The organism is Actinomadura rugatobispora (assembly GCF_055379765.1).
The window spans coordinates 7,668,524-7,725,911 of record NZ_AP029191.1 but is presented as its reverse complement, the minus strand read 5'-3'; the positions used below and the strand labels follow the sequence as shown (position 1 = coordinate 7,725,911).

The window sequence follows — 57,388 nt, the reverse complement described above, 5'->3', positions numbered from 1 at the left end:
ACGAGTTCCTCGCGGGCGGCGTGGTCGTCCGGGAGTACGAGCCCTACGACGGTGAGGGCGAGGCGCGCGTGTGGTGGGTGGACGGTGAGCCCGCCCTTGTGGGGCCCCACCCCGACAGCCCCGAGCTGGAACCCGATCCGCGCCTGGATTCGGTGGCCCCGGCGGTGCGCACGCTGGGCTGCCGTTTCATCACGACCGACCTGGCGCGCCGGGAGGACGGTGAATGGCGCGTGGTGGAGGTGGGCGACGGCCAGGTCAGCGACCTGCCCTCCACGGTGGACCCCATGGACCTGTACGCCCACCTTCCGGTGCCCGACTGAGCACGCCGCGCGCAAGCCCGGAACAGGTCTTGTTCGGGTGCCGATAAGCGGCTTTTTTGGTCCCGGCGGGAACGGGAGGCGTGTCCCTTCCGTCCGAGGATGGACCACCCCTAAGCTATGGCCTCGCAACCGAGAGTTCCCATTCCGTAAGGGCGGACGGGCCCCGCCCTGTGGAACCGACCGGTTGCCAGTCGCCTCGTTTTCGAAGGACGTGTTCGCCTTGCCCCCACAGGAACAGAAGCGCCGGCTCAGCTCCCGCGCCGTGAAGATCGGGATGGTCAGCGCGCTGTCGCTGACCGTGGCCGCCTGCGGCTCCAAGACCACGACGGCCTGGTGTGTGGACCGCTACGCCCCCGCGGTCGGCAAGACCAAGGGCGGCTACCGCGTCGTTTCGGACTACTTCTGTGACAGCCGTGACGTCCAGCGGGGGACGGTCTCCTACGGCCGCTACTTCTGGTACTACGGCGGCAAGCGCAGCAACGACGGCTACGTGTCGGGCGGCAGTTCGGCCGGCCCCAGCAAGGGCAAGATCAAGACGAAGAGCGGGACGACGCTGAGCCGCGGCGGCTTCGGCGGCGGCGGCAAGAGCGGGAGCTGAGACCGTGCGGCGAGCGCGTTCCGCCCCGCGCGACGACTGGGCCGAGAAGGTCGAGAGCCATGGCCTGGCCTACCACCGGACGGCGCATCCGGCGCACCTGCCCCGCCCGTACTGGGACGAGTCGGTGCACTACGTCTTCGAGATGGACGAGGTCCTCGCGCTCGAGGAGGTCGTGGAGGAACTCCACGGGATGTGCCTGCAGGTGGTGGAGCACGTGGTGACCACCGGCCGGTATCACGTGCTGGGCATTCCCGAGTGGGTCGCGCCGCTCATCGAGGAGTCGTGGCGGCGGGGCGATCCGCATCTGTACGGCCGGTTCGACCTCAGCTACGGCGGCGAGGGCCCGGCCAAGCTGCTGGAGTACAACGCCGACACTCCGACGTCGCTGGTGGAGAGCGCGATCGTCCAGTGGTTCTGGCTCCAGGAGGTCTTTCCCAAGGACGACCAGTGGAATTCCATCCACGAGCGCCTGGTCGCCCGCTGGAAGGGGATCGCCTCGGGACTGGGGGACGACGGCCCCGTCCACTTCGCCTGGACCCACGGTGACGAGACCGCCGAAGAGGTCATGACGATCGCCTACATGCAGGAGACCGCCGATGAGGCGGGCCTGCCGGGGCTGGCGATCGCCATGGAGGACATCGGGTGGGATTCCGCGCGGGAGCGTTTCGTGGATCTCGACGAGAAGGAGATCCGCACCCTCTGCAAGCTCTACCCGTGGGAATGGATCGTCAACGAGCCGTTCGGCCGCAACATCCCGGGCACGCCCACCGGGTGGATCGAGCCGATCTGGAAGATGGTGCTGTCGAACAAGGCGCTGCTGGTGCTGCTGTGGGAGTTGTTCCCGGGGCATCCCAATCTGCTTCCCACCTATCTCAACACGCCTTCGGACCTGACGGCCTACGTCCAGAAGCCGCTGCTGGGGCGGGAGGGCGCCAGCATGCGGATCGTGACCCCCGACGGCAGCGAGCAGCGCACCCAGGGCGACTACGGCAAGGAGGGCTTCGTCTTCCAGGAGTTCTGCGCGCTGCCCGATTTCGACGGCGAGCACCCGGTCCTGGGCGCCTGGGTCGTCCACGACGAGTCCGCGGGGCTGGGCATCCGCGAGACCTCCGGGCTCATCACCGACGACACCTCCTCCTTCGTCCCGCACCGCATCCCCCTGTAAGACGTCCGTTCCCCCCTGCAAGGCGTCCGACAACCCCCTTCAACCGCAGCGGACGCGCGTTCCGCTAAGGAGATCCATGAACACCGACGAGAGTCTCGGCCAGATCCTGCTGGACGGGACGGGAGCGCTGCTCGCCTACGCCGCGGTCGGCCTGGTGCTGTTCGTGGTCGGTTTCTACATGACCGACCTGGCCACCCCGGGCCGGCTGATCACGGTGATCCGCACGCACCGCAACCCCAACGCCACCCTGCTGGCCTGCGCCTCGACCGTCGGCGTCGGCCTCATCGTGGCCGTCTCGATCTTCGCCTCGGGCGGGGACCTGCTGGAGGGCCTCACCCGGACCCTGGTGTTCGGCGCGGTCGGCATCGTCGCCATGACCATCGCCACCCTGGTCTTCGACCGCCTCGTCGGGATCAGCATCAAGGAACTGGCCGACGACGCCGAGGACAAGCTCGAACCCGCCGCCGTCCTCCTCGCCGTCGCCAACCTCATGATCGGCTTCGTCACCGCCGTCGCGGTCTACTGACCGGCGCCCCCGCGGCGGGCCGTCGGCCGCCGCGTTCGCAGAGGAGAGTTTCCGGGGGCGGTCGCGGCCCCGGCCGCGACCGCCCCTCGTCATGTCCGGCGGAAGAAGGGCACGGCCTGCCGCGCCTCAGTGGAGGTGCTGGGGGACGTCGAACGTGGCGACGACCGCGTGCCAGACCTTCTTGGCGGGTTCTCCGTCGGCCAGTGCCTGCTCGATGGTGCGGCCGCCGAGTTCTGCCAGGACGTGGTCCTTGGCCACGCTCTCGGCGTAGCTCTCGCCGAACTGCTGCCTCATCCGATCCCAGAACACTGTGAGCCGCACACGCCAACGCTATCCGACCCACCGCCGAGGGCCGTCATTCAAGGGATTCGGTGATCTCCCCAGGAACGGCGGGGTGCTCGCCGGGGTGGACGCTCGGGTGCGTCCCCTCGCGGTACTGGCGGTGCAGGCCGGTCAGGTAGCGCTCCACGCCCTCGACGACGCGGGCGGTGCGGTACGAGGGGAAGACGTCGAACCCGTGCTGGCCGCCCTGCATCTCGGCGTAGACGACCGGTGACGCGGACGTCTCGCGCAGGCGCTCCACGAAGCGGCGGGCCTCGGCCACCGGGATGAGCGAGTCGTGACTGCCGTGGATCACGAGGAACGGGGGCGCGTCCTCCCGGAGGTAGTTCACGGGGGATGCCTTGGCGTAGGCCTCCGGTTCCTCGTGGAAGGGCCTCTTCACCACCATCCGCTGCATGAGGGCGGTCGCCCCCATGGGAACGGGCCAGGGCCCGGGCTGGACGAGGTCGTACACCCCGTAGAAGGGGACTGCGCCCTGGACGCTGGTGTCGACGTCCTCGAAGCCCGGCTGGAACTCGGGAACGTTGGCCGTGAGCGCGACCATGGCCGTGAGGTGGCCCCCGGCGGAGCCACCGGTGACGCAGAGGAAGCCGGGGTCGGCCCCGTACTCGGCGGCGTGCTGCCGGTACCACTTGAGGAAGCACTTCAGGTCGACCAGGTGCTCGGGCCAGGTGGCCTTGGGACTGAGCCGGTAGTTGACGTTGAACCCCACCCACCCCTGGACGGCCATGTGGTTGAGCAGGGCGAGCCCCTGCTCGCGCTTGTCCCCGATGACCCAGGCGCCACCGTGGATCTCCATGAGGCCGGGGCGCAGTCCCTTGGCCGTGTTCTCGCCGGCGGGGGTGTAGACGTCCAGTTTCAGGCGCAGGCGCTCCTGCTCGTGGAAGACGATGTTGCGCTGGACCTTGACGCCTCTGCGCGGGATGAGGCACAGCGGGGGCACGATGAGGTGACTCACCGGGTAGCGGGGTGCCCGTTCGGGGTCCAGATCCAGGGGAACGCCGCACTCCTCAAGGGTGACGACGGTACGGCGCGAGGCGGCCATGGCCGCGATCGTCCCCGCGGCACCGGCCGCTCCCAGGGCGAGGCCCGCCCATCCGGGCCAGCCCTCCAGTCCCCCGAACGCGACCGCCGAGCCCATGCCCGCGACCTCGGCCACGAGGAGGTGGGGCGCCAGTTCGATGCTGAGCCATCCGGCGAAGAAGCCCGGCACCAGCAGCCACGGGTGACGGCGGGGGAAGTGGGCGTTCAGCGTGAGCAGCACGGCGGCCACGCCGACTGCGAGAAGGACGTACGGCATGGGCTCGGCTCCTTGAGGTCGTCCTGGGGGACGGCGACCGCGGCGACCGCCCCTCAGGATGACCGAACAAGCATTCGTTCACAATGTGATGCGGGCCACCCCGGCGCGTTCTGTCAGAGGCAGGATGCAGGATGGGGACATGACGGTTGACGTGCTCGAACGCTTCTCCCCGGCCACGCGCGCGTGGTTCACGGGGGCGTTCGCCGCGCCCACGGCGGCGCAGGCCGGCGCGTGGGAGTCCATCTCCGGCGGCGACAACACCCTCGTCGTCGCGCCGACCGGGTCCGGCAAGACGCTGGCGGCGTTCCTGTGGTCGCTCGACCGCCTCGCCGCGCACGAGGCCGCGAGCGCCGATCCCAAGCGGCGCTGCCGTGTGCTGTACGTCTCCCCGCTCAAGGCCCTGGCCGTCGACGTCGAGCGCAACCTGCGCGCCCCGCTGACCGGTATCCGCCACGCCGCCCGCAGGCTCGGCCTGCCCGAGCCCGACGTGCGGGTCGGGATCCGCTCCGGCGACACCCCCGCCGACGAGCGCCGCAGGCTGGCGACCAGGCCGCCGGACATCCTGATCACCACCCCCGAATCGCTGTTCCTGATCCTGACCTCGCAGGCGCGCGAGTCGCTGCGCGGGGTGGAGACGGTGATCGTCGACGAGGTGCACGCCGTCGCGGGCACCAAGCGCGGCGCGCATCTGGCGCTGTCCCTGGAGCGGCTGGACGCCCTGCTCGACCGGCCCGCCCAGCGCATCGGCCTGTCGGCGACGGTGCGGCCGGTGGAGGAGATCGCGGCCTTCCTCGGCGGCGCCCGCCCGGCCACCGCGGTGCAGCCGCCGTCGGACAAGGTCTTCGACCTCGACATCGTCGTCCCCGTGGAGGACATGGGAGCTGTGTTCATCCAAGGGGGACAACCCCCGGAGACCCCCGGGGGCCGGTTCGTCGACGACGCGGGCACGGCCGACCCCAGGCAGCGCAGCATCTGGCCCCATGTGGAGGACCGGCTGCTCGACCTGATCGAGGCGCACCGCTCCACGCTCGTCTTCGCGAACTCGCGCCGCCTGGCCGAGCGGTTGTGCGGCCGCCTCAACGAACTGGCCTACGAACGCAGTGCGGGCCCCCTGCCGGAGGATCACGCACCGGCCGAGACCATGGCCCAGGCGGGTGCGGCCAAGGGCGCGCCCGTCGAGATAGCGCGCGCGCATCACGGCTCGGTGTCCAAGGAGGAGCGGGCCGGGATCGAGGATTCCCTCAAGCAGGGCCGTCTTCCCGCGGTCGTCGCCACCTCCAGCCTGGAGCTGGGCATCGACATGGGCGCGGTCGACCTCGTCGTCCAGGTGGAGTCGCCGCCGTCGGTGGCCAACGGCCTGCAGCGCGTGGGGCGGGCGGGCCACCAGGTGGGCGCGGTCTCCAAGGGCGTCATCTTCCCCAAGTACCGGGGCGACCTCGTCCAGACCACGGTGGTGGCCGAGCGCATGCGCGGCGGCGAGATCGAGGAGATGCGCTACCCGCGCAACCCGCTCGACGTCCTGGCGCAGCAGATCGTCGCGATGGTCGCGATGGACGAGTGGACGGTGGACGACCTGGAGTCGGTGGTGAAGCGGGCCGCCCCCTACGCCACCCTCCCCCGCTCGGCGCTGGAGGCGACCCTGGACATGCTCGCCGGGCGCTACCCGAGCGACGAGTTCGGCGAGCTGCGGCCCCGCCTGGTGTGGGACCGCGTGACCGGGGTGCTGCGCGACCGTCCCGGCGCGCAGCGGCTGGCCGTCACCAGCGGCGGCACCATTCCCGACCGGGGCCTGTTCGGGGTCTTCCTGGTGGGCGAGAAGGCGTCCCGCGTCGGCGAGCTGGACGAGGAGATGGTGTACGAGTCGCGCGTGGGCGACGTGTTCGTCCTGGGCGCGAGCTCGTGGCGGATCGAGGACATCACGCCCGACCGGGTGCTGGTGTCGCCCGCCCCCGGCCAGCCGGGCAAGCTGCCGTTCTGGCACGGCGACACCCTGGGGCGTCCGGCCGAGCTGGGGCGTGCGCTGGGGGCGTTCACCCGGGAGCTCGCCGGGCTCACGGCCGAGGTCGCCCGCGAACGCGTCATCGCGGCGGGCCTGGACGAGTGGGCCGCCGCCAACCTGGTCTCCTATCTCGGTGAGCAGCGCGAGGCCACCGGCCATGTCCCGGACGACCGCACCCTGGTGGTGGAGCGGTTCCGCGACGAGCTGGGCGACTGGCGCATGGTCGTGCACTCCCCTCTGGGGGCGCGCCTGCACGCGCCCTGGGCCCTGGCCATCGCGGGCCGCCTCCGCGAGCGCTACGGGGTGGACGCCCAGGCGATGCACGCCGACGACGGCATCGTCATCCGCATCCCCGACATGGACGAGCCACCCAACCTCGACCTGGCGGTGTTCGACCCCGACGACATCGAGCGCATCGTGGTGGACGAGCTGGGCGGGTCGGCGCTGTTCGCGGCCCGTTTCCGGGAGTGCGCGGCGCGTTCCCTGCTGCTGCCGCGCCGCCGTCCCGACAAGCGCATGCCGCTGTGGCAGCAGCGCCAGCGCGCGGCCCAGCTGCTGGCGGTGGCGAGCAAGTACCCCTCGTTCCCGATCGTCCTGGAGACGATGCGCGAGTGCCTTCAGGACGTGTTCGACGTTCCGGGGCTGGTGGGGCTCATGCGCGACCTGTCGGGCCGCAAGGTCCGGCTGGTCGAGGTGGAGACGCCCGAGCCCTCGCCCTATGCGCGCTCTCTGCTGTTCCACTATGTGGGCGCGTTCATGTACGAGGGCGATTCGCCCCTGGCCGAGCGCCGCGCCCAGGCGCTCGCCCTGGATTCCGCCCTCCTGTCCGAGCTGCTGGGCCAGGCCGACCTGCGCGAGCTGCTCGACCCCGAGGTGGTGGCCGACACCGAGCGCGAGCTGCAACGCCTCGCCGGAGACCGCCGCGCCCGGGGGCTGGAGGGCGTCGCCGACCTGCTGCGCGGCCTCGGCCCCCTCACCACGGCCGAAGTGACCGAACGCACCACGACGGCCCCCGAAACGCCCGCGGGCTCCGGCACTCTCGCCGAGTCGACGGGCGAGGCCCCGGTCGATGCGACCGCGACCGTGTCGCTGTGGCTGTCGGACCTCGAGGCGACCCGGCGCGCCATCCGGGTACGGATCGCGGGCCGGGAGCACTGGGCCGCCGTCGAGGACGCCGGGCGCCTGCGCGACGCGCTCGGGGCGCCGCTCCCGGTGGGCATCCCCGAGGCGTTCCTGGAACCGGTCGATGATCCGCTGGGCGACCTGATCTCCCGTTACGCCCGCACGCACGGGCCCTTCCGCGCCGTCGCCGCCGCCGCGCGCTTCGGCCTGGGCCCGGCCGTGGTGGTCGAGACCCTGCGGCGGCTGTCGGCGGCGGGACGCGTCGTGGAGGGCGAGTTCCTGCCCGTCGCGGCGGTCTCCGGCCCGCTGACCAGCGAGTGGTGCGACACGGGCGTGCTGAGGACGCTGCGGCGCCGTTCCCTGGCCCGCCTGCGCGCGGAGGTGGAGCCGTCCCCGCCCGAGGCGCTGGGCCGGTTCCTGCCCGTGTGGCACGGCATCGCCGGCGGTTCCCGGCTGCGCGGCATCGACGCCCTCGTCCAGGCCGTCGAGCAGCTCCAGGGTTCGGCGGTGCCCGCGTCGGCGCTGGAATCGCTCATCCTCCCGGCCCGCGTCCCGGGCTACTCCCCGGCCATGCTCGACGAGCTGACCTCGGCGGGCGAGGTCGTCTGGGCGGGGCAGGGCGGCCTGCCGGGCGGGGACGGCTGGGTCTCGCTCTACCTGGCCGAGACCGCGCCGCTGCTCATGCCGGAGCCCGCCGACATCACCCTCACGCCCGTGCACCAGGCGGTGCTGGACGCGCTCTCCGACGGCGGGGCGCTGTTCTTCCGGATGCTCTCCGACCGCGTCAACGCCGAGGTGACGGTCAACGACCAGGACCTGGTCACCGCCGTGTGGGATCTGGTCTGGGCGGGCCGCCTCACCAACGACACCCTGGCTCCGATGCGTTCCGCGCTGGGGGCGGGGCGTCCGACGCACCGTTCCAGGACGACCCGGCGCGGACGCCCCGTTCTGCCGTCCCGCACGGGGCCGCCGACGGTCGCGGGGCGCTGGTGGCTGCTCCCCGAACGCGAGACCCGGGCGACGCTGCGCTCGCACGCGCTGGCGGAGGCCCTCCTCGACCGCTACGGCATCGTCATCAGGGGCGCCGTGGCGGCCGAACGCACGCCCGGGGGGTTCGCGGCCGTGTATCCGGTGCTGCGCGCGTTCGAGGAGAGCGGGCGCTGCCGGCGCGGCTATTTCGTCGAGGGCCTGGGGGCGGCCCAGTTCGCCCTGCCCGGGGCGGTCGACCGGCTGCGTGCGCTGCGTCCCTCGCAGCCCGCTCCCCCGGCCGACCCGTGGGAGACTCCGCTGCCCGGCGGCAACGAGCGCCGCGCCCTCGTCCTGGCCGCGGCCGACCCGGCCAATCCGTACGGGGCTGCGCTCCCCTGGCCCGAACGCGATGACGAGGTCGCCAGCGGCCACAAGCCCGGCCGCAAGGCCGGGGCGCTGGTCGTACTGGTCGAGGGCGGTCTGGCCCTGTACGTCGAGCGCGGCGGCCGCACGCTCCTCACCTGGGACGACGACCCCGACGCCCTCCAGCCGGCGGTGGACGCCCTCGCCCTGGCCGTCCGGGAGGGGGCGCTGGGCCGTCTCACCGTCGAACGCGCCGACGGCGAGTCGATCAACAATTCCCCCTTGGCGTCCGCCCTGGAAGCCGCAGGTTTCCACCCCACCCCCAGGGGCCTCCGCCTACGAGCTGTGTAATAGGCCCGGCCTACGGGGCTCGCCTGGAGGCTCGCCCCTGACCGGGCCTTTGGCGAGCGCGGCATCGCTTCGCGATCTGGCCGGTGACGCTCGCCTCCGGCGTCGCACCACCGGCCAGGTAACGCGCTCGCGTGGTACCTGAGGCGGCGTCGGGACAGGTTCTAGGCGACGGGCTGCCTGGTGGTGGCCGGTGGGTGGGTGCGGGCCGGGTCGGGGGCGTTCTGGGTGCGGGGGCGGATCATGGGGACGGCCACCGCGCACACGGCCACGCCCGCGATGGACAGCGGGGCGAGGACGCCGCCGAACATCAGCCAGGCCCAGACCATCGTGGCGGGCGGGGTCAGGTAGAGGAGGGCCGAGACGCGGGCGACTCCCCCGCGGTCCAGGTTGACCCAGTACAAGCCGTAGCCGCCGAGCATGGCCAGCACGATCAGGATGACGACCGCCGTCCAGAAGGCCGGATCGGGCGGTGGGGCCAGGTCGCCGGTCAGGGCGGCCAGCGCGGCGAAGGCGGCGGCGCTGACGGCCGCCTGGACCGCGAGGGCGTCGATGACGCCGATGGACGGGCGCGTGCGGCGTTCCAGCAGGGTGGCGCCGACCAGGGAGAACATCGCGCCCACCGGGAGGGCGTAGGCCCAGGCCGGGACGCCCGGGTTGGCGCCGAGGTCGCCGCCGACCACCAGCGCGACGCCCGCCAGGCCCACGGCGAGGCCCGCGATCTGCCGGGGCACTACCGTCTCGCCGAGGACGGGCACGGCCAGGGCGACGGCGACGATGGGCTGGAGGGCGCAGATGAGCGCGCTGGTGCCGGCGGCGACGCCGTGCTCGGCGGCGGCGAACACGCCGTACAGGTAGCCGATCTGGCCGAGCAGCCCGATCGCGGCGTGCAGGCCCAGGTCGCGGGCCGGGATCCGGCGGCGGCGCCAGGCGAGCCAGGCGGCCAGCAGCGCGGCGGCGGGGATGAACCGCCACGCCAGGAGCGTGGTGGCGGGGGCGCTGCCCGCGCCGAGCGCGGCGCCGATGAAGCCGGAGCTCCACATCACCACGAAACCCCCGCCGAGCAGGACGTCCACGTGACCCTTCCGCATGTCATCCTCCGAGGTATACACACCGGTATACCTACATACTAGCCATACCGGTGTGTATACTTGCGGTGTAGTCATGGGAGGGAGTTGTTTCGACGATGTCCGGCACGACTCGGGAACGCCCGCTCACACCCGCCGGACGACGCGTCCTGGACGTCGCCGGCCGGCTCTTCTACGAGCGCGGCATCGGGCAGGTCGGCATGGAGCTCATCGCCGCCGAGGCCGGTGTCACGAAGAAGACGGTGTACGACCGGTTCGGCTCCAAGGAGACGCTGATCCTCGCCTACCTGCGGGCACGGGACGAACGCTGGCGCGCCTTCCTCGGCGAGCGCCTGGCCGCGGCGCCGTCCCCGCGCGAGCGCATACTCGTGACGTTCGACGCCATGGGTGACTGGCTCCGCACCAACGGCAGCCGGGGCTGCTCCATGGTGAACGCCTGCGCCGAGGTCCCCGACCCGGGCCACCCCGTCCACAAGACCGCCGCCGAGCAGAAGGCCTGGCTGCGCGGCCTCTACTTGGAGCTGGCCACGGAGGCGGGCTACGACGCCCCCGGTCCCCTGGCGGACCGGCTGGTCGTCCTGCACGAAGGCGCGGTCGTCATGTTCAGCGTGGGCGGCATGGCGCACGCCACGGACATCGCCCGCGAGACGGCCGACCTCCTGCTCACGGCCTAACGGCGGCGGCCTCGTACCAGTGAGATGAGGCCGCGGAGAGCCCGCTCGTCCAGGGAGCCGAAGGGGTTGTCGTGGACGACGTAGGTCCACGTGGACGACGGCCGCTTCATCCCCACCGCCGCCAGGTCGACCCCTTCCTCCGTGGCGGTGAGGGTCGCGAACGCCTCGGCGGCGCGGTCCTCGGCGCGCGCCAGCAGCTTCTTGCCCGCCGGTACGGCCTCGCGGTTGAACTCCACGATCGGGTCCAGGCCGCGTCCCAGCGAACGCAGATGGATGCCCTCGCGCAGGTCGGCCAGGTAGGCGAGGTGCTCGGCCCAGCAGCGGTCCATGTGGAAGAGCAGCAGCTGGCGGGCGGCCTCGTCCACCGCGTCCGCGCCCGCGATCCCGGTGAGCTCCTCGTGGTGGGACGGGTGCCGCCCGGCCATCAGCTCACCGGCGCGGTCGCCGCGCAGCACGCGGTCGCGCTCGGCGAGCAGTTCGCCGCGCTGCAGCCCGATGATGTGGTGGTAGCGCCAGGTGTTGCGGTGAATCTCCACGGCGACGCCCTCGGCGACGCGCTGCGCGTGCCCCACGGTCCAGTGCGCGCCCTTGTCCTCGACCCGGCCCTCGTCGTCGGTCGCGATCCCGCGCCGGCCGCCGTTCCCCCCGGCGGACGGCTCGCCCGGGGCCTCGCCGGGCGCGTACCGGGTGACGAGGTCGTCCTCCAGGCTGGTGAAGAAGACCGACCCGCCCGGATCGCCCTGGCGGCCCGCGCGCCCGCGGAGCTGGTCGTCCAGCCGGCCGCTGTGGTAGCGGCCGGTGCCGATCACCAGCAGCCCCTCGGTGACGCCCTCGCCGAGCCGGATGTCGGTGCCGCGGCCGGCCATCTGCGTCGAGACGGTGACGGCGCCGCGCTCCCCGGCCCGCGCGATGATCGCGGCCTCCTCGGCGTCGTTCTTGGCGTTCAGCACGACGTGCGGCAGCCCGGCCCGGTTCAGCCGCCGCGACAGCCGCTCGGACGCGGCCACGTCGAGCGTGCCCACCAGCACCGGGCGCCCCTCGCCGTGCGCGGACGCGATCTCCTCGACGATCGCGATCTCCTTGTCGGCGCCGGTCGCGTACAGCCGGTCGGGCTCGTCCGCCCGCACCCGCGGACGGTTCGGCGGGATCACCGCGATGTCCAGCCCGTAGAACTCCCGCAGCTGCCCCGCCACGCCCAGCGCCGTGCCGGTCATGCCGCAGCGGACGGGATACCGGCCGACCAGTTCCTGCACGGTGATCGAGTCGAGGATCTCCCCGCTGGGCGAGGCGTCCAGCGCCTCCTTGGCCTCCACCGCCGCCTGGAGGCCGTCCGGCCAGCGCTGCAGCAGCGCCACCCGGCCCCGCGACTCGCTGATCAGCTTCACGGCGCCGTCCCGGACGATGTAGTCGACGTCGCGGTGCAGCAGGGCCTCGGCGTGCAGCGCGACGTTCACCGCGGTGAGCGTGTCCAGCCGCTCGGCGGCGTACAGGTCGACGCCGCCCAGGACCCGCTCCACCTCGCGCGCCCCGGCCGAGGTCAGCCGCACGTTGCGCGCCTCGTCGTCGGTGGCGTAGTGCACGCCGGGCCGCAGCCGCCTGACCAGCTCGGCGTAGGTGGGGTCGGCGGCCCCGGCGTCGGTCGCGCCGGCCAGCACCAGCGGCACCATGGCCTCGTCCACCAGGACCGAGTCGGCCTCGTCGATCAGCGCGACCTCGGGCTCGGGCAGGACGACCTGGGACGGGCCGGTGGCCAGCCGGTCGCGCAGCAGGTCGAACCCGACCTCGCTGACGGGCGCGTAGGTGACGTCGGCGGCGTAGGCGGCGCGGCGCTCGTCCGGGGTGGACTCCTGGCCGACCCATCCGACCGTGACACCGAGCAGCTCGTAGAGCGGCCCCATCCACTCGGCGTCGCGCCGGGCGAGGTAGTCGTTCACCGACATGACGTGGACGCGGCGGCCGCGCAGCGCGTACCCGGCGGCGGCCAGCGCGCCGGCCAGGGTCTTGCCCTCGCCGGTCGCCATCTCCGCGACCTGCCCGGACAGCAGCGCGAGGGTGCCGAGCAGCTGCACGTCGTAGGGCCGCTCCTCCAGCGCGCGCCGTGCCGCCTCGCGTCCCGCCGCGCACAGCTCGGCCGGGTCGTCGCGGCCGTCCCGGGCGGCCGCGGCCAGCTCGGCGCCGGTCAGGTCGCGCATGCGCGGCTCCCGATCGGCCGCGTCGGCGACGATCCGCTCGTACGGCCCGAGGTCCAGGCTCCCCGGGCGCTGCAGCACGCGGCGCAGCCGATCACGCAGGGCCATGACGCACCTCCCGGCACACCACCGTGTACTCGCTCCGTCTCCCGGCCGGGACGGCCGGGCCCGGGCCGCCCGACCCGCGCACGGCCCACCCCCATGATCCCAGCGTCCGCGACCGGCCCGACCGCCCCACCACCTCCCACTCGATCCGCCACCCGGCACCGCACGCTCCGTCCGGACGCGGAACCCGGTTCGGGTGCGGGCCGTCCCAACGATCACCAGTACCGTCCTGCCGCGACCGGGAGCAACGGTGTACCTGAAGGACGACGGCACGCTCGACCACCGCGGGCTGGCCCGCGATCTGCGCGGCATCGTGACCGGCCGCGCCTCCTGCGACCCGCCCGCGGTGCTGTCCTGGCTGGCGGCGCGGCTGGCCGCCGCCCCGGACGGCGGCGACGCCCCGGCGCTGACCCTCGCCCTGTACGCGACCTCGCCGTACGCGATCTGGCGGGTCCGGCGGGTCGCGGTGGTCGACGCGCTGATCGCGGCGGCGGAACGGGCGGTGGCGGCGTACGGCGTGGGCGGCTGCCCCGGGCCCGGAGCGCACCGCCATGCCCCCGCCGACGATCACGAGACCGTCGCCGCCCTGGTCGGCGACCTCGGCGACCGTGAGGACCTCGGCGACCGCGAGGACCTGCGCTGCCCCGCCTTCCTCGCCGGGCTGGCCCGCAGCGCGCTGACCACGCTGCGGAACGGCCGGCGGGCCCGCTTCGAGGCGCCCGACACCGCGGACCTGGACGCCTACTTCCTCACCCCCGGCGGCGGGATCGACATCGAGCGGCTGACGCTGACGGTCGAGCGCCAGCGCCCCGGCGGGCCGAACGACCTGGCGGAGCAGGCGGCCGTCTGGGCGGCCCGCAGGCTCGTCGTCGCCCCGGCCGGGACCCTCACCGCCGAGGAACGGCTGGGGCTGTTCCTCACGGTGTGTTTCGCGGCCCAGCACTGTTACTGGTGCACCACTCCGCCCGCCATGGTGTCCATCTACAGAGATGCCCTGGCGATCATCGATCTGGCCACGCCGGCCCTTCCCTGCCCGCACGCCAATGGCCATCCGGACGTTCCGCCGCGCACACTTCTGCGGTATGCGCGGGCCCTGGCCGGTTTTGGAAGCGACGATCCGCGGCTGGACCGCGGCGCGTGGCATTGCCCACGTCACACGGCCGAGCGCGCCGTACGGGCGCTGGCCTACACCGCCGGATATCTCGGTCTGGAAGGACCTCGGCAGAAGGTCTGACCCCGATTTCATCCCACAGGCGGATCCGCGCCCGCCCCCTTTCCTGGGATGATCAGGCGCAATGGGGTTGCGGTGGCGATGAGGTCACCGCGGAACGGGGAAATGACATGACACCCACCACACGGTACGCCGCCGCTCAGCGGCGCAAGCGTCAGGTCATCAACAGGACGGTCATCGACCGGGCCCTGCGCGATCCGCGCCGGGTCCACGGCACCTCATCGGGAACCCCGACGCGCACGCACGCTCCGGCCGCCGCCACGGCCGCCGCCACGGCCGCCGCCGCCGAGTGACGTCAGGGTAGGTCCTCAGTCCGCCCACCCGCCCGCGGCCGTCCGTCGGGGGACGCCGTGCCGGGGCGGGGCAGCGCTTCAGGGGGTGGAGAAGACCTCGTCGCGGGCCTGTTCCAGGGCGGCGTGCAGCGCTCCGCGCAGGACGGGGTTGCCCTCCACCTCCGTCACCGCTATGCGGGGACGGGTCGGGCTGATGCGTCCCACGACCCGTTCGATGCGTTCGGCCAGTGGCCGGCCGCCGGCGCGTCCGAGCTGCCCCGACAGCACCACCAGTCCGGGGTCCAGGACGATGTTGACCGAGGTGACGCCGTAGGAGACGCGGTCGGCGAGCTCGTCGAGGAAGTCCCCGCCCCGTTCCTCGTCGGCCGCCGCCGCGCGCACGCAGTCGATGGCCGTGGCCTCGTGGATCCCGTGGGCGTGCGCGAGCCCCCGTACCGCGTCCGCGCCCACCAGTGATCCGTAGCCGCCCGCCAGCGCCGGGATGTCCCAGGTGGTGGACTCGGTGAGCCCTTCCTCGCCCTTGCCGCGGCGGGCCTCGCCGACGGGGAGGGGCGCGCCGGGGACGGGCAGGTAGCCGATCTCGCCCGCGCCGCCCGACCGGCCGCGGTGCAGCCGCCCGCCCAGCATGATCGACAGTCCCATGCCGCGGTCCAGCCACATGAGGGCGAAGTCGTCGGCGTCCCGGGCGGCGCCGTAGGCGCGTTCGGCGACGGCGGCCAGGTTGGCGTCGTTCTCGATGGTGACGGGACGGCGCAGGTCGGTGCGCAGCGCGGCCAGCACGCCCTCGTGCCAGGCGGGCAGGTCGAAGGCGAACTGCACGTCGCCGGAGCGGGGGTCGACCACGCCGGGGCTGCCGATGACGAAGGCGTTGAGCCGTTTGAGCGCGACCTTCGCCGACCGGCACGCCTTGGCCACGGCGTTGTGGACGAGCTTGACCGGGTCGTCGGCGCCGTTGGGGTCGGCGGTGACCTGGGCGATGATGGCGCCGGTGATGTCGGCGACCCCGGCGGTGACGCCGTCGGGCCCCACCTCCACTCCGGCGACGTAGGCGCTGGAGGGCACCACCGCGTACAGCGCCGCGTTGGGGCCGCGGCCGCCCGCCTGCTCGCCGGCGACCTCGACCAGCCCGCGCTCCTCCAGCCGGGACAGCAGCTGGGAGGCGGTGACCTTGGACAGCCCGGTGTGCTCGCCGATCTGCGCGCGGGTCAGCGGGCCGCGCCGCACCAGCAGGTCCAGCGCGGCACGGTCGTTGAGCTCACGCAGCAGCCGGGGGGTCCCGGGACGTGGGGCCATGCTCGGCGTCCCCTCGAAGTCTCAATCCGCTAACGGCCGCTAACGGACGTTTTGTTTAGGAAAGTTTCTTGTTAGTTTACAGCAGGCGTCCACCGCCCCGGTGAACGGCACGGACGCAGGCGTCGCGCCGGCCGGCGGGCCCGGCGCTCCGCGGACGAGGCGCGGGACTGAGGAGGCATGGCTGGACTTTAAACGGTCCGGCCCCTCACCACCGCATCCGCCCGGGGAGCCCGTGACCGCGCGGCCTGCGCCGGAAAAGGAGACCCCCTTGAAGATCGTGAGATTTGCGGCCCTCGGTGCCGCCCTGGCGATCGGCCTGTCCGCCTGCGGTGGCGGCGGCGACGACAAGAACAGCTCCACGGGCAAGGACCCCGCGAAGATCACCGCGTGGTTCATGGGCGCCGCCAACGAGCCCCAGGACAAGGTCCTGGCGCAGGCCAAGGCGGACTTCCAGAAACAGCATCCCAAGACCGACGTCGAGGTCGTGTACGTCCCCTGGCCCGACGCCACCAAGAAGCTCCAGGACGCCCTCAACACCGGCCAGGGGCCCGACGTCGTGGAGATCGGCAACGACCAGGCGGTGACCTGGGCCGCCCAGGACGCCCTGGCCGACGTGACCTCGCGGTTCGGCGGCTGGGCCGAGGGCAAAGACCTGATCAAGGGCTCGGTGGAGCTCGGCCGGCTGGACGGCAAGACCTACGCGGTGCCGTGGTACGCAGGCGTCCGGGTCGTCTGGTACCGCACCGACCTGTTCCAGAAGCACCAGGTGCAGCCGCCCAAGACCTGGGACGAGCTGAAGGCCGCGGCCAAGAAGATCCAGGACGCCGAGGGCGGCGACATCGCCGGCATCGCCGCGCCCAGCGACTTCACCAACGGCTTCGCCAGCTTCCTGTGGGGCGCGGGCGGCGACATCGCGGTCAAGGAGGGCGACCGGTGGGTCGCCAAGCTGGACACCCCCGAGTCGAAGAAGGCGATCGACTTCTACACCGGGCTGGTCCGCGACGGCGTGGCGCCCAAGAAGTACATCGGCGTGAACGAGCTGGCCGGCCCGCAGCGCGACTTCGCCAACGGCCGGACCGCGATGTACGTCGACGGCGCCTGGACGCTGCCGCAGATCGAGGAGATCAGCAAGAAGCACACGTCGAAGATGAGCGCGTTCACCATCCCGACGCCCACCGGGCAGGTCGGCCCGGCCTTCGCCGGCGGCTCGCACCTGGCGGTCTGGAAGGACGGCAAGAGCCAGGGCGTCGCGTTCGACTACCTGACCTCGGTGGCGAGCAAGAAGAACGCCAAGGCGTTCGCGGACGGGCTGAAGTTCTTCCCGCAGTTCAACGACCTGCTGCAGGGCGGCGGCTACGCCTCCGACCCGGTGCAGGGGCCGGCGGCGCGGCAGATGGCCAACGTCAAGGGGTCGCCGAAGACGGCCAACTGGACCGAGGCCGACCTCAACAAGAAGATCATCCCGACCATGCTCAAGGAGATCATGAACGGGACGCCGCTGGACCAGGCGGTGGCCAAGGCCAACAAGGACATGGCCGACACGCTCAACCAGAGCTGATCCGGCCGCACCCGGCGGTGCCGGGCTCCGCGGACGACCTCCCCCGGAGCCCGGCGCCGCCGAGCCGCCCCCGACCACCGAGCACCGCTGAGCACCACTGAGCACCGCTGAGCATCCGAGATCACCTGAGGATGGGCCGCCGATGGCGCAGACCGTTCAGGTGGCGGGCCGCGCACCGGACCGGACCGGATCCGGTCCGTCCGCGGGCCGCCGCCGCCCACGTTCCGGCCCCCGCTCCCCGAGCCGCGGGAGATGGGGCCCCTACCTGCTGATCGCGCCCACCGTCGCGGTCATCGGGGTGCTGATCCTGTACCCGATCGGCCAGCTGGTCTGGATGTCGTTCCACAAGATCGGGTCGCGGGAGGCCCGCGGGGTGGTCCCGGCCGAGAACGTCGGCCTGGAGAACTTCCGCACCATCCTGGGCGACGCCTTCTTCTGGCGGGTGCTGGTCAACACCGTCGTCTCCGCCGCCGCCATGGTGGTCATCACGATGGTGCTGGGCACGCTGGTGGGCCTCCTCCTGAACCGGCTGGGCCGCAAGATGTCGCTGCTGGTGTCGTCCGGGGCGCTGCTGGCCTGGGCGACCCCGGGGATCTCCGCGGCGATCGTCTTCAAGTGGCTGTTCACGCCGGGCGGCGGCCTGGTCCCCTGGTTCCTGGAGCTGCTGCCGGACTGGCTGGCCGGCACCGGCTGGGCGGACTACAACTGGTTCGGCAGCCGCGGCACCACCTACGTCGTGCTGGTGCTGTGCGTGGTGTGGCAGTCGTTCCCGTTCATCGCGGTGTCGGTGCTGGCCGGGCTCAAGAGCGTGCCGGGCGAGCTGTACGAGGCGGCGCGCGTCGACGGCGCGGGCCCCTGGCGGACCTTCTGGCGGATCACCTTCCCGCTGCTGCGGCCGGTGTTCCTCGTCCTGACCGTGCTGTCGATCATCTGGGACTTCAAGGTCTTCACCCAGCTGTACTTCCTGTCCGGCGGCACGGCCAACCGCGACTCGTTCAACCTGGCGATGTACGCCTACTCCTCGGCGGTGGCCTTCCCCGCCAAGTACGGCCTCGGCGGCGCGATCGCGCTCATCCTCACGGTGATCCTGCTCGTCTTCACAGCGTTCTACGTCCGGGTCATGGTCCGGCAGGGGGAGGTCACGTGACCGCGTGGAGGCGGATCGGGCTGAACGGCGCGGGCCTGCTGGTCTTCCTGTTCGCGGTCTTCCCGGTGTTCTGGATGGTGATGACCGCGTTCAAGACCGACGAGGACATCAACGCCGACACCCCGCTGCCCGTCCCGCGGGACTGGACGCTGTCGCACTTCACGAACGTGATCAGCGGCCAGGGCCTGGAGTTCGGGCTGTTCCACTTCTTCCTCAACAGCGCGATCGTGGCGCTGGTCACGGTGGCGGTGTCGGGGGTGCTGGCGCTGCTGGCGGCGTACGCGGTGGCGCGCGCCGGGTTCCGCGGCCGCTCCGGCTTCCTGGTGATGCTGATCATCGTGCAGATGGTGCCGCTGGAGGCGCTGCTGCTGCCGCTGATGCTGAACGCCCAGCGGCTGCAGCTGCTCAACAGCCTCACCGGGGTGATCATCGTCTATGTCGGGTCGTCGCTGGGCTTCTCGATCCTGATGCTGCGCGGGTTCGTGGCGGCGGTGCCGCGCCAGCTGGAGGAGGCGGCGGCGATCGACGGCGCGTCCGGCCGGACGGTGTTCTGGCGGATCACCTTCCCGCTGGTGGCGCCCGGGCTGGTGGCCACCAGCATCTTCTCGTTCGTGACGGCGTGGAACGAGTTCGTGATCGCCTTCGCGTTCCTGAAGGACCAGGAGAACTTCCTGCTGCCGCTGACGCTGTCGTACCACTTCGGGCGGACGCAGGTGGAGTGGGGCTCGATCATGGCGGCGTCCACGCTGTTCACGATCCCGGTAATGATCTTCTTTCTCATCGTGCAGCGCCGGATGGTGTCCGGCCTGGTGACGGGGGCGGTTAAAGGATGACCAGGCAGACCGGCCGGACCGGCCGGACCGGCGACGACGAGATCTCCCGGCTGGCGCGCGGGACGCTGCTGCCGGCGTTCGCGGGGGCCGTGCCGCCGCGGTGGCTGCTGGACGAGCTGGAGCGCGGCCTGGCCGGGGTGACGCTGTTCGCGATCAACGGCAACGTGCCCGACACCGAGGCGCTGGCGGCGCTGACCGCCGGGCTGCGCAAGGTCGCCGCGCCGCTGGTCGCGATCGACGAGGAGGGCGGCGACGTCACCCGGCTCGGCGGCCATCTCACCGGCAGCCCGTACCCGGGCAACGCCGCGCTCGGCGCCGTCGACGACCCGGCGCTGACCCGCCGCGTGTACCGCTCGCTGGGCGCGGAGCTGGCCGAGGTGGGCGTGAACCTCAACTTCGCCCCGTCGGTGGACGTCAACACCGCCGCCGACAACCCGGTCATCGGGACGCGGTCGTTCGGCGCGGACGCGGCGCTGGTGGCCCGGCACGCCGCCGCGGCCGTCACCGGGACGCAGGAGGCGGGCGTGGCGGCGTGCGCCAAGCACTTCCCCGGCCACGGCGCCACGGTCGAGGACTCCCATCTGGGCGTCCCGGTCGTGGACGCCGATCTGGAGCTGCTGGACCGGCGCGAGTTCCGGCCGTTCCGGGCGGCGATCGAGGCGGGGACGCGGTCGGTGATGACCGGGCATCTCGACCTCCCGGCGATCACCGCCGGGGTCCCGGCGACGCTGTCGCACGCGGCGATCAGCGGGCTGCTGCGCGAGCGGCTCGGCTACGACGGCGTGATCGTCACCGACGCGCTGGACATGGACGGCGCCAGCGGCGCGATCGGCATCCCGGAGGCCGGGGTGCGGGCGCTGCTCGCGGGGGCGGACCTGCTGTGCCTGGGGGCGCGCGAGCACGAGGCGAGCGTGCGGGCCACGGTCGCCGCCGTCGAGGAGGCGGTGCGGGCCGGGCGGCTGCCGGCGGAGCGCCTGGCGGACGCGGCCGAGCGGACCGGCCGGCTGCGGGACTGGCCGGCCGGGCCCGGCGCCGCGGCGGTCGACCGCGAGGCCGGGCTGGAGGCGGCCCGGCGCGCGCTGCGCCTCACCGGCGAGCTGCCCCGCTGGAGCTCCGGGACGGGGCCGCTGGTCGTCGAGCTGGAGTCGACCGGCAACATCGCGGTCGGCCCGACCCCCTGGGGCCTGAGCCCGTGGGCGCCCGACGCCGTGCGGGCCGCCGGAACGGACGGGGACGTGGAGTCGGTCCTGGACCGCGCCGGGGGCCGGGGGCTGGTCATCGTGCTGCGCGACGCGCACCGGCACGCCGTCCAGCGGTCCGCGGCCACCGCGCTGCTGGCGGCCCGCCCGGACGCCGTGCTGGTCGAGATGGGCCTGCCCGTCTGGTCGCCCGAGGGGGCCGTCCACCTGGCCACATACGGCGCCGCGCACGCCAACGCCCAGGCGGCCGCCGAACGCCTCGGCCTCGCCTGACCACCCGAGGGACGGGGGGGGAAAGCCGGACCACTCCGATCGGCAAGGGATAATACGTTCATGCGATTGTCCGCCCGGGTCGACTACGCGTTGCGTGCCGCCGCCGAGCTGGCGGTCGCCGGAAGTCATCCGGTGACCGCGGTCCAGCTCGCCGAGGCCCAGCAGATCCCGCCCAAATTCCTGGAGAACATCCTCGGCCAGCTGCGCCGTTCCGGTCTGGTCCGGAGCCAGCGCGGTCCGGAGGGCGGCTACTGGCTGGCCCGCCCGGCCGAGCAGATCTCCATGGCCGACATCATCCGTGCGATCGACGGCCCCCTGCTGGGCGTGCGAGGCGAGCGTCCCGAGCACGTCGGGTACGAGGGTCCCGCGCGCTCCCTACAGGAGGTGTGGATCGCGCTGCGCGCCAGCGAGCGGGCCATCCTGGAGCAGGTGTCCCTCGCGCACATCGCGGGGGGCAAGCTGCCCGATCCGGTGCGCAAGCTGACCGAGGACCCGGCCGCCTGGGAGAGCCCCTCCTTCATCTGACGCGGCCGACGGCGGGCCGCCACGCGCGGGCCCGCCGACCGGCCGGCGCGGAGGGGAGGCGCGACCATGCCCGAGGGCGACGCCGTCTGGCTGACCGCCCGGCGACTGCGCGAGGCGCTGGCCGGGCGGGTGCTGACGCGGTCGGACTTCCGGGTGCCGCGGCTCGCCACCGCCGACCTGCGCGGCCGCACCGTCGAGGAGGTCGTGTCCCGGGGGAAGCACCTGCTGATCCGAGTCGGGCCTCCTCCGGGGGCCGGCGCCCAGGCCGCCGCGGCCTCGTCCGGAACGGGCGGCGGCCTGACCGTCCATACCCACCTGCTCATGGACGGCCGCTGGCGGATCCGCGAGGCCGGGCCGCCGCCGCCCCGCGACCACCGGCTGCGGGCCGTCCTGGCCAACGCCGAATGGCAGGCGCTCGGCTACTCCCTCGGCATCCTGGAGATCTTCCCGACCGGGCAGGAGTCCCGCGTCGTCGACCGGCTCGGACCCGATCTCCTCGACCCCGGCTGGTCGCCCGCGCTCGCCGCCGAGGCCGTGCGGCGGCTGTCGGAGCGCCCGGAGCGCCCGATCGGCGAGGCACTGCTCGACCAGAGCCTGCTGGCGGGGATCGGCAACGTCTACAAGGCCGAGATCCTCTTCCTCCGCGGCGTCGACCCCTGGACCCCGGTCCGGGACGTGCCCGACCTGCCCGCGGTCGTGGACCTCTCCCGCCGCCTGCTGAACGCCAACAAGGAGCGCCACGGGCACATCACCACCGGCGACCGCCGCCCCGGCCGGGAGCACTGGGTGTACGGCCGGGCCGGGCGCCCGTGCCGCCGCTGCGGCGCCCGCGTCCGCCGCGCCGACCAGGACTCCGACGCCGGCGAGCGCGTCACGTTCTGGTGCCCCCGCTGCCAGCCGCCCACTGCCTGAGCCCCCGGTCCACGGGGTCGGCGCCCGCCCGGGTCCACACGTCCGGACGGGTCGCCGCCTGCTCGGGTCGCCGGATCCTGCGCCCGTGCACTGATCGTCCGCCCGTGCGTCCACCCAAGTCAATTCTCGGGTTTACTTGGCTGTCTCCCAGCTCTACCTTCTAATGCCATGACCTTGGACGATCTGCGGGTCTTCGTGGCCGTGTGCGAGGCGCGGAACCTGAGCGCCGTCGCCCGGGACCTGTCGTGCAGCCAGTCGGCCGTGAGCCAGCACGTCAAGCGCCTGGAACGGGAGACCGGGCTGGTCCTGCTGGAGCGGCGCCCCCGCGGGGTGGCCCCGACCGGAGCCGGCCAGATCCTCTACGAGGCCGCCGCGGAGGGCCTGGCCGGCCTCGGCACGGCCCTGAGCAGGCTGGACGACATGCGCCGCGGCACCGGCGGCACGGTGCGGATCGCGACGGGCGCGACCACCGTCCGCCACTTCATGGCGCAGGGCGTCGTCGCCTTCCGCGAGCGTCACCCCGAGGTGACACTGGCGTTCGAGACGGCCAACTCCAGCCGCCGCTGCCTGGAGGCCGTCCGGACGCGCCAGGCCGACCTGGCCTGGGTCACGGTCGGGCCGCCGCTCGACGGGGTGGAGCAGCGCCCCTCGTACGAGATGCCCTGGATGCTGGCGGTCCGCACCGACGACCCGCTCTGCCACCGCCCCCGGATCGGGCTGGCGGAGCTGGACGGCATCTCGCACATCGACCTGCCCGAGCACTCCACCTCGCGCGTCCATCTCCGGAGCCACCTCGACCGGCACGGCGTCCGGCTGGTCCCCACCGCCAGCGTCGCCGACTGGGACACCGCGCTGCTGCTCGCCGAGCTCGGGCTGGGCCGCGCCGTCCTGCCCGCCCTCCCCGGCTGGACGTACGGGTCGGGCGGCATCCTCCGGCTGGTGCCGATCCCCGAGCTGCCGCCGCTGGTGGCCGGCTGGGCCGTCCGCCGCTGGGACGCGCTGAGCCCGCTGGCCGTCGAGTTCGCCGAGACCGTGCTGGAGCACCTTCCCCCGAGGTGACATCCCCACGGTCAGCGGCGAACGGTGACCTTGCCGTCCTGGACGACGAGACCGGCCTGGGGGTCGCCTTTACCGCAGTGCCTGCCGTTCGGGTAGGTGACGTGCGGCGTCACGTCGACCTTCTGGTGGAGCAGCCGCTCGCCCTGGACGTCCCGCAGCGTGACGGTGACCTGGACCGGGGCGGTGGGCAGGCCCGTGACGGCGGCGAAACCCTGCTTGCCGCCGTCGGGCGAGGCGGACGCGCCGCAGACGGCGTCGGGCCCGTCGCCGGTGCAGCCCTGCGGCACGGACCTGCTGGTGCCGCTCAGGTGGATCTCCGGCTGGTGGCAGGTGCCGTTCCAGCAGATCCTCATGGTCGCCTCGGCGACCTTCGCGGCGTACGGGGCGGGGATCTCCAGCCCGACGCCCTGCCTTGCCGCGATCATCGTGCACGGCCGGCCGGCGTCGGACGCGCCGCCGCCGCACGCGGTGAGGACGACCAGGCCGCACGCCAGCGCCGCCGCCTTCGCATAGGAGCCCATCACGGTTGGACGCGGCGGCGCCCCCGCCGGTTGCGGCCGGATCCGGGCAGGAAGACGACGAGCCCCCGGCCGGTTGCGGCCGGGGGCTCGTCGAAGGGTTTCAGTCCGTCGTCGCGTCGATCCGTCTTCGCGTCGATCTGTCTTCCGGGACCGGTCAGACCTGGGCCTGGAACATCCAGTGCTGCTTCTCCAGCGCCGCCGTGATCTCGATCAGCAGGTCCTGGGTCACCGGGTCGGGCTCGTCGGTCGCCGCCACCCGCTCCCGGAACCGCGCGATCAGCTGCGCCAGCACGTCGGTCACCGCGGCCACGACCTTGTCGTCGGCCAGGTGACCGGCCTCCAACTGCGGGACCTGCGTGCGGTCGGCGACCGTGCGGGCGCGCCCGTCGGGGTTCACCCCGATCGCCACCGCGCGCTCGGCGACCTCGTCCTGGTACTGGCGGGCGAGGTCGACGACCTCGTCCAGGTGCTCGTGCACGACCTTGAAGTTGCGACCGGTCAGGTTCCAGTGCGCCTGCTTGGCGTACAGCGCGAGGTCGATCAGGTCGACCAGCGCGCCCTGCAGCGCCTCGCCCGTCGTCTTCCGGGCCGCGTCGTCGAGGGGGCTCTTCACCGCCACCATTGGTCCTGGCTCCTTCCGCGTCGTTGCGCTCTGGTTCGTTACAACACAGAAGAATCCCCGGTCATGCCGCGTTCACCCGTGAGCAGGCACACACCGGGCAGGCACCCGCATGCACCCGGTACCCGGGCGAACGAGGACATGCTCGTACGCACCGGCGGCCCGAAGGCCCGCCCCGGACGCGGATCAGGCGGCGACCATGTCCGCGCGGAACTCGTCCGCGATCCCCTCCGGCGTGGCCGGAATGCTCTCGGTTGAGATGTGCTCGTGCTCGGGCGCACCGGCCATGACCGGCGCGTGCTGCAGTTCGGCCAGGGCGAGCTGGTCGGCCACCTCGCGCAGCACGTGCGACAGGGGCACTCCCAGGGCCTTGCAGATCGAGGACAGCAGCTCGGAGGAAGCCTCCTTCTGCCCACGCTCCACCTCGGAGAGATAGCCGAGGGAGACCCGTGCCGCCGCCGACACCTCACGGAGGGTGCGTCCCTGGCGCAGCCGCAGCTGCCGCAGTACATCACCGAGCAGCTGGCGAAGCAGGACCATCGTCTCGCTCCCTCCCTCAGTTCGGACCATCTTGGGTTCCACCGTACCCGGCTCAGAGGTGAGCGTGGCAGACCGTGGATTTCGTGTTCGCTGGAAACGTAACCATGTAATCAGCCGAACTCTTCCCGAACGTCACGCTCCGGACGCCTCCGCGGGACCCGCGCCGAGCCCCAGAATCACGCGTCGTAGCTGCTCAAGAGCATGAACGACGGTCATCCTGCGGAGCACCTCGCGGATCTCCGGACCCGCCCCCGGAACGGGGAGCGACGGCCTGATCACTCTGGGTTCGCCGCCCGGTGAGGCGACTCCGACGAAAATCGTGCCCACGGCTTGACCGTCTTGTGGTTCCGGTCCCGCCACACCCGTCACAGCGACCCCATAGGTCGCTCCGAGCCGTTCCCGGACCCCGGCGGCCATCGCCGCCGCCACGTCCGGGTGGACCGCTCCGTGCGCCTCCAGCAGGTCGGCCGGGACACCGAGCAGTTCGTTCTTCAACGCCGTGGAGTAGGTGACCATTCCCCCGGCGTAGGTGGCCGACGATCCGGGCATCCGGGTCAGCTCGGCGCCGATGAGGCCACCGGTCAGCGACTCGGCGGTGGCGACGGTCGCGGACCGTTCCGCCAGCAGCCCGTGCACGACGCGGTCGAGGGTCTGCTCGCCGGCGCCGTACACCACGTCGCCGAGCAGTTCGCGGACGCTCGCCTCCGCCTCGTCCAGGAGGCCGGGGGCGTCCGCGCCGGTGGCGCTGATGCGGATCTTCACCTCGGCGGGGTCGGGCAGGTAGGCCAGCCTGATGCCGGCCATCGCCTCCACCGGGGCGAGCGAGGTCGCCAGCACCGACTCCCAGACGCCCGCGGTGCGGAGCGTGCGCCGCGCGACCCGGTGCTCGCCGGCCAGCTCGGGCAGCACCACCTCGTCGATCATGGTCCGCATCTCGAACGGGACGCCCGGCAGCGCGTACACCACGCCGCCCCCGAGCCGGACCCGCAGCCCGGCGGCGCTGCCCGCCGAGTTGACGAGGATCCCGGCGCCCTCGGGGACGTCGGCCATGCGCAGCGCCATCGGCTGCAGTTCGCGGCCGGCGGCGGCGACCCGTTCCCGCAGCCGCCGCTCCAGCGCCGCGTCCCGGACCAGCGCGACCCCTGCCGCCTTGGCGAGCGCGTCCCGGGTCAGGTCGTCGTAGGTGGGGCCGAGACCGCCGGTGGCGATGACGGCGTCGGCGCGGGACAGCGCCTCCTCCACCGCCTCGACGATGACATCGAGCTCGTCCCCCACCACGACGCTGCGGGTGACCTCCAGCCCGTGCTCGGCGAGCCGCCGCCCCATCCAGGCCGCGTTCCCGTTGACCGTGTCGCCCAGCAGCAGTTCGTCCCCGATGGTGACCAGCTCGACGCGCATCGCGCCCCTCTCCGCCTGCTCCCGTGACCGCCGGTCCGAATGTACGGCACAGGGGCCGCGCCGATATGCCCGGCGGTGGGCGGGACGGTCCGGGGCGCGGTCGCACGCGGCGAGGGCGGGTGCGGTTGACCCCCGCCGCTGTCCGAATCAGGCCGGAGCGAGACATTGAGAACCGGTAACGCGCTTTCATCCACCACTGAACACCGAGGGTTCCCGCATAGTGGCTCACGAAGAAACCGCACTCCGATGGACCGGATCGCTCGGCCGCGTTGACCGCCTCACCACCCGCCAACTCGAGGTCTTCCTGCTGCTCGGACGTGGAATGTCGCTCCGCGACGGCGGCGCGAACCGGGGCGTGAAATCGGCCGGTCAAGATACCGGTCAGAACACGCTGATGCAATTTTCAGCGACTTCTTCATCCCAGGGATAAAGGCGGTCTCGCCCCGTCCGCCCGGTTCTCGAATCATCATCGTTCAAAGGGGAGCGCCGAAAATCGTGGCCGCCTCCCGGCCGGCCTCAACCGGCTGGGCGGCCGAAGGACTCGGCCCGGCCGCACGGCGCTCAGGAGCGTGCGAGGCGTCGCAGCACGGCGGCGCAGCGGCGGGCGTAGGCCCGCTGGAACACCGGCGCCAGCGGGCCCGCCAGGCGCATCACACGGCTCGCGGGACGGCTGAACGCGGTGACGGTGAACCACACGTCGCCCGCGTCGTCCATGTGCACCACGAACGCCTCCTCACCCGAGGCGGGATGGCCCGGCAGCGTCCCGTACGCCCACCCGGCGCGGCGCTCGCCGTCCTCGGCCCACACCACGCGGCAGGGCGCCGACAGCCTCAGCGGCCCGACGCCCAAGGCCACCTCGACCGCCACACCGGCCGCCGCCCGCGGCGCGGACGCCACCACCCGGGCGGGCAGGGCCCGGTGCATCCAGAACTCCATCAGCGCGTCCGCGGCGTCGCGCATGACCTCCGGCCCCGAGCCCAGCTCGACCCGCACCCGGAGCCGGCGGTAGCCGGGCGGGAAGTCGGCGTTGCGGGTGGCGCCGACCTCGGCGTAGGTGAAGTCGCGCACGGCGGCCCGGCCTAGGCTCCGGCCCCGGCGCCGCCGCCGGCACGCGAACGGCCCTGGTGCCGCAGCCGCCACGCCTGGACGACGTAGTCCAGCCCGGTGACCACCGTGACCGCCAGCGCCGCCGCCATCGCCGCCCACCGCACCGGGTCGAGCTCGAACGGGGCGGGCAGGATGAACAGGCCGATCGCGATGACCTGCAGCATCGTCTTGAGCTTGCCGCCCTTGCTGGCCGGGATCACCCCGTACCGGATCACCACGAACCGCAGCACCGTGATGCCGATCTCCCGGACCAGGATCACGCCGGTCACCCACCACCACAGCTCGCCCAGCACGGACAGGCTGATCAGCGCGGCACCGGTCAGCGCCTTGTCGGCGATCGGGTCGGCGATCTTGCCGAAGTCGGTGACGATGTTGCGCCTGCGCGCCAGGTCCCCATCGATCTTGTCGGTGATCGAGGCGACCGCGAACACCGCGAACGCCGCCAGCCGCCAGCCGCCGCCGTCCAGGAACAGCAGCCAGACGAACACCGGCACCAGCGCGATCCGCGTCAGCGTCAGCACGTTGGCGATGTTCCACACCCCGGCCTGCGGCGGGGTCGAGTCCGCGGTGCCCGCGGCGCCGGCGGTCACGGCATCTCCGCCACGAGGTCCACGCCGTCGCTGCCCACGACCCGGGCCGTGACGATCTCCCCCAGCGGCAGGCCGTCGCCGTGGACCAGGACGGTGCCGTCGACCTCCGGCGCCTGGTGCGCGGCCCGGCCCTCGACGCCGCCGTCCGCCTTCTCCTCCAGCAGCACGCGGATCTCCGAGCCGATCCGGTCTTCGGCGCGCTGCGCGGTCAGCTCCTCGGCCAGCGCGGTGACCTCCTCGACCCGCGCGGAGACCTCGCCGGGGTCGAGCTTGCCGTCGAACCCGGCGGCCTCGGTGCCGTCCTCGTCGGAGTAGCCGAACACGCCGATCGCGTCCAGCCGGGCGTCGGTCAGGAAGGCCATCAGCTCCTCCAGGTCGTCCTCCGACTCACCCGGGAACCCGACGATGAAGTTGGACCGCACGCCCGCCTCCGGCGCCAGCGCGCGGATCCGGTCCAGCAGCTCCAGGAACCGCTCGCGGTCGCCGAAGCGCCGCATCGAGCGCAGCACCGGGCCGCTGGCGTGCTGGAACGACAGGTCGAAGTAGGGCGCGACGCCCGGCGTGCCGCACAGCACCTCGATCAGTCCGGGGCGCAGCTCGGCGGGCTGCAGATAGCTGGCCCGCACCCGCTCGATCCCCTCGACCGCGGCCAGCTCCGGCAGCAGCCCCTCGAGCGCGCGCAGATCGCCGAGGTCCTTGCCGTAGGAGGTGGAGTTCTCGCTGACCAGCACCAGCTCCCGGACGTCGTGCCCGGCCAGCCAGCGCGCCTCCTCCAGCACCTCCGCCGGCGGGCGCGACACGTACGCGCCGCGGAAGGCCGGGATGGCGCAGAACGTGCAGCGCCGGTCGCAGCCGGAGGCCAGCTTCAGGGGGGCGACCGGGCCGCCGCCCAGCCGCCGCCGCAGCACCCGCGGGCCGGACGCCGGGGCGACGCCGTCCGGCAGGTCGCCGTGCCCCGGAACGGCCACCCGCTCCCGCTCCTGCGCCGCCGACCGCTCCACCGGGCTGATCGGCAGCAGCGTGCGGCGGTCGCGCGGCGTGTGCGCGTCGCGCCGGACGCCCGCCATCACCTCGTCCAGCCGCTCGCCGATGCCCGCGTAGTCGTCGAAGCTCAGCACGGCGTCGGCCTCGGGCAGCTCGGCGGCGAGCTCGGCGCCGTACCGCTCGGCCAGGCAGCCGGCCGCGACCACCTTGGCACCGGAGTCGTGCGCGGCCAGCAGCGTGTCGATGGAGTCCTTCTTGGCCGCGTCGATGAACCCGCAGGTGTTCACCACGACCACGTCGGCGGCGTCGGCGGAGTCGGCCAGGCCCCAGCCCGCCTCCTCCATCCGGGCGGCGAGCTCTTCGGAGTCGACCTCGTTGCGGGCGCATCCGAGCGTGACGAGGGAGACCGTACGGCGAGTGGACATGCACCTAACGGTAATGGTCGCCGGGCCCTACGCCGACCAAGACCCTCAACCCAGCGCGGACGTCGTGCGGACGCCGGCGGACGTCGGGCGGAGCCGGGGTCAGGCGGAGTCGGGGTCGTCCGGGGTGAAGCTCATCCGGTAGACGCCGCCGCCCTCGCCGGGGGTGCCCAGGTCCTCGCCGTTGACGGTGAGGCGCAGCCCGCCGCCGTTGCCGATCAGGACGCTGATCTTCTTGGGGTCGGTCCACCGCCGGGTCTGGCCGGGACGGATCATCCCGCTGTAGAGCTGCTGGCCCTTGTCGCCCCGCACGTTGACCCAGGTGGTGCGCACCCCTCTGACCTGGAGGGTGACGTCCTTGCGGGGCGCGACCGCGACCGGGTCCTTGGCCCTGGGCGGCGCCGGGGCCGGCGTCGTGGACGTGGCGCCCGGGGCGGGCGTCCCGGCGACCTGGCGGGCGGTGCGCTGCTCGCGGCCGCCGCCGGTGCCGACCACGTGGACGATCCCGTAGATGACGACCAGGGCCAGGGCGAGCGCCATCGCGGCGCTCCAGTTCGGCGAGCGGCGCTCCTTGAACACCACCGCCTGCTCGGGCTCGAACGCGGCCACCGCGGAAAGGGGCATCGGGGCGCCGCCGTGCGAGTCGTCGTATTCGCGGACCAGCGGCTCGGGGTCGATGCCGATGACGCGGGAGACCGAACGGATGTGGCCGCGGGCGTAGAAGTTCCCGCCGCAGGTGCTGAAGTCGTCCTGTTCCATCGCCCGGACCACCGATTCTCGGATCCGGGTCTGCATGCTCACCTGGGTCAGGGTGAGACCGGCCCGCTTGCGCTCCTTCGCCAAGGTCTCACCGATTGTCACGCCGGGCCTCCCTTAGAGCGCACCATGACCGAAACCCCACACTCCAGCGACACCAGTCTAGGAACCGCAATGCCCACTCAGCGAGCGGCAACACGTTCGAAACAGGGCAAGATTTCGCATCATTCCGCCAGGGCGGTTCGCTGGCCGTTCCGAGATCATCGCGACACGCCATGAAGATCTCCCGGATGGCACGCCGGGAAACGGTCTGACCGGGAAAGGGTCCGGAAAAAAGCGGTGAACCCCCGGCCGGTGATCATCCTCCCGCGTCTCCGCCGCCGGCGCCGCCCGATCCGGCCGCGCCGGCACTCGCGCCACCACCGCCGCCTCCGCCGCGGAGCTCGGCCAGGACGCCGGGCAGATCGTCGGGCTTGGCGAGCACGTCCCGCGCCTTGGACCCCTCGCTCGGCCCGACGATGTCGCGGCTCTCCATCAGGTCCATCAACCGGCCCGCCTTGGCGAACCCGACCCGCAGCTTGCGCTGCAGCATCGACGTCGACCCGAACTGGGTGCTGACGACCAGCTCGATCGCCTGCACCAGCAGGTCCATGTCGTCGCCGATCTCCTCGTCGATCTCCTTCTTCGGGCCGGCGGTCTCGGTGACGTCCTCCCGGTACACCGCCTCCATCTGCGTCTTGCAGTGGTCGACGACGCTGTGGATCTCCTTCTCCGCCACGTAGGCGTTCTGGAGCCGCATCGGCTTGCTCGCGCCCATCGGCAGGAACAGAGCGTCGCCCTGCCCGACCAGCTTCTCGGCGCCCGGCTGGTCGAGGATGACCCGGCTGTCGGACAGCGAGGAGGTCGCGAACGCCAGCCGGGACGGCACGTTCGCCTTGATCAGCCCGGTCACCACGTCCACGCTCGGCCGCTGCGTGGCCAGCACCAGATGGATCCCCGCCGCGCGCGCCAGCTGGGTGATCCGCACCACCGAGTCCTCCACGTCGCGCGGCGCCACCATCATCAGGTCGGCCAGCTCGTCCACGATCACCAGCATGTACGGATAGGGCTGGTACACCCGCTCACTGCCGGGCGGCGCCTTCAGCTTGTTCGCGCGCACCGCCTTGTTGAAATCGTCGATGTGCCGGAACCCCGACGCCGCCAGATCGTCATAGCGCCGGTCCATCTCACCCACCACCCAGTCCAGCGCCTCGGCCGCCTTCTTGGGACTGGTGATGATCGGCGTGATCAGATGCGGAATCCCCTGGTACATCGTCAGCTCGACCCGCTTGGGATCGACCAGGATCATCCGCACCTCGTCCGGCGTCGCCCGCATCAGGATCGAGGTGATCAGCCCGTTGATGCACGTCGACTTGCCCGCCCCGGTCGCACCCGCGATCAGGATGTGCGGCATCTTGGCCAGATTCGCCACCACCGTGCGGCCCTCGACGTCCTTGCCCAGCCCCACGACCATCGGATGGTGCTCATTGGTCGCCGCCGGCGAACGCAGCACATCCCCCAGGCTGACGATGTCCTTGTCGACGTTGGGAATCTCCACCCCGATCGCCGACTTCCCCGGGATCGGGGAGATGATCCGCACATCGGCGCTCTTGACCGCGTAAGCGATGTTCTTGGTCAGCGCGGTGACCTTCTCCACCTTCACCGCCGGACCCAGCTCGATCTCGTACCGCGTGATCGTCGGCCCCCGGGTGAACCCCGTGACCTGCGCGTCGATGTCGAACTGCTCCAGCACCCCGGTGAGCGCGTTCACCACCGTGTCATTGGCCTTGGTCCGCGGCTTGGCCACGCTGCCCGGACGCAGCAGCGCGGGCTCGGGCAGCTCGTAGATCTCGCCGGACGACGACAGCGGCAGCTGCTCCACGCGGCGCGGCGCGGGCGTCGGGTCGGGCGTGCGGCGCGCGCGCGACGGCGCGGGCGGATCGGCGACCGTCTCGGGCTCGGGAGCCGCGTCCGGCTCGGGCGGCGGCGGCGCGTCGGAGCCGAACGGGTCCGGCTCGAACAGCTCGTCGGCCAGGTCGCGGGCGCCCTTGCCCTTGGTGGGCGCGTCGTCCAGCACGGGGGTGTCGTACGGCTTGGAGTGCTCGCCGACCTCCACCGCGGGGTCGCCGGCCTCCCCCTCGCCGCCCCGCGCGGCCCGTTCCGGCTTCGGCTTGCGGCGGCGCTTGGGCTTGGACGCCTCCGCCGTCTCGCGGTCGTCGGCGCGGCCGTCCTCGCCGTCGTCGGCGTCCCGGCCCCGGTCCAGCGGCCGCGAGGGACGCCCCGGGCGGCCCTGCAGGGTCGCCACGGACCACAGCTCGTTGAGCCGTTCCGGGACCCGGGCGATCGGGGTGGCGGTGACCACCAGCAGCCCGAAGCCCGACAGCAGGATCAGCAGCGGCACCGCCACCCAGCCGCTCAGCGCCGCCTCCAGCGGCGCCGACGACAGCCAGCCGACCACGCCGCCCGCGCGGCGCACCTCGTCCATGCCGCGGGCCGGCGCCGGGACCCCGGCGGCGATGTGCACGATGCCCAGCACGCCCACGATGAGCGCGGTCATCCCGATGACGACGCGCCCGGTGTCGTCGTTGTGCTCGGGGTGCCGCAGCGTCCGCCAGGCCAGCACGGCCAGCAGCACCGGCAGCGCCATCGCCAGCATCCCGATGCCGCCCCGCACCACCTGCTCGAGCGCGATCGTGACCACGCCGGACGGCCGCCACCAGGTCACCGAGGCCAGCACGATCGCGCCGCCCAGCAGCGCCAGGCCCAACCCGTCGCGCTGGTGCTCGGCGTCCAGCCCCTGGGCGCCGCGCCGGTACGCGCGGAAGATCGAGCCGACCGTCACCGCGGCCAGGTGGTACAGCTGGAACAGCAGCTTGAAGAACCCGAAGAACAGCTGGCGGATCGGATCCGGTCTCTGCGGGGGACGCCCCTTGCCGGAGCCGCGGCCACCGCCGCCCTTCGCGCCGCCGCTGGGACGCTTGCGGGGGGCCGTGCCCGCGCCTTTGCGGGCACCACCGGCGCCGGCCCGGGTACGCGAGGACGCCTTGGCTCCCCCGGACGCACGTGTGGCCATGGTGATGAGGGTAACCAAGGAGCCGGCTGGTTCCGGTCAATCCGGCCGGGCGGGCGTGTTGCTCCGGAACCGGACCCGGCCCGGCCGCCGGGCCGGCGGCCGGACTCCGGGCGGGTCCGGGCGGGGTCCCGGCGGATCCGGGCGGGCTAGATCTCGACGACCACCGGGATGATCATCGGACGGCGGCGGTAGTTGTCGTTGACCCACTTGCCGACCGTGCGGCGGACCAGCTGGTTCATCTGGTGCAGGTCGTTGACGCCGTCGGCGCCGGCGTCCTGCAGCACCGCCTCGAGCCGCCCGATGACCTCCTCGAAGTCCTCGTTGACGATGCCGGCCCCGCGGGCGTGGATCTCCGGGCCCGCCACGACCTTGCCCGAGGTGGAGTCGACGCCGACGACGATGGAGACGAACCCCTCCTCGCCCAGGATCCGGCGGTCCTTGAGGGAGGTCTCGGTGACCTCGCCGACCGACAGCCCGTCGACGTAGACGTACCCGGCGGGGACCGCGCCGACGATGGAGGCCTGGCCGTCGACCAGGTCGACCACGACGCCGTCCTCGGCGATGACGATGTTCTCCTCCGGGACGCCGGTGAGCGCGGCCAGCTTGGCGTGCGCCCGCAGGTGCCGCCACTCGCCGTGGATCGGCATGAAGTTGCCCGGCCTGGTCATGTTGAGCACGTACAGCAGCTCGCCCGCGGACGCGTGCCCGGACACGTGCACCAGCGCGTTGCCCTTGTGGACGACCCGCGCCCCCCACCGGGTGAGCCCGTTGATGACCCGGTTGACGGCGGTCTCGTTCCCGGGGATCAGCGAGGACGCCAGCATGACGGTGTCGCGCCGGGTGATGCGGATCTGGTGGTCGCGGTTGGCCATCCGCGACAGCGCCGACATCGGCTCGCCCTGCGAGCCCGTGCAGACCAGCACCAGCCGGTCGGGCGGCACGTCGTCGAGCTGCCGGGGCTCGACCATGATCTCCTCGGGCACGTCCAGGTAGCCCAGCTCGCGGGCCACGCCCATGTTGCGCACCATCGAGCGGCCGACGAAGCAGACCTTGCGGCCGCTGGCGACCGCGGCGTCCAGCACCTGCTGCACCCGGTGGATGTGCGAGGCGAAGCAGGCCACGATGATCCGCTCCTGCGCGGTGCGGAACACGTCGTCGACCACCGGGCCGATGTTGCGCTCGCTGGTGACGAACCCGGCCACCTCGGCGTTGGTGGAGTCCGACATCAGCAGGTCGATGCCCTCGGCGCCGAGCCGGGCGAATCCGCCCAGGTCGGTCAGGCGGCCGTCCAGCGGCAGCTGGTCCATCTTGAAGTCGCCGGTGTGCAGGACCAGTCCGGCCGGGGTGCGGACGGCCAGCGCCAGCGCGTCGGGGATGGAGTGGTTGACCGCCAGGAACTCGCAGTCGAACGGGCCGAACGAGCGCCGGTCGCCCTCCTTCACCTCCACGGTGGTGGGCTTGATCCGGTGCTCGGTGAGCTTGGCCTCCAGCAGCGCCAGGGTCAGCCTGGAGCCGGCGAGCGGGATCCCGGGGCGCTCGCGCAGCAGGTAGGGGACGGCGCCGATGTGGTCCTCGTGGCCGTGCGTCAGGACGACCGCCTCGACGTCGTCGAGCCGGTCCCTGACATAGTCGAAGTCGGGCAGGATCAGATCGATCCCGGGCTGCTCGGTCTCGGGGAACAGCACCCCGCAGTCGATGATCAGCAGCCGCCCGCCGTACTCGAACACGGCCATGTTGCGGCCGATCTCGCCCAGGCCGCCGAGCGCGACGATGCGCAGGCCGTTGCCGGGCAGTGCGGGCGGTGCGGTCAGCTCCGGGTGAGGGTGACTCACCGGGCAACCTCCGGAATGGTGACCTCCGGCACTTTGACTCCCCCAATCGTGAGGTCTTCGCGCAGGCGCGCCGCGAACTCCAGCGAGGCGTCGACGAGCGGCGCGCGGACCGTGCCGCCCGGCAGCCCCAGCAGGTTCAGCGCGGCCTTCACGGCGATGGCGCCCTGCGTACGGGTCATGATCGCCGTGACCACGGGCAGCAGGCGGCGGTGGATCTGCTGCGCGTTCTCCCGGTCGCCGGCGAGATACGCGTCGATCATCTCATGGAGATCGGCCCCCACGACATGGCCGACCACGCTGACGAACCCGCAGCCGCCCACCGACAGCCAGGGCAGGTTGAGCGCGTCGTCGCCGGAGTAGTAGGCCAGGTCGGTGCCCGCCATCACCAGGGAGCCGGCGAACAGGTCGCCCTTGGCGTCCTTGACCGCGACGATCCGCGGATGCTCGCCCAGCTTCAGCAGCGTCTCGGTGAGGATCGGCACCCCCGAGCGGCCCGGGATGTCGTAGAGCATCGCCGGCAGCGCGGCCGCGTCCGCGACCTCGGTGAAGTGGTGCAGCAGCCCCTCCTGCGGGGGCTTGTTGTAGTACGGCGTGACGATCAGCGTGCCGTCCGCGCCGGCCTCCTCGGCCGCCCGGGCCAGGGCGCGGCTGTGCGCGGTGTCGTTGGTGCCGACCCCGGCGACCACGACGGCGCGGTCGCCGACCGCGTCGATCACGGTGCGGAGCAGGCGGTCCTTCTCGGCGTCGCTCGTCGTCGGCGACTCTCCCGTCGTCCCGTTGACGACGATGCCGTCGTTGCGCTGCTCGTCGACCAGGTAGGTCGCCAGGCGCGCGGCTCCGTCGTAGTCGACCCCGCCGTCGGGCCGGAACGGCGTGACCATCGCGGTCAGCATCCTCCCGAAGGGAGCGCCGCTTGTTGTGCTGGGTGCCATGCATCGAACGGTACCGTTCCGGGCGGCCGCCTTGGACCCACAGGTCCCCACAAAGGAGCAATGTCGCGGAGCCGTGACTCGCCCCGCCGACCAGCGGAGTCTCGAGTGATGCGGGGGACGCGGGCGGGCCGGGTGATCGGGCGGGATTTGGGGCGGTCTGCCGGTCGCATTGGACGACTCCGCCCGGACGCGCCGACGGCCGGCTGCGGGGCCGGAAGTGGGACCGGGAGCGAGGCTGGGAGCGGGGCGCGCGTGGGGCCTGCCGGCGACGAGGCCGGGGCGGGCGCCGGGGCCTCCTGGGCCGGGAAGGCAGAAGCCGCCCGCCACACGCTCGGGGGTACGCGTGGCGGGCGGCTTCTGTTCTCCACATCGTGGCACGCAAATGCCGCGTTACGGGGTCAGTCCGGCTACTTCCCGGAATCGGTTGGATAACGTGCCCGCAGCGGTCCTGCTCCACGGACGGTCGTTCCGCAACCGGCTCGCGGAAACACCTTCCGTTAGGACCGGGGAGGCGGGCCGCCCGCCCCGCCCCTGGTCCCGGGCGCGCGTCCACGGGGTCCGCGGCGCCTACCGGCGCTCGCCGCCCGTCGGCGGCGGCAGGGTCACCGGTTCTCGCCGAGTTCGTACAGACGCGCGCGCAACTCGTCCACGTCGGGGGTGCGGACGAGTTCGTCGCCGCGCACCGCCCACCAATGGCCGGAGCCGCCGCGGCCGATCCGCCATCCGGTGAATTCGGCCGAAAGCTCGGTCAGCTGGTCCGACTCATGCCACGCGGTCCGCTGGATGCCCATCGGCGTCACTCCCCCACTCTCGTGCGATCGTCCTGTCCGGTTCCGCCGGTCGTGCCCGCTCTCGACGTGCACGCCCGATCCGCCGGTTCCGCCGCTGCTTGCCTACCCCCGCGGAAGGCTCCGTCAACTAACCTTTTGACCTGCACAAACGCAAGGACGGGAACGTGACGGGGCGGGTACCGTCAACGCCAATTCATGCTGACCCGCGCGGCAGCCAGTTAGCCCGGTAAAGCGCCCATTCAGCGGGTATGGTCGTCCATTCCGCATAAATCCCGACACCGTAGGGGCGGGCGGGCGGACGATCAAGCGCGTCCAGCCCCCGCCGCACGCCCCGCAGCGCCACCGGCAGGTTGTCCGCCCAGTCCATCAGCGGGCGGTAGGTGGGGACTCCCATGAACACCGTCGTCCGGTCGCCGATCAGCCGCAGCGTCCGCTCGGTGTGCCGGGCGTAGTCCAGACCGGCCAGGGACGCGGTCGGCTGCGCCGCGTCGTAGGTCATGATCGCGACCTGGTCGGCCCGGTCGGCCAGCGCGCGCAGGTACTCCTCGGTGGGACGCGGCGGGTAGTGGAAGCGGCCGTGTCCTTGCGGGATGAGGGCGCGGTAGATCGGCTGCGCCCCGTCCACGAGGGTGAGCTGCTCGATGGCCACCGACAGCAGCCGGCCCCGCGAGCGCGTCAGCTCCCTGGTCTTCTCCATCAGCTCCAGGAACGCGGTGTCGTCGGCGTAGATGGGCTCGAAGTCGTAGTGGATGCCGTCGAAGCCGAGGTCGAGGAAGAGCGCGTCGGTGCGCAGGACGCTCGCGCGGACGGCCGGGTCGTCCAGGTCGGTGACGCCGTAGCCGTCCAGCTTCCTGATCTGCCCGAGGTAGGCCTGGGCGCGCACGCCGGGCGCGTGCTCGCGCATGGCCTGGATCAGCCTGCGCGCGTTGCGGTACTTGGCGGGCGGCACGGTGCCGTCGGCCTCGAACGGGCCCGCGTGGAAGAACACGTCGGTGATGCGGTTCTCCCTGAGCAGGCGGCCGAGGTCGCGGTACTCCTGCTCGGTGTGCTCCTCCCCCACCCACTGGTGCCGCGCCCAGAGCGCGTTGGCGACGGTGCCGCGCGCCTCCGGCTCGGGCTGCCACCACACCCACGCGCCGCCCAGCAGCAGCGCCACGAGGCCGAGCGCGCACGCCGCGGTCCAGCCCGCCCACCGCAGGCCCCGAACGATCCGCCTTTTCCATGCCATCGGACAATGATCGCGGAAAACCGGGCGGGGCGGGTCTCTCCGGCCCGGACCGGGCCCGGAGAAGCACCGGACACCGCCGGGCCGGGGGCGGCGTCCGGCTCGGGCCTTAAAACACCGGAATGATGTCCTCGGGGTCGATGATGTCGACCTTCACCCCCGAGATGTCCAGTTCCGGAATGGCCGGGAAGGCGATGCCCCAGCGTTCGACGATGGCGCGGATACGGGCGATGGCCAGTTTCCAGTTCTCCGCCTGCTCCTCGAACGAGAGGACGCCCAGGCCCGCGTCCCGCGCATGGCTCATCAGCACGCGGTGGTTGGTGAGGAAATACGGCGGCAGGTCCCAGAATCCCTCGGGCGGCTCCCACAGGATCATCGACAGGAAGACGAACCCCGCCCGCAACTGCTTGGTGATCTGCCCCTTGACCTCCTCGTTCAGGCCGGGCCACTCGTTGTCGAGGATCGTCATGCAGATCTGCAGATGGCGCGACTCGTCGCGGCCGATGCGCTGGAACATCTCCCCGAAGACCGGGTGCCGGGTGCCGGAGGCCATGCCGCGGAACAGCGTGGACGCGGCCATCTCGCCCATCATGAAACTGGTGAACAGAACGGCGAGCGAGTATTTGCGGACCGCGGTGTTGTAACCCTGCCAGTAACGGCCGCCGTTGTAGTAGAGCCAGCCGATGTTGTTGTGGGCGGCGTGCTCGAGCTCGGTGCCCGGCGTCCAGTCCAGCGGCCCGCCCGGCCACAGTTTCGCGATGGTCCGCTGGCAGCACTCCTCGTGGTTCATCTCGTCCCGCGTGATCGAGAAGAAGCACTTGCGGACCGGATCCTCCTCGTGCTGCTCGAACGCGTGGATCGTGGCGCGGGCGAACACCGCGGGCCCGGAGGCGTCGAAGTTGGCCAGCACCGCGAACCAGTACATGATCCCCAGCCGCTGCTCCGGGGTGAAGTCCTCCGGTCGGATCCCGTCCCAGGGCAGGTCGGCGGGGTTCCACACGGTCCGCTTGGACTTCTCGTAGATGGCGGCGAGCTTGCCGGTCTCGACCCGCCACTCCATCGGGTAGATGTTCGGCTGCGGGATCTCCGGGGCGGGCCAGAACCCGCCCTCGGGGACGGTGAGCTTGTCGTCCATGCGGCCCCCTGCGTTCACATCGTTGTGACGCTTTCCTTCCCATCGTGTGGCCGTGTGTCACGTTCCGCAAGGCCGGTCGGGCCCGTTCCGCCGCCCCTGCCGCCGTCCCTGCCGCTGCCGCTGCCGCCGTCCCGGACCCGGCGGGCGGGCGGGGGCGCGTTCCGTACGCGGGCGCGCTGGGTCAGCGCCACGCAGACCAGCACGCCCACGGCGGCCAGCGCGGTGAGGCCGTCGATCAGCTCGCCCAGGAGGATCCCCGACCACAGCAGTGTGAGCAGCGGCTGGGCGAGCTGGACCTGGCTCGCGCGCGCGATCCCGGCCCGCGCCAGACCCTCGTACCAGGCGAAGAAGCCCAGGTAGGCCGAGAGCAGGGCGACGTAGCCGAAGCCGAGCGCCGCGCCGCCGGTCCACTGCGGACCCGTCGTGGCGAGCAACCAGACCGTGACGGGCATGGTGATCGGCGCGGCCAGCAGCAGCGTCCACGAGATGACCCGCCAGCCCGGCATCTCCCGGGTCAGCCGGCCGCCCTCGGTGTACCCGACCGCGGCCGCGAGCATCGCGCCGAACAGCAGCAGGTCGGCGCCGGTGAGATGACCGGCGCCGCGGATCACCGCGAACCCGGTCACCACCACCGCGCCGGACGCGCCCGCCAGCCAGAACGCGAGCGAGGGCCGTTCCCCGGCGCGGAGGACGGCGAGCACCGCCGTCGCGGCGGGCAGCAGGCCGACCACCACGGCGGCGTGCGCGGACGACGCGCCGTGGTCGAGCGCCAGCGTGGTCAGCACCGGGAAGCCGAAGACCACTCCGGACGCGGTGACCGCCACCGCCGCCCACTGCCGGCCGCGCGGCCGGACCAGGGCGTCCCGGGCGCCCCGGGACCCCGCGGCCGCCCGGGAGCGGGAGCGGAGGTGCACGGCGAGGAGCGCGATCGCGGCCAGGACGGTAGCGGCGGCCGAGCGCCCGATGCCGATCAGGTACGGGTCGAGCCCCTCCAGGGCGAACGCCGTGGCGGGCAAGGTCAGCGAGAAGACCAGCACACCGAGGCCGGCCAGCCCCAAGCCGGCCGCCCGTCCGGGGGCGGGGGCATCCGGTTCCGCTATCGACGCGGAGGCAGTAGCGCTATCGTTATCGCTCATGCACCAGGATAGCAGTGTGTCCGTTTTGGCCGAGCGGCTGCGGGACGAGCTGCGCGGGATGCACCCCGGCCAGCGGCTCCCGTCCAGCCGCGCGCTGACCCGCCGCCACCAGGTCAGCCCGGTCACGGTCGCGCGGGCCCTGGGCCTGCTCGCCGCGGAGGGGCTGGTGGTCACGCGCCCGGGCAGCGGCGCGTTCGCGGCCGGCCGTCCCGGACCCGCGCCCGGCGCCGACGCCGCCGGGCCCGCCGACCTGGGCTGGCAGGCGGTCGCGCTCGGCGACCGCGCCGTGGACTCCGACGGCGTCGCCCGGCTGCTCCTGCCCGCGCCCGAGGGCGCGATCACGCTCAGCGGCGGCTACCTGCACCCCACCCTCCAGCCGCTGCGGGCGCTGGCCACGGCCGCCGCCCGCGCCGCCCGCCGCCCGGACGCCTGGGACCCGCCCCCGCTGGCCGGGGTCGCGGAACTGCGCGCCTGGTTCGCCCGGACGGCCGCGCCCGGCGGCGAGATCGCGCCCGCCGACGTCCTCGTCACCGGCGGCGGGCAGCAGTCACTGACGACGGTCCTGCGCGCGCTGCTGCCGCCCGGCTCGCCGCTCCTGGTCGAGTCCCCCACCTACCTGGGCGTCCTCGCGATCGCGCGGGCCGGCCGGCTGCACCCGGTGCCGGTCCCGGCCGACGGCGAGGGCGTGCGGCCCGACCTGCTGGCGGAGGCGTTCGCCATGACCGGCGCCCGCGCGGTGTACGTCCAGCCCACCTTCCAGAACCCGACGGGCGCGGTACTGACCGCCGAGCGGCGGGCGCGGGTGATCGAGGCGGCCCGTGCCGCGGGCGCGTTCGTGATCGAGGACGACTTCGCCCGCCATCTGGCCATCGACCCGGTGGCGCCCCCGATGGTCGGCGCGGACCGGGAGGGCCGGGTCGTGCACATCGCCTCGCCGACCAAGGGCACCGCCGCCAGCCTGCGGGTGGCCGCGGTGATCGCCCGCGGCCCGGTCGCCGAGCGCATCCGCGCGACCCAGCTGGTCGAGGGGTTCTTCCCGGCCAGGCCGCTGCAGGAGACGCTGCTGGAGCTGGTCAGCTCCCCGGGCTGGCCGCGGCACCTGCGCGCGGTGCGCACCGCGCTGCGCTCCCGCCGGGACGCGGCGCGCGCCGCGCTGGCCCGCGAGCTGCCCGAGCTGGAGGTCAACCGGCCCGCCGGGGGCCCGCACCTGTGGGTCCGGCTGCGCGACGGCACCGACGACGTCGCGCTGGCGGACGCGGCCCTGCGCGCCGGCGTGCTGGTGAGCGCGGGACGGCCGTTCTTCCCGGCCGAACCGCCCGGCCCGTACCTGCGGATCGGCTACGGAGCCGCCGCCAACGAGGCGGAACTGGACGAGGGCGTGCGCCGCCTGGCCGAGGTCGTCCGCGCGCGGGAACGCGCTACTCGGTGACGAAGCAGAACTCGTTGCCCTGGGGGTCGAGCCACACCCGGAACGGGCGCTCGGGGTTGCCCATCGGCTCGCCGTGCGGGGTGGCGCCCAGTTCGCGGGCGCGCTCGCCGGCGGCGTGGACGTCGGGCACCGCCACGTCCAGGTGGACGCGGTTCTTCCCGCTCTTGGACTCGGGGACGAGCTGGAAGCTCAGCAGCGGCCCGCCGTCGCCGAGCGGTTCGAGGTCGATCCAGTCCTCGTCGCGGCCGGTGACCTTCATGCCGAGCAGCCCGCCCCAGAACTCGGCCATGACGTCCAGGTCCGTGCAGTCGATCGCGACGTTCGTCACCGTCGTGCGCATCCTCGGCTCCTCTCTTCGACACCGTCCAAAACGGTACGCAGGTGTCGCCCGGTCCCGCAACCGCCCATCCGGGAACACCGGTGTCGTAGCTGGTAGAGTGCGCCCGACGGCAGGAGCGGAGTGATGGACAGCGCGCAGCCCGACCAGGGGCGCACCGGCGTCCGGGCCGGTTCCCCGGCCGCCCTGCTCCTGCGCGACTTCGTCAACACACTCGACGTGGAATGCGCCACCGACGCGATCGACGCTCCGGCGCGCCTGGCCGACTGGCTGGCCGCGCACGGGCTGGCGCCCGCCGGCGCGCGGGCCGACCAGTCCGACGTCGACCTGGCCGCCACCCTCCGCGAGGGCCTGCGCACCGCGATGCTCGCCCATCACACGCTCGGCGCTGCCGCGTCCCCGCTCGCCGGGGGCGGCCTGCCCGGGGACCTCGAACGGTCGCTGGGACGGCTGCCGCTGCGGCTCACGCTCGACGGCGGCCGTCCCGCGCTGGTCCCCCTGGGCGGCGGCACGACCGCGGGCCTGGCGAGGATCGCGGCGGCCGTGACCGAGTCGGCCGCCGACGGCACCTGGCCCCGCCTCAAGGTCTGCCTGGAGGACACCTGCCAGTGGGCGTTCCTCGACACCTCCAAGAACCGCAGCCGATCCTGGTGCTCGATGCGGGTGTGCGGCAACCGCACCAAGACCCGCGCCTACCGCGCACGCCGCCGCGACCGCACGGCGACGCGGTGACCGCATCCAGCGACCGGCCCGACCACCACCACCGATGAGAGGACGTGGCAAGCCATGGCCGACGTGGGCGTACGGCCCGCCCGCCGGGCGGACGCCGCCGCCGTCGCCGACATCCAGGTGCGCGCCTGGCGGCAGGCGTACCGTGACCTGCTCCCCGCCGGGGTGCTCGCCGAGGTGACCGGCACGGAGGCCCGGGAGGTGTGGCGCGAGCGCTGGACGGAGGCGGTCACCGACCCGCCGGGCCCCCGGCACCGGCTGCTGGTCGCGGTCTCCTCCGACCTGGTCGTCGGCTTCGCCGCCTCCGGCCCGGCCGAGAACGACCCCGACCACGACCCGGCCGCGGCCGCCGAGCTGATCACCCTGCTGGTCGACCCGCTGCACGCGCGGGCCGGGCACGGCAGCCGGCTGCTGGCCGCCACCGTCGACCTGCTCCGCGACGACGGCTTCGCCACCCTGATCACCTGGACGTTCGAGAAGGACGAGGTGATGCGGGCGTTCCTGGGCTCGGCCGGGTGGGCGCCCGACGGCACCGCGCGCGACCTGGACATGGGCGAGCCGGTCCGGCAGATCCGCCTGCACACCGACATCACCGCCGACGCGGAGGGCTCCGGAACGGGCGCCTGAACGTCAAGGGCGCCGGGGCGTTCCGGGGCGCTCCGGGCGCAACCACGGGGTCGGTGAGGAGCATCGAAGGACCGGGCTTAAGTTGGAAGTCGTGCCCATGACCACCTCCGCGACACCGTCCGACTCCGGATCCAGGGCGACCGGCCCGGCGTCCCACCGCCGCCGCTGGCTCTGCCTGGCCGTGATGAGCCTGGGCGTCTCGCTGATCGTCGTGGACGCCACCATCGTCGGCGTCCTGATGCCCCAGATCGTCTCCGGGCTGGGCCTGACCACCTCGGACGCCGAATGGGTGACCTCGGTGTACGCGCTGGTGTTCGCGGCCCTGCTGATCCCGGCCGGGCGGGCCGGCGACCTGTTCGGGCGGCGCCGCGCGTTCGTCGCCGGGGTCGCGATCTTCGCGGGGGCGAGCGTCCTGGCGGCGCTGGCGGGGGACGGGTCGGCGCTGATCGGGGCCCGCGCCCTGCAGGGCGTGGGCGCCGCGATGATGCTGCCCGCCACGCTGTCCACGGTGAACGCGCTGTTCACCGGACGGGAGCGGGCCGTCGCGTTCGGCATCTGGGGGTCGCTGATCGCGGGCATGGCCGCGCTGGGCCCGCTGCTCGGCGGCGCGGTGGCGAGCACGGCCGGCTGGCGCTGGGCGTTCGGCGTCAACCTGCCGCTCGGCCTGGCATTGCTCGGCGGCGCGCTCGCCCTCATGCCCGAGACACGCTCCCCGCGCCCCGCCGAGGCGGGCCGGGCGGCCACCGGGAGCGGGCGGCGGCGCGCGCTGCGCAACACCGTGCGCGAGATCGACTGGCCCGGCGGGGCGCTGTCGGCGCTCGGGCTCGGCGCCGTGGTCTGCGGCCTGATCGAGGGCCAGACCTACGGCTGGTGGACGGCGACCCGCCCGTTCGCGATGGGGCCGTTCACCTGGCCGCCGAACGGGCTGTCGCCGGTGCCGGTGGTGCTCGGGCTCGGCGCCGTGCTGCTCGCCGCGCTGGTCGTCGTGGAACGTGCCCGCGCCGCGGCCGGGCGGCCCGTCATGCTCGACCTCGCCCTGTTCCGGATCCCCAACTTCCGGCACGGCAACCTCGCCTCCGCCCTGATCAACGTGGGCGAGCTGGGGCTGGTGTTCGTCCTGCCGCTGTTCCTGCTCGGCGTGCACGGGACCGCCCCGCTGCAGATCAGCGTGGCGCTGCTGCCGCTGGCCGCGGGGGCGTTCCTGTCCGGCGGGGGCGCGGGCAGGCTGGCCCACCGGCACGGCGCGCACCGCGTCGTCCAGTTCGGCATCGCGCTGGAGGTGGCGGCCGTGGCCGCGCTGGCGCTGACGCTGACCGCCACCACCACCGGGTTCGGCCTGGCCCCGTGGATGCTGCTGTACGGCGTCGGCCTGGGCCTGACCTCCGCCCAGCTCACCAACGTCTCGCTCGCCGACGTCCCGCCCGGGCAGGCCGGGCAGGCGTCCGGCACCCAGTCGACGGCGCGGCAGGTCGGCGCCGCGCTGGGCATCGCGCTGATCGGGACGGTCTTCGCCACCGGGCTCGGCCACGCGATGGCCGAGCGGCTGCGCGGCACGGACCTGCCCGCCGCCCGGCAGGCCGCCCTCACCCGGGAACTGCGCGAGAGCGCCGGAACCCATGCCCGCGAGCTGCACGAGGCCGCCGAGCGCGCGGCCGCCGCGGGCGGAGCCTCGGGGGCGTCCCCGCGGATCGAGGCGGCGATCGCCGCGGCCGCCGACGCGAGCCTGGCCGAGGCCACGCGCCGCGCCGCCCTCGCCACGGCCGCCATCCTGGCCCTGGGCCTGGTCCTTTCGCTTCGCCTGCGCCCCGTCTCCCCCTCCCGCGCGGGGCTGGATTCGCGCCGGGCCGCTGATCCGGGACAATTGGCGGGCTAGTCCCCTGTCGCCCCACGAGAACCAACGGTAACCAGTGGCCACGCTCTCCCAATGGGTCGCCGGATCACGGCCCCGCACCCTTCCCGCCTCCCTCGTCCCCGTCATCGTCGGCACGGGCGTCGCGATCGGGGAGGGCGGGGCGGTGTGGTGGCGCGCGCTCCTCGCCGCCTTCGTCGCCCTGGCGCTGCAGGTCGGCGTCAACTACTCCAACGACTACAGCGACGGCGTCAAGGGCACCGACGAGGAACGCGTCGGCCCGCTCCGCCTGGTCGGCTCCAAGGTCGCCAAGCCGGGGCAGGTGCTGGCCGCCGCCCTCGGCTGCTTCCTCGCCGCCGCCGTCGCCGGGCTCGTCCTGGCCGCCGTGACCACCTGGTGGCTGCTCCTGGTCGGCGCGCTGGCGATCCTGGCCGCCTGGTTCTACACCGGCGGCAAGACCCCCTACGGCTACCGCGCGCTCGGCGAGGTGTCGGTCTTCGTCTTCTTCGGCCTGGTAGCCGTGGTCGGCACGGTGTACGTGCAGGTCGAGGGGATCCCGTGGGAGGCGTGGGCGGCCGCCGTGCCGGTCGGGCTGCTGGCCTGCGGGCTGCTGGTCGCCAACAACCTGCGCGACATCCCCACCGACGAGGTCACCGGCAAGCGCACCCTGGCCGTCGTCCTCGGCGACCGCTGGACCCGGATCCTGTACGCGGCGTGCGCGGCCCTGCCCTACCCGATCGTGCTGGCCGTCGCGGCACCGCACCCGTGGGCGCTGCTGGCCCTGCTGTCGGCCCCGCTGTCGGTGCCCCCGACGCAGACGGTGCTGAGGGGCGCCACCGGACCGGAGCTCATCCCCGTGCTCGGCGGCACCGGCCGCCTCCAGCTCGCCTTCGGCGCCCTGCTGGCCATCGGCCTGGCCCTCTGACCCCGGCGCCCCGCCGAGGGCCCGGCGGGGACCGGGGACCGGTCAGGAGCGGGGGACGACGGCCCAGTCGATCTCGGGCTGGCCGGCGTCCGCCAGGGCCTTGTTGACGGCGCTGAACGGGCGCGTGCCGAAGAACTTCTTGGCGCTCAGCGGGCTCGGGTGCGCCGACTCGTGCACCACGTGCTGCTCGCCGGTGATCAGCTTGGCCTTCTTGCGGGCATAGGCCCCCCAGAGCACGAACACCACCCGCTCGCGCTTGTCGTTCAGCGCGCGGATGGCGGCGTCGGTGAAGTCCTCCCAGCCCTTGCCCGCGTGCGACCCGGCCTCGCTCGCCCGCACCGTCAGCACCGCGTTCAGCATCAGCACGCCCTGGTCGGCCCAGCAGGTGAGGTCGCCGGTCTTGGCCACCGGCACCTCCAGGTCGCTCGCCAGCTCCTTGTACATGTTGCGCAGCGAGGGCGGTGGCTTCACCCCGTCGCGGACGCTGAAGCTCAACCCGTGCGCCTGGCCCGGCCCGTGGTAGGGGTCCTGGCCGAGAATGAGCACGCGCGCCCGGTCGTAGGGGCAGTGCCGGAACGCGTTGAAGAGGTCCTCCCGCGGCGGGAAGACCGTCTGCTCCTCGTACTCCTGGGCGACGAACGAGCCGAGCGCCGCGACGCCCAGCGGGTCGACGAGCGGATCGAGCCGCTCCCGCCAGTCGGCGGGCAGAAGTTCCATGAGGTCGAGGGACACGGGGGGCCTCCGGGGACGATGAGTTCGGCTACCGGAACCCTAGCGGCGGCCACTGACACGCTCGCGCCGAATCACCGGAGCAGAACCGTCCCGACCCTAAGATCTGGACATATGCCGGACTCCCCCCTGCGGCGGCGTGCCGCCGCATGCGCCGTGCTGTCCCTCCTCGTCGCCGGCTCGGTCGCGGCCGGCTGCCGCGGCGCCTCCGACGGCGCGACGCTCACCGTGCTGGCGGCCTCGTCCACGCAGGAGGCGCTGCAGGAACTCGGGCTCGCCTACACGCAGGAGCACCGCGGCGTCCAGGTCAGATTCCTCTTCGGCGGCTCCCAGGAGATGGCCCAACGGCTCTCGGAGCCCAAGAACGGCGACGTGCTGGTGACGGCGGACGAGAAGACCATGAACAAGGCCGACGACCACCTCACCGGCCGCCGCCGCATCATCGCGCACAACTCGATGACGATCGCGGTCGGCCCGGGCAACCCGCGCCGCGTCCGGGGACTGCGCGACCTGGGCAGGCCCGGGCTGCGGGTCGCGATCGCGGCGGCGACCAACCCGGCCGGGGCGTACGCGCGGCAGATCTTCGCGGGCGCGGGCATCACCGTGCGGCCCTCCTCGGAGGAGATCAGCGTGCGCGCCGTCCTGGACCGGGTCCGCACCGGCCAGGCCGACGCCGGGCTCGTCTACATCACCGATCTGCGGGCGGCGGGAGTGGCCGCGAGCAGCGTGCCGATCGCCGCGCTGGAGAACGTCACCGCCACCTACCTGGCGGCGGCGGTCGACGACAGCGGCCACGGGAAGGAGGCGGCGTCGTTCGTCGCCTGGCTGACCACCCCCGCCGCCCGCAGGCTCTTCAACAAGTACGGCTTCGTCACCCCCCAGCCCTGAGCGGGCCGGATCAGGGCCTGGGCAGGCCGATCGGGTTGGGAAACGGGACGTCCCCGGAGGCGGCCACGGCGCGAGCGACCGGCTCCAGCAGCGCGAACAGCTCCTCCGGCTCGTCCAGCACGCGGTAGGGCGGTGCGGCGAGCGCGTCGGTGCGCTCCTCGATCCGCCGCCGGAACACGCGCCCCTCCTCGGTGGCCGTGCCGTCGGCGTTCAGCAGCCCACGCCCGGCGAGCGCGGCGACGGCCGCCCGCAGCCGCTCCGCCGACCATCCGCGGGTCACGGTGAGCTTGTCGATGGAGTCGCCGGCCACGGCCAGGGACAGCACGCTCGCCTCCGGGCCGTCCAGACCCTCCGCCGTGAGGAGCATCAGGTGGCCCTCCCCGCGGTGCTCCCGCAGCACGGTCGTGGCCAGCCAGAGCGCCGCGACGTCGTCGTCCGGCACGGGCAGGTCACGGTTCGCACAGAACAGCGGGCGCCCCGGCGCATCGGCCGCCTCCGCCACACGGCGGAGCAGCGGGACGGCCTTGGGCGCGATCTCGTCCACGATGGGGGCGTGCCTGCGCAGGGCCGCGGCCGCGGCCGCCTCGCGCGAACGCAGGATGTCCTCGGGAGAGGCGTACGACCACGCGTCCGGGACGGCCCGGCGGACCCGTTCCGGCTCGAACACGTAGAACGTCGCGTCCACCACACCGGCCGACGCCGCCCCCATGGGAGCCGCGCGGCCCCCGAAGTACCCCATCCAGAAGCCCTTCAGGCCCACGTCCTTGTGCGCCTGGAGGCACTCGGCCGAGAAGTAGGTGACCACGTGCACCGGCTCGATGACCGTCCAGAGCGTCCGCGCGTACGAATCGTCCATGCGGGGCATTCTGCCGCAGAGCGTCGATCACAGCTCCGCGGACGGGAGCTCACCGGTCTCGCACAGGCGCACGCAGTCGTCGTGGGCCTTCAGGACGTCCAGGACGGCCGGATGCGGATCGGCGTACACCGTCCGGTAGTCGGATTCCCCCAGCGCCGGATCGGGCGTGAACGCGAGCCTGTCCTCCTCGGCGGAGAACTCCACGTCGATGCCGGGCTTGTTGCCGCGCGGGTCGAGCCGCACCCACCGGTCGTCGATCAGCGCCGCGGCCAGCCCGTGCAGGACGAAGCCCTCGCCCGCGCGCAGCCGCTGGTAGCAGAACCCCGCCTGGATGCCGCCCGCGCGCAGCAGCGCCACGAACGCGTGCGCCTTGGCGTAGCACAGACCCGTGCCCTCCCGCAGCACGTCCGACGCCCGCCAGGTGACGCGCCGGTCGCCCGCGTCCACCGAATGCGTGATCCGGTCACGGACCAGCTCGAACGCCGCCCGCGCGTACGCGATGTCGTCACCGGTGCGCAACTCCGACGCCGTCGCCTGCACCAGCTCGTGCTCCAGGTCGACCGCCTCGCTCTCGCCGAGGTAGTCCCACGGCTCGGCGGCGAACTCCAGCGGCGTCACAGTCCCAGCAGCGACTCGACGCCGACCGTGAGCCGGTCGGGCAGCCCGGCGACCCTCCGCACGCCCAGCAGCACGCCCGGCATGAACGACTCGCGGTTCATCGAGTCGTGCCGGATGGTGAACACCTCGCCGTGCCCGCCCAGCAGCACCTCCTGGTGGGCGATCAGGCCGGACAGCCGGACGGCGTGGACCCGCACCCCGTCCACGTCGGTGCCCCGCGCGCCGTCCAGCTCCGTGGTGGTGGCGTCCGGGGAACGCGGCACCCCGGCCTCGGCGCGCGCCGCCGCGATCAGCTCGGCGGTGCGGTACGCGGTGCCCGACGGCGCGTCCACCTTCTGCGGGTGGTGCAGCTCGACGACCTCGACCGACTCGAAGAACGGCGCCGCCTTCTCCGCGAAGTGCATCATCAGCACCGCGCCGATGCCGAAGTTGGGCGCGATCAGCACGTTGCCGCCGGCGGCCCCGGCCTGCCACCCGCGCACCGCGTCCAGCCGGGCGGGATCGAACCCGCTGGTGCCCACGACGGCGTGCAGCCCGTGCTCGACACACCAGCGGAGGTTGTCCATGACCACGCCGGGATGGGTGAAGTCGACCACGACTCCGGCGCCGGTGAGGGCGTCCCGCGGGTCGCCCTGGTCGACGGCGGCGACCAGCTCCATGTCGTCGGCGGCCTCCACGGCCCGGCACACCTCGGCGCCCATCCGGCCGCGCGCGCCCAGCACCCCAACCTTGATCACACGTTCCTCCCGATCCGGCGTCCGGGCAGCTTATCGCGCTGCGGGACGACCGCCCGACGGCGCTTCTGTCAGAGCGTAACGCTACTGTTGCCCTGAGTGAGATCAAGGAGGTGAAACGTGGAAACGCCCCGCTCGCCCGCCCTGGTGATCCTGGTCGGCTCGGCCGCCGCCGTGGTCATCATGGCCGGGCTGAAAGCGGCCTCCTCGATCGTCGGCCCGGTCTTCCTGGCGCTGGTCCTGGTGATCGCGGTCAACCCGCTGCGCGCCTGGCTCGACCGGCGCGGCGCCCCCTTCTGGGTCTGCGTCTCCGTGCCCCTCGCCACCGTGATCGCGCTGCTGCTGGCACTGGGCGCCGCACTGGCCGTCTCCGTCGCCCAGCTCGCCGCCCTGCTGCCCGCCTACACCGACCAGTTCAACGAGCTCCTCGCCTCCGCCACCCGCGCCCTCGCCCGGTACGGCGTCGACCACCACAAGCTCGGCCAGGCCGTCTCCCGGCTCGACCCCGGCCAGCTGTTCACCTTCGTCGAGGGCTTCCTGGCCGGGCTGCTCAGCGCCTCGTCCGCGCTCCTGCTGATCGTGCTGATGCTGTTCGGCATGTGCATCGACGCCACCGGCACCGTCCGCCAGCTGGAGCGCCTGGCCACCAGCCACCCGGCCCTGGTCGGCGCGCTGCGCGGCTTCGCCCGCGACACCGGCCGCTACCTGATCGTCAGCACCGTCTTCGGCGCCGTCGTGGCCGTGCTCGACACCGTGGTCCTGTACCTGTTCGCGGTCCCGCTGCCGCTGCTGTGGGGGCTGCTGGCCTTCCTCACCAACTACATCCCCAACATCGGCTTCGTCGTCGGCCTCGTCCCGCCCGCCGTGCTCGGCCTGCTCACCGGCGGCCTCGGCACCATGATCTGGATCATCGTCGCGTACAGCGTCATCAACTTCGTGCTGCAGTCGCTCGTCCAGCCCAAGTTCTTCGGCACCGCCGTCGGCCTCTCCTTCACCCTGGTGTCCATCTCCCTGATCCTGTGGTCGTGGGTCCTGGGCCCCCTGGGCGCCATCCTCGCCGTCCCCCTCACCACCCTGGCCCGCGCCCTCCTGATCGACCTGGACCCCCGCAAGCGCTGGCTGGACGGCCTACTGACCTCCGCCCTCGACAAGCCCCCCAAACGCCAAAAACACACCCCCAAAGAGGCCACCGAGCCATGACCCGACACCGCGAAACATCACCCGAACGCCGAGCGGCCCGAGCCCCGGAGTCCAGCCCCCGTAGGCGACGACCAGGGAGCGAAGTCGCGGTCTCCGAACGGCGATGACCGTCAGGGCCGGGACGCCGCGAGGCCCCGGAACGCCAAGGCCCTTGGAACCAAGAAAGCCGGGAGCCCGCAACGCCAAGTCCCCAGGCCCTGGAGAGGCCGGGAAGCCCGAGAAGACCGGGAATCTCAGAACGCCGAGCCCCCAGGCTCCGGGGACACCGGGAAGCCCGAGGAGGCCCGGAATCCCGCAACGCCGAGCCCCCGGGCTCCGGGGAGGCCGGGAAGCCCGGGCCTCCGGGAGGCCAGCCTCCGGGAGGGAGAGGCACCGAAGGCCAGTCCTCCGAAGCAGGGGGTCCCGGGAGGCCGGGCCCCGGGAGGGAGGGTCAGAGGGTGAAGTCGCGGTCTCCGAAGGGGCCGATGACCGTCAGGGCCTGGGGCGCCGCCAGGACGCTCTGGGCGACGGCACGGATGTCGTCGGGGGTCACGGCCTCGATGCGGCCCAGGACCTCCTCGATCGGGAGGTACGACTCGTACACCAGCTCGCTCTTGCCGATGCGGCTCATCCGCGACCCGCTGTCCTCCAGGCCCAGCACCATCGCGCCGCGCAGCTGGCCCTTGCCGCGGTCCAGCTCCTCGCCCTCGATGCCCTGGTCGGCGATGCGGGCGATCTCGTCCCGGCAGATCGACAGCACCTCGTCGACCTTGCCCGGCTGGCAGCCCGCATAGACGCCGAAGACGCCCGTGTCGGCGTACTGGGAGGTGTAGCTGTAGACCGAGTAGGCCAGCCCCCGCTTCTCGCGGATCTCCTGGAACAGCCGGGAGGACATGCCCCCGCCCAGGGCCGCGTTGAGGACGCCCAGGGCGAACCGGCGTTCATCGGTGCGGGAGACGCCGACACCGCCCAGGATCACGTGCGCCTGCTCGGTGTCCTTGTCCAGGACCCGCACGGACGGCGCCGCGGGCACCGGGTCCCCGTCGATCCGCGGCGCGGCGGGGACGTCGTCGCCGCCGAGCCGGTCCTCGAACGCCCGGGTCACCAGCCGGACCACCTCGTCGTGGTCGATGTTGCCGGCGACCGCCACGACCAGGTTCTGGGGGACGTAGTGCCGCGTGTAGTACCCGTGGATCCGGTCGCGGGTCAGCGCGTTGATCGACTCGACCGTGCCGAGGATGGGCCGTCCCAGCGGCGCGTCCCCGTACAGCGCGATGGAGAACTCGTCGTGGATCAGGTCGCCGGGGTCGTCGTCGCGCATGTGGATCTCTTCGAGGATCACGCCGCGCTCGGCCTCGACGTCCTCGGGGCGGTTGACCGACGAGGCCACCATGTCCGACACCACGTCCGCGGCCAGCGGCAGGTCGTCGTCCAGCACCCGCGCGTAGTAGCAGGTGTACTCCTTGGCGGTGAAGGCGTTGAGGTCGCCGCCGACCGCGTCGATCGCCGCGGAGATCTCCAGCGCGGACCGCCGCCGGGTGCCCTTGAACAGCACGTGCTCCAGGTAGTGGCTGGCCCCCGCGTCCGCCGGGGACTCGTCCCGGGAGCCGATCCCCGCCCAGATCCCGAACGCGGCCGACCGCACGGTCGGCATCGACTCGGTGATCACCCGGAGCCCGCCGGGGAGCACGGTGCGCCGCACCGCTCCGGCACCGGCCTCGCCGGGGTGGACGGTCTGTGTGGTCCCGGGCTCCTGCACCCTGGCCGGCAGCGTCACTGGTGACCTCTCCATCATCGAACGAACAGAACGCGAAACGAACGACGAGCCGGTCTCACGGCCACCTTCGCCTGCGTTCCCAGGTTGCCAGACCCACCGCGAATCTCGCGCCCGGAGACCCCAGCCGCTCCCCTGCCGGGCGCACCGGCCCACATCCCGAGTCAGGCACACTCGGCCCACACCCCAAGTCGGGCAACGTCTGCCTGCGCACCAAGTCATAGGCACCCGAGCCGCCGTATCCGCCCGGACCCGAGCCGGGCACAGCCGGTTCACCCGGCTCGGGGCATCGCCGTGTGGTGAGTCAGGCGGGCTCCGGGACGTCCAGGCGGGGCGGATTCTCGGTCGGGGTGTACGAATGCGGCCGACCGGCCTGCCCCGTGGGGCAGGCCGGTCGGCCGGTCGTCGGTCTTGCTCAGGAGTTGCGCTGGGTGGCGTCGTCGCCGGTGCGGCGGGTGCGGCGGCGGCGCGGAGCGCGGCGCTCGCCGGACTCGCCCTCGCCGTCGCCCTCGTCGGCCGGCGCGGCGCCGTCGCCGCCGTCCTCCTTGGCGGCGGCCTCGCGCTCCACCACCTCGACCGGGACCAGCGAGAGCTTGCCGCGCTGGTCGATCTCGGTGACCTCGACCTGGATCTTCTCGCCGACCGAGATGACGTCGTCCACGTTCTCGATCCGGGCGCCGCCGTGCAGCTTGCGGATCTGCGAGACGTGCAGCAGGCCGTCCTTGCCGGGCAGCAGCGACACGAACGCGCCGAACGTGGTGGTCTTGACGACGGTGCCCAGGTAGCGCTCGCCGACCTCGGGCATGTGCGGGTTGGCGATCGCGTTGATCGCCTGCCGCGCGGCCTCGGCGGACGGGCCGTCGGTGGCGCCGACGTAGATGGTGCCGTCGTCCTCGATGGTGATGTCGGCGCCGGTGTCGTCCTGGATCGAGTTGATCATCTTGCCCTTGGGGCCGATGACCTCGCCGATCTTGTCGACCGGGACCTTGATGGTGATGATCCGCGGCGCGAACTCGCTCATCTCGGCCGGAGCCTCGATCGCCTCGGCCATCACGTCCAGGATCGCCAGCCGGGCGCCCTTGGCCTGCTTCAGCGCGGCGGCCAGCACCGAGGCGGGGATGCCGTCGAGCTTGGTGTCCAGCTGCAGCGCGGTGATCAGGTCGCGGGTGCCGGCGACCTTGAAGTCCATGTCGCCGAAGGCGTCCTCGGCGCCGAGGATGTCGGTCAGCGTGGCGTACTCGCCGCCCTCGTGGATCAGGCCCATCGCGATGCCCGCCACCATCTGCTTGAGCGGCACGCCCGCGTCCAGCAGCGACATGGTGGACGCGCAGACCGAGCCCATCGACGTGGAGCCGTTGGAGCTCAGCGCCTCCGACACCTGCCGGATCGCGTACGGGAACTCCTCGCGGGTCGGGAGCACCGGGATCAGCGCCCGCTCGGCCAGCGCGCCGTGCCCGATCTCGCGGCGCTTGGGCGAGCCGACCCGGCCGGTCTCACCGGTGGAGTACGGCGGGAAGTTGTAGTTGTGCATGTAGCGCTTGGTGCGCTCGGGGTTGAGCGTGTCGATCATCTGCTCCATCCGGAGCATGTTCAGCGTGGTGATGCCCATGATCTGGGTCTCGCCCCGCTCGAACAGCGCCGACCCGTGCACCCGCGGCACCACGTGCGCCTCGGCGGTCAGCTGCCGGATGTCCTTGACGCCGCGGCCGTCGATCCGCAGCCCGTCGCGGATGACGCGCTCGCGCACCAGCTTCTTGGTCACCGCGCGGAACGCCGCGGAGACCTCCTTCTCCCGGCCCTCGAAGTCGGCGGCCAGCTTCTCGGCGGCGGCCGCCTTGATCTCGTCCAGCCGGGACTCGCGCTCCTGCTTGCCCGCGATCGTCAGCGCCTCGGCCAGCTCGGCCGAGACGGTGGCGGTCACGGCCTCCAGGACCTCGTCGGTGTACTCGGGGAACAGCGGGTACTCGGCGGTCGGCTTGGCCGCGACGGCGGCCAGTTCGCTCTGCGCCTTGCACAGCGCCTGGATGAACGGCTTGGCGGCCTCCAGGCCCTGCGCGACCGTCTCCTCGGTCGGGGCCACGGCGCCGTCGCCGACCAGGCGGATGGTGTCGCGGGTGGACTCGGCCTCCACCATCATGATCGCGACATCGCCGTCCTCGAGCACCCGGCCCGCGACGACCATGTCGAAGGTGGCCCGCTCGAGCTCGGGGTGGGTCGGGAAGCCGATCCACTGGCCGTCGATCAGCGCCACCCGGACGCCGCCGATCGGGCCGGAGAACGGCAGCCCGGCCAGCTGGGTGGACATCGACGCGGCGTTGATCGCCACGACGTCGTACAGGTGGTCGGGGTGCAGCGCCAGGATCGTCTCGACGACCTGGATCTCGTTGCGCAGCCCCTTGGTGAACGACGGGCGCAGCGGCCGGTCGATCAGCCGGCAGGTGAGGATCGCGTCCTCGGACGGCCGGCCCTCGCGGCGGAAGAACGAGCCGGGGATGCGGCCGGCCGCGTACATCCGCTCCTCGACGTCCACGGTGAGCGGGAAGAAGTCCAGGTTGTCCTTGGGCTTCTTGGACGCGGTGGTGGCCGACAGCACCATCGTCTCGTCGTCGAGGTAGGCGACGGCGGACCCGGCGGCCTGGCGGGCCAGCCGGCCGGTCTCGAACCGGATGGTCCGGGTGCCGAAGGCACCGTTGTCGATCACTGCTTCGGTGCTCTGCGCACCGTCGATGCGCACGGCATCTGACACGGGGAAACCTCCTCAGGTTTCGGTCGTCTCCCCGCGGTCTTCTCCCGTGGCTTCGCGCAGTGCCGGTCTTCGATCGAAGCGCCCGGATCGGCCCCCCGCCGGGGCGGGACGGGATCCGGAGGCCACTACCGAGGACCGGCCGCACCAGGGCGGTGTCCGCGGGGCTTGCTTGTCCAGTTGTACGGGCGGCGGCCGGTCGGCGCCTCCCGGTGACCGGTCACGGCCTCCGACCGCGGTGGATCGGAACCGGTGACCGATGGCCCGTCGCCGATGCGGACGGCCGTCTCGGGGCCGTGAATCGGGCCCGGGGCCGTACCGGCGCTCCGGCGGTGCTCCTTGCGGTCACGCATTCCCGTGAACCGGCGTTTCTACGCCCTCCGCCGCGCGGAACCGCGCCGGGGCCGCCGTGCACGACGGCTTCCCGGCCGCCCGCGGCGGTGGGTCTCTTCAGACCCTACGGCCGATGGGGCCGTCACGGCCAGTGCCGCCGCGCCCTCGGAGCCGACTTCCCGGGCCGGGGACGCGATGCGTCCCGGCTCGGACGGGCTGGGACGCGGCGCCGCGACGGGCGTTCCGGGCCGATACAGGAAGGGAGCGGCACCGGGCCGCTCCCTTGTCACGCTATCGCCGCAGGCCGAGCCGCTCGATCAGCTGCCGGTAGCGGTTGATGTCCTTGTTGCTCAGGTACTTCAGGAGCTGGCGACGACGGCCGACCAGCAGCAGCAGACCGCGGCGGCTGTGGTGGTCGTGCTTGTGCTCCTTGAGGTGCTCGGTCAGGTCGTTGATCCGCCGGGTCAGCAGCGCGACCTGGACCTCCGGGGATCCGGTGTCACCCTCAGTGGTCGCGTACTCGGCGATGATCTTGTTCTTGGTGGCGGTGTCGAGCGACACGTGGCTCCTTCGATGGAATCGTCACCCGCAGATCGGGCCTGGTCGGCGCGTCGGTCCGCATGGTGCGTGGGAAGATCGTGGCGGGCCGCATGAGGGTGCAGCTCACCGCGCCGGGACCTTTCCCGGCGACTCTTCACCGTACCATGCCCGGCGCACGACCCGTCCGCGCCGACGAACCCGCCCTGATCAGGGCGTTCGCCGCCTTTCGCCAGGCCGGGGCCGCGGTCAGGCGGAGGTGATCTCGCGGGCCCGGTCCACGTCGCGGTGCATCTCCTCGATCAGCGCGTCGATCGAGTCGAATTTGAGCGTGTCCCGGATCCTGGCCTGGAAGTCGACCGCCATGTGCTCGCCGTACAGGTCGAGGTCGTCGCGGTCCAGCGCGTACGCCTCCACCGTCCGCTCCTCCCCCTCGAAGGTGGGGTTGGTGCCGATGGAGATCGCGGCGGGCCAGTGGAAGCCCGGGTAGCGGTCGGAGTCGCAGACCAGCCAGCCCGCGTACACCCCGTCGGCCGGGATCGCGGTGTGCGGCATCGTCTCCAGGTTGGC

51 protein-coding genes (2 of these 51 cut by a window edge) are annotated in these 57,388 nt (G+C 72.9%); 22 read left to right on the top strand and 29 right to left on the bottom strand.

Going from position 1 to position 57,388, the window contains the following annotated elements; translation table 11 throughout:
• The 4 genes from ACZ466_RS34635 to ACZ466_RS34620 form a co-directional block, all read left to right on the top strand.
• Nucleotides 1-320: the 3' portion of an ATP-grasp domain-containing protein gene (locus ACZ466_RS34635; protein WP_378288575.1), read on the top strand. It extends 541 nt beyond the left edge of the window; the window shows 320 of its 861 coding nt (coding positions 542-861); its start codon lies beyond the left edge, outside the window; it ends in the stop codon at nt 318-320.
• Nucleotides 321-540: 220 nt separating this feature from the next.
• Nucleotides 541-918, top strand: coding sequence for a hypothetical protein (locus ACZ466_RS34630; protein ID WP_378288574.1), 378 nt, complete (start codon nt 541-543; stop codon nt 916-918).
• Between the two features lie 4 nt (nt 919-922).
• The gene (locus tag ACZ466_RS34625) at nt 923-2,083 is read left to right on the top strand and encodes a glutathionylspermidine synthase family protein (RefSeq protein ID WP_378288573.1); all 1,161 of its coding nucleotides are present in this window, start codon (nt 923-925) and stop codon (nt 2,081-2,083) included.
• A gap of 76 nt (nt 2,084-2,159) precedes the next feature.
• The gene (locus ACZ466_RS34620; RefSeq protein ID WP_378288572.1) at nt 2,160-2,609 is read left to right on the top strand and encodes a DUF350 domain-containing protein; all 450 of its coding nucleotides are present in this window, start codon (nt 2,160-2,162) and stop codon (nt 2,607-2,609) included.
• A gap of 126 nt (nt 2,610-2,735) precedes the next feature.
• Here ACZ466_RS34620 and ACZ466_RS34615 read toward each other — a convergent pair whose 3' ends face one another.
• Together ACZ466_RS34615 and ACZ466_RS34610 are read right to left on the bottom strand one after the other, a co-directional pair.
• Entirely contained in the window at nt 2,736-2,930 is a 195-nt protein-coding gene (locus ACZ466_RS34615; RefSeq protein WP_378288571.1) for a DUF3046 domain-containing protein, read from the bottom strand.
• A gap of 34 nt (nt 2,931-2,964) precedes the next feature.
• Nucleotides 2,965-4,251, bottom strand: a complete 1,287-nt coding sequence (locus tag ACZ466_RS34610; protein ID WP_378288570.1) for an alpha/beta hydrolase fold domain-containing protein — start codon at nt 4,249-4,251, stop codon at nt 2,965-2,967.
• A 139-nt stretch (nt 4,252-4,390) separates the two neighbouring features.
• On the opposite strand from ACZ466_RS34610, the gene ACZ466_RS34605 reads away from it, so the two are divergent.
• On the top strand, nt 4,391-9,055 hold the full coding sequence (locus ACZ466_RS34605; RefSeq protein WP_378288568.1) for an ATP-dependent helicase: 4,665 nt from the start codon (nt 4,391-4,393) through the stop codon (nt 9,053-9,055).
• 161 nt (nt 9,056-9,216) lie between these two features.
• Here ACZ466_RS34605 and ACZ466_RS34600 read toward each other — a convergent pair whose 3' ends face one another.
• A complete protein-coding gene (locus ACZ466_RS34600; protein ID WP_378288566.1) occupies nt 9,217-10,143 on the bottom strand; it encodes a DMT family transporter in 927 nt (308 codons plus the stop codon).
• Nucleotides 10,144-10,238: 95 nt separating this feature from the next.
• Between ACZ466_RS34600 and ACZ466_RS34595 the strand changes: the two genes are divergently transcribed.
• Entirely contained in the window at nt 10,239-10,814 is a 576-nt protein-coding gene (locus ACZ466_RS34595; protein ID WP_378288563.1) for a TetR/AcrR family transcriptional regulator, read from the top strand.
• On the opposite strand, the gene secA2 is transcribed toward ACZ466_RS34595, so the two are convergent.
• The gene (gene secA2, locus ACZ466_RS34590) at nt 10,811-13,111 is read right to left on the bottom strand and encodes an accessory Sec system translocase SecA2 (RefSeq protein WP_378288561.1); all 2,301 of its coding nucleotides are present in this window, start codon (nt 13,109-13,111) and stop codon (nt 10,811-10,813) included. The two genes, ACZ466_RS34595 and secA2, sit on opposite strands and share 4 nt — an antisense overlap.
• Before the next feature lie 247 nt (nt 13,112-13,358).
• Between secA2 and ACZ466_RS34585 the strand changes: the two genes are divergently transcribed.
• Both ACZ466_RS34585 and ACZ466_RS34580 read left to right on the top strand, forming a co-directional pair.
• Nucleotides 13,359-14,342 carry a hypothetical protein gene (locus tag ACZ466_RS34585; protein WP_378288559.1) on the top strand — a complete coding sequence of 328 codons (984 nt, stop codon included), beginning with the start codon at nt 13,359-13,361 and terminating at the stop codon, nt 14,340-14,342.
• A 107-nt stretch (nt 14,343-14,449) separates the two neighbouring features.
• Nucleotides 14,450-14,632 (top strand): hypothetical protein, encoded by a 183-nt coding sequence (locus tag ACZ466_RS34580; RefSeq protein ID WP_378288557.1) that lies wholly within the window; start codon nt 14,450-14,452, stop codon nt 14,630-14,632.
• A gap of 78 nt (nt 14,633-14,710) precedes the next feature.
• Here the strand turns inward: ACZ466_RS34580 and ACZ466_RS34575 are convergent, their stop codons facing one another.
• Nucleotides 14,711-15,925, bottom strand: a complete 1,215-nt coding sequence (locus tag ACZ466_RS34575) for an ROK family transcriptional regulator (RefSeq protein ID WP_378288555.1) — start codon at nt 15,923-15,925, stop codon at nt 14,711-14,713.
• A gap of 277 nt (nt 15,926-16,202) precedes the next feature.
• Here ACZ466_RS34575 and ACZ466_RS34570 point away from each other — a divergent pair, with 277 nt between their 5' ends.
• The 7 genes from ACZ466_RS34570 (at nt 16,203) to ACZ466_RS34540 (ending at nt 23,431) form a co-directional block, all read left to right on the top strand.
• Nucleotides 16,203-17,483 (top strand): extracellular solute-binding protein, encoded by a 1,281-nt coding sequence (locus ACZ466_RS34570; protein ID WP_378288606.1) that lies wholly within the window; start codon nt 16,203-16,205, stop codon nt 17,481-17,483.
• Nucleotides 17,484-17,625: 142 nt separating this feature from the next.
• The gene (locus ACZ466_RS34565) at nt 17,626-18,630 is read left to right on the top strand and encodes a carbohydrate ABC transporter permease (RefSeq protein WP_378288553.1); all 1,005 of its coding nucleotides are present in this window, start codon (nt 17,626-17,628) and stop codon (nt 18,628-18,630) included.
• A complete protein-coding gene (locus ACZ466_RS34560; protein ID WP_378288551.1) occupies nt 18,627-19,463 on the top strand; it encodes a carbohydrate ABC transporter permease in 837 nt (278 codons plus the stop codon). Before ACZ466_RS34565 ends, ACZ466_RS34560 begins: the two co-directional genes overlap by 4 nt.
• Entirely contained in the window at nt 19,460-20,935 is a 1,476-nt protein-coding gene (locus ACZ466_RS34555; RefSeq protein ID WP_464041796.1) for a glycoside hydrolase family 3 protein, read from the top strand. Before ACZ466_RS34560 ends, ACZ466_RS34555 begins: the two co-directional genes overlap by 4 nt.
• A 60-nt stretch (nt 20,936-20,995) precedes the next feature.
• Nucleotides 20,996-21,460, top strand: a complete 465-nt coding sequence (locus ACZ466_RS34550; RefSeq protein WP_378288547.1) for an RrF2 family transcriptional regulator — start codon at nt 20,996-20,998, stop codon at nt 21,458-21,460.
• A gap of 66 nt (nt 21,461-21,526) precedes the next feature.
• The gene (locus ACZ466_RS34545; protein WP_378288545.1) at nt 21,527-22,372 is read left to right on the top strand and encodes a DNA-formamidopyrimidine glycosylase family protein; all 846 of its coding nucleotides are present in this window, start codon (nt 21,527-21,529) and stop codon (nt 22,370-22,372) included.
• 168 nt (nt 22,373-22,540) lie between these two features.
• On the top strand, nt 22,541-23,431 hold the full coding sequence (locus ACZ466_RS34540; RefSeq protein WP_378288543.1) for a LysR family transcriptional regulator: 891 nt from the start codon (nt 22,541-22,543) through the stop codon (nt 23,429-23,431).
• A gap of 11 nt (nt 23,432-23,442) precedes the next feature.
• Here ACZ466_RS34540 and ACZ466_RS34535 read toward each other — a convergent pair whose 3' ends face one another.
• The 15 genes from ACZ466_RS34535 to ACZ466_RS34465 all read right to left on the bottom strand — a co-directional run bounded on the left by ACZ466_RS34535 (nt 23,443) and on the right by ACZ466_RS34465 (nt 40,531).
• The gene (locus tag ACZ466_RS34535) at nt 23,443-23,955 is read right to left on the bottom strand and encodes a hypothetical protein (protein WP_378288541.1); all 513 of its coding nucleotides are present in this window, start codon (nt 23,953-23,955) and stop codon (nt 23,443-23,445) included.
• A 151-nt stretch (nt 23,956-24,106) separates the two neighbouring features.
• Nucleotides 24,107-24,574, bottom strand: coding sequence for a Dps family protein (locus tag ACZ466_RS34530; RefSeq protein ID WP_378288539.1), 468 nt, complete (start codon nt 24,572-24,574; stop codon nt 24,107-24,109).
• Between the two features lie 183 nt (nt 24,575-24,757).
• Nucleotides 24,758-25,111, bottom strand: a complete 354-nt coding sequence (locus tag ACZ466_RS34525; RefSeq protein WP_378288537.1) for a helix-turn-helix domain-containing protein — start codon at nt 25,109-25,111, stop codon at nt 24,758-24,760.
• A 132-nt stretch (nt 25,112-25,243) separates the two neighbouring features.
• Nucleotides 25,244-26,509, bottom strand: a complete 1,266-nt coding sequence (locus ACZ466_RS34520) for a CinA family nicotinamide mononucleotide deamidase-related protein (protein WP_378288535.1) — start codon at nt 26,507-26,509, stop codon at nt 25,244-25,246.
• A gap of 561 nt (nt 26,510-27,070) precedes the next feature.
• Complete coding sequence (locus ACZ466_RS34515) at nt 27,071-27,577, bottom strand: DUF1990 family protein (protein WP_378288533.1); 507 nt, start codon at nt 27,575-27,577, stop codon at nt 27,071-27,073.
• A gap of 11 nt (nt 27,578-27,588) precedes the next feature.
• Nucleotides 27,589-28,206, bottom strand: coding sequence for a CDP-diacylglycerol--glycerol-3-phosphate 3-phosphatidyltransferase (gene pgsA, locus ACZ466_RS34510; protein WP_378288531.1), 618 nt, complete (start codon nt 28,204-28,206; stop codon nt 27,589-27,591).
• Nucleotides 28,203-29,615 (bottom strand): 30S ribosomal protein S12 methylthiotransferase RimO, encoded by a 1,413-nt coding sequence (gene rimO / locus ACZ466_RS34505; RefSeq protein ID WP_378288529.1) that lies wholly within the window; start codon nt 29,613-29,615, stop codon nt 28,203-28,205. Before rimO ends, pgsA begins: the two co-directional genes overlap by 4 nt.
• Before the next feature lie 99 nt (nt 29,616-29,714).
• Complete coding sequence (locus tag ACZ466_RS34500) at nt 29,715-30,473, bottom strand: helix-turn-helix domain-containing protein (protein ID WP_378288527.1); 759 nt, start codon at nt 30,471-30,473, stop codon at nt 29,715-29,717.
• Nucleotides 30,474-30,726: 253 nt separating this feature from the next.
• The gene (locus tag ACZ466_RS34495; RefSeq protein WP_464041795.1) at nt 30,727-33,480 is read right to left on the bottom strand and encodes an FtsK/SpoIIIE family DNA translocase; all 2,754 of its coding nucleotides are present in this window, start codon (nt 33,478-33,480) and stop codon (nt 30,727-30,729) included.
• A gap of 146 nt (nt 33,481-33,626) precedes the next feature.
• Nucleotides 33,627-35,312 carry a ribonuclease J gene (locus tag ACZ466_RS34490; protein ID WP_378290577.1) on the bottom strand — a complete coding sequence of 562 codons (1,686 nt, stop codon included), beginning with the start codon at nt 35,310-35,312 and terminating at the stop codon, nt 33,627-33,629.
• Nucleotides 35,309-36,244 (bottom strand): 4-hydroxy-tetrahydrodipicolinate synthase, encoded by a 936-nt coding sequence (gene dapA / locus ACZ466_RS34485; RefSeq protein WP_378290575.1) that lies wholly within the window; start codon nt 36,242-36,244, stop codon nt 35,309-35,311. Before dapA ends, ACZ466_RS34490 begins: the two co-directional genes overlap by 4 nt.
• 602 nt (nt 36,245-36,846) lie before the next feature.
• Nucleotides 36,847-37,035, bottom strand: coding sequence for a hypothetical protein (locus ACZ466_RS34480; protein ID WP_378290573.1), 189 nt, complete (start codon nt 37,033-37,035; stop codon nt 36,847-36,849).
• A 193-nt stretch (nt 37,036-37,228) separates the two neighbouring features.
• A complete protein-coding gene (locus tag ACZ466_RS34475; protein ID WP_378290571.1) occupies nt 37,229-38,263 on the bottom strand; it encodes a glycoside hydrolase family 18 protein in 1,035 nt (344 codons plus the stop codon).
• A gap of 106 nt (nt 38,264-38,369) precedes the next feature.
• Entirely contained in the window at nt 38,370-39,395 is a 1,026-nt protein-coding gene (locus tag ACZ466_RS34470) for a hypothetical protein (protein ID WP_378290569.1), read from the bottom strand.
• Nucleotides 39,396-39,409: 14 nt separating this feature from the next.
• Entirely contained in the window at nt 39,410-40,531 is a 1,122-nt protein-coding gene (locus ACZ466_RS34465) for a DMT family transporter (RefSeq protein WP_378290567.1), read from the bottom strand.
• Nucleotides 40,532-40,547: 16 nt separating this feature from the next.
• Here ACZ466_RS34465 and ACZ466_RS34460 point away from each other — a divergent pair, with 16 nt between their 5' ends.
• Nucleotides 40,548-41,960, top strand: a complete 1,413-nt coding sequence (locus tag ACZ466_RS34460) for an aminotransferase-like domain-containing protein (protein WP_378290565.1) — start codon at nt 40,548-40,550, stop codon at nt 41,958-41,960.
• On the opposite strand, the gene ACZ466_RS34455 is transcribed toward ACZ466_RS34460, so the two are convergent.
• A complete protein-coding gene (locus tag ACZ466_RS34455; protein ID WP_378290563.1) occupies nt 41,950-42,300 on the bottom strand; it encodes a VOC family protein in 351 nt (116 codons plus the stop codon). The two genes, ACZ466_RS34460 and ACZ466_RS34455, sit on opposite strands and share 11 nt — an antisense overlap.
• A 123-nt stretch (nt 42,301-42,423) precedes the next feature.
• Here ACZ466_RS34455 and ACZ466_RS34450 point away from each other — a divergent pair, with 123 nt between their 5' ends.
• The 4 genes from ACZ466_RS34450 to ACZ466_RS34435 all read left to right on the top strand — a co-directional run bounded on the left by ACZ466_RS34450 (nt 42,424) and on the right by ACZ466_RS34435 (nt 46,427).
• On the top strand, nt 42,424-43,029 hold the full coding sequence (locus tag ACZ466_RS34450) for a CGNR zinc finger domain-containing protein (protein WP_378290561.1): 606 nt from the start codon (nt 42,424-42,426) through the stop codon (nt 43,027-43,029).
• 54 nt (nt 43,030-43,083) lie between these two features.
• Entirely contained in the window at nt 43,084-43,653 is a 570-nt protein-coding gene (locus ACZ466_RS34445; RefSeq protein WP_378290559.1) for a GNAT family N-acetyltransferase, read from the top strand.
• Nucleotides 43,654-43,750: 97 nt separating this feature from the next.
• On the top strand, nt 43,751-45,526 hold the full coding sequence (locus ACZ466_RS34440; RefSeq protein ID WP_378290588.1) for an MFS transporter: 1,776 nt from the start codon (nt 43,751-43,753) through the stop codon (nt 45,524-45,526).
• Nucleotides 45,527-45,560: 34 nt separating this feature from the next.
• Nucleotides 45,561-46,427 (top strand): 1,4-dihydroxy-2-naphthoate polyprenyltransferase, encoded by an 867-nt coding sequence (locus ACZ466_RS34435; protein ID WP_378290557.1) that lies wholly within the window; start codon nt 45,561-45,563, stop codon nt 46,425-46,427.
• A 42-nt stretch (nt 46,428-46,469) separates the two neighbouring features.
• Here the strand turns inward: ACZ466_RS34435 and ACZ466_RS34430 are convergent, their stop codons facing one another.
• The gene (locus tag ACZ466_RS34430; RefSeq protein ID WP_464041794.1) at nt 46,470-47,159 is read right to left on the bottom strand and encodes a uracil-DNA glycosylase; all 690 of its coding nucleotides are present in this window, start codon (nt 47,157-47,159) and stop codon (nt 46,470-46,472) included.
• 111 nt (nt 47,160-47,270) lie between these two features.
• Between ACZ466_RS34430 and modA the strand changes: the two genes are divergently transcribed.
• Nucleotides 47,271-48,044 (top strand): molybdate ABC transporter substrate-binding protein, encoded by a 774-nt coding sequence (gene modA / locus ACZ466_RS34425; RefSeq protein ID WP_378290555.1) that lies wholly within the window; start codon nt 47,271-47,273, stop codon nt 48,042-48,044.
• 10 nt (nt 48,045-48,054) lie between these two features.
• Here modA and ACZ466_RS34420 read toward each other — a convergent pair whose 3' ends face one another.
• Genes ACZ466_RS34420 through dapB form a run of 3 tightly spaced genes read right to left on the bottom strand, consistent with a single transcriptional unit; the run spans nt 48,055 to nt 50,255 of the window.
• On the bottom strand, nt 48,055-48,900 hold the full coding sequence (locus ACZ466_RS34420) for an SCO6745 family protein (RefSeq protein WP_378290553.1): 846 nt from the start codon (nt 48,898-48,900) through the stop codon (nt 48,055-48,057).
• 27 nt (nt 48,901-48,927) lie between these two features.
• Nucleotides 48,928-49,518 (bottom strand): transglutaminase-like domain-containing protein, encoded by a 591-nt coding sequence (locus ACZ466_RS34415; protein WP_378290551.1) that lies wholly within the window; start codon nt 49,516-49,518, stop codon nt 48,928-48,930.
• Nucleotides 49,515-50,255, bottom strand: a complete 741-nt coding sequence (dapB, locus tag ACZ466_RS34410) for a 4-hydroxy-tetrahydrodipicolinate reductase (RefSeq protein ID WP_378290549.1) — start codon at nt 50,253-50,255, stop codon at nt 49,515-49,517. The genes ACZ466_RS34415 and dapB overlap by 4 nt, the downstream gene beginning before the upstream one ends.
• Before the next feature lie 117 nt (nt 50,256-50,372).
• On the opposite strand from dapB, the gene ACZ466_RS34405 reads away from it, so the two are divergent.
• Nucleotides 50,373-51,452 carry an AI-2E family transporter gene (locus tag ACZ466_RS34405; protein ID WP_378290547.1) on the top strand — a complete coding sequence of 360 codons (1,080 nt, stop codon included), beginning with the start codon at nt 50,373-50,375 and terminating at the stop codon, nt 51,450-51,452.
• A gap of 430 nt (nt 51,453-51,882) precedes the next feature.
• On the opposite strand, the gene ACZ466_RS34400 is transcribed toward ACZ466_RS34405, so the two are convergent.
• The 4 genes from ACZ466_RS34400 to ACZ466_RS34385 form a co-directional block, all read right to left on the bottom strand.
• A complete protein-coding gene (locus tag ACZ466_RS34400; RefSeq protein ID WP_378290545.1) occupies nt 51,883-53,208 on the bottom strand; it encodes a M16 family metallopeptidase in 1,326 nt (441 codons plus the stop codon).
• Nucleotides 53,209-53,620: 412 nt separating this feature from the next.
• Nucleotides 53,621-55,933 (bottom strand): polyribonucleotide nucleotidyltransferase, encoded by a 2,313-nt coding sequence (locus tag ACZ466_RS34395; protein WP_378290583.1) that lies wholly within the window; start codon nt 55,931-55,933, stop codon nt 53,621-53,623.
• A 639-nt stretch (nt 55,934-56,572) separates the two neighbouring features.
• A complete protein-coding gene (gene rpsO / locus ACZ466_RS34390) occupies nt 56,573-56,842 on the bottom strand; it encodes a 30S ribosomal protein S15 (RefSeq protein ID WP_344598213.1) in 270 nt (89 codons plus the stop codon).
• Between the two features lie 225 nt (nt 56,843-57,067).
• Nucleotides 57,068-57,388, bottom strand: partial view of a bifunctional riboflavin kinase/FAD synthetase gene (locus ACZ466_RS34385; RefSeq protein WP_378290581.1) — the 3' portion only. Its footprint extends 621 nt past the window's final position; only the last 321 of its 942 coding nucleotides appear in the window; its start codon lies beyond the right edge, outside the window — the gene reads right to left on this strand; the stop codon is at nt 57,068-57,070.

Bases quoted from the DNA above. Each gene is read 5' to 3' on its own strand.
- dapA (WP_378290575.1), bottom strand. From the start codon at position 36,244: ATGGCACCCAGCACAACAAGCGGCGCTCCCTTCGGGAGGATGCTGACC.
- ACZ466_RS34550 (WP_378288547.1), top strand. From the start codon at position 20,996: ATGCGATTGTCCGCCCGGGTCGACTACGCGTTGCGTGCCGCCGCCGAG.
- ACZ466_RS34445 (WP_378290559.1), top strand. From the start codon at position 43,084: ATGGCCGACGTGGGCGTACGGCCCGCCCGCCGGGCGGACGCCGCCGCC.
- ACZ466_RS34595 (WP_378288563.1), top strand. From the start codon at position 10,239: ATGTCCGGCACGACTCGGGAACGCCCGCTCACACCCGCCGGACGACGC.
- ACZ466_RS34530 (WP_378288539.1), bottom strand. From the start codon at position 24,574: ATGGTGGCGGTGAAGAGCCCCCTCGACGACGCGGCCCGGAAGACGACG.
- ACZ466_RS34610 (WP_378288570.1), bottom strand. From the start codon at position 4,251: ATGCCGTACGTCCTTCTCGCAGTCGGCGTGGCCGCCGTGCTGCTCACG.
- ACZ466_RS34520 (WP_378288535.1), bottom strand. From the start codon at position 26,509: ATGCGCGTCGAGCTGGTCACCATCGGGGACGAACTGCTGCTGGGCGAC.
- ACZ466_RS34525 (WP_378288537.1), bottom strand. From the start codon at position 25,111: ATGGTCCTGCTTCGCCAGCTGCTCGGTGATGTACTGCGGCAGCTGCGG.
- ACZ466_RS34455 (WP_378290563.1), bottom strand. From the start codon at position 42,300: ATGCGCACGACGGTGACGAACGTCGCGATCGACTGCACGGACCTGGAC.
- ACZ466_RS34540 (WP_378288543.1), top strand. From the start codon at position 22,541: ATGACCTTGGACGATCTGCGGGTCTTCGTGGCCGTGTGCGAGGCGCGG.
- ACZ466_RS34600 (WP_378288566.1), bottom strand. From the start codon at position 10,143: ATGCGGAAGGGTCACGTGGACGTCCTGCTCGGCGGGGGTTTCGTGGTG.
- ACZ466_RS34440 (WP_378290588.1), top strand. From the start codon at position 43,751: ATGACCACCTCCGCGACACCGTCCGACTCCGGATCCAGGGCGACCGGC.
- rimO (WP_378288529.1), bottom strand. From the start codon at position 29,615: ATGTCCACTCGCCGTACGGTCTCCCTCGTCACGCTCGGATGCGCCCGC.
- ACZ466_RS34620 (WP_378288572.1), top strand. From the start codon at position 2,160: ATGAACACCGACGAGAGTCTCGGCCAGATCCTGCTGGACGGGACGGGA.
- ACZ466_RS34480 (WP_378290573.1), bottom strand. From the start codon at position 37,035: ATGGGCATCCAGCGGACCGCGTGGCATGAGTCGGACCAGCTGACCGAG.
- ACZ466_RS34475 (WP_378290571.1), bottom strand. From the start codon at position 38,263: ATGGCATGGAAAAGGCGGATCGTTCGGGGCCTGCGGTGGGCGGGCTGG.
- ACZ466_RS34420 (WP_378290553.1), bottom strand. From the start codon at position 48,900: ATGGACGATTCGTACGCGCGGACGCTCTGGACGGTCATCGAGCCGGTG.
- ACZ466_RS34465 (WP_378290567.1), bottom strand. From the start codon at position 40,531: ATGAGCGATAACGATAGCGCTACTGCCTCCGCGTCGATAGCGGAACCG.
- ACZ466_RS34580 (WP_378288557.1), top strand. From the start codon at position 14,450: ATGACACCCACCACACGGTACGCCGCCGCTCAGCGGCGCAAGCGTCAG.
- ACZ466_RS34450 (WP_378290561.1), top strand. From the start codon at position 42,424: ATGGACAGCGCGCAGCCCGACCAGGGGCGCACCGGCGTCCGGGCCGGT.
- ACZ466_RS34575 (WP_378288555.1), bottom strand. From the start codon at position 15,925: ATGGCCCCACGTCCCGGGACCCCCCGGCTGCTGCGTGAGCTCAACGAC.
- ACZ466_RS34605 (WP_378288568.1), top strand. From the start codon at position 4,391: ATGACGGTTGACGTGCTCGAACGCTTCTCCCCGGCCACGCGCGCGTGG.
- ACZ466_RS34545 (WP_378288545.1), top strand. From the start codon at position 21,527: ATGCCCGAGGGCGACGCCGTCTGGCTGACCGCCCGGCGACTGCGCGAG.
- ACZ466_RS34495 (WP_464041795.1), bottom strand. From the start codon at position 33,480: ATGGCCACACGTGCGTCCGGGGGAGCCAAGGCGTCCTCGCGTACCCGG.
- secA2 (WP_378288561.1), bottom strand. From the start codon at position 13,111: ATGGCCCTGCGTGATCGGCTGCGCCGCGTGCTGCAGCGCCCGGGGAGC.
- ACZ466_RS34555 (WP_464041796.1), top strand. From the start codon at position 19,460: ATGACCAGGCAGACCGGCCGGACCGGCCGGACCGGCGACGACGAGATC.
- ACZ466_RS34565 (WP_378288553.1), top strand. From the start codon at position 17,626: ATGGCGCAGACCGTTCAGGTGGCGGGCCGCGCACCGGACCGGACCGGA.
- ACZ466_RS34470 (WP_378290569.1), bottom strand. From the start codon at position 39,395: ATGGACGACAAGCTCACCGTCCCCGAGGGCGGGTTCTGGCCCGCCCCG.
- modA (WP_378290555.1), top strand. From the start codon at position 47,271: ATGCCGGACTCCCCCCTGCGGCGGCGTGCCGCCGCATGCGCCGTGCTG.